The sequence below is a fragment of the Lentzea kentuckyensis genome, assembly GCF_002150765.1.
Lineage (GTDB): Bacteria > Actinomycetota > Actinomycetes > Mycobacteriales > Pseudonocardiaceae > Lentzea > Lentzea kentuckyensis.
On the sequence record NZ_MUYM01000055.1, the window covers coordinates 1 to 57,671 of the forward strand.

The window sequence follows — 57,671 nt, forward strand, 5'->3', positions numbered from 1 at the left end:
CGGTGCTCGTGTCCGCTGTGACCCAGCAGGAGTGGGAGGGCGCATCGGTGCTCGTGTCCGCTGTGACCCAGGACGAGCGGGACGAGGCACCAGTGCTGGAGTCCGGGGGAGACGTGGTGGGCGTACCGGAGCCCGTGACGTCCGAGACCTCCGAGACCTCCGAGACCTCCGAGACCTCTGAGACCTCCGAGACCGGAGACGACCCGGTCGTGATCGTCGGTATCGGCTGCCGCCTGCCCGGCGACGTGCGCGGCCCCGACGAGTTCTGGGAACTGCTGATCGCCGAACGCGAGGCGCTCACCGGCTTCCCGGAGGGACGTGGCTGGGACACCGACGACCTCTACGACCCCGACCCGGACGCGCACGGCAAGAGTTATGTCCGCACCGGCGGTTTCCTGGCCGACGCGGATCGGTTCGACGCCGCGTTCTTCGGCATCTCGCCGCGGGAGGCCCTGTGCATGGATCCGCAGCAGCGCGTCTTGCTGGAGACCGCGTGGGAGGCGCTGGAACACGCGGGCGTCGACCCTCGCTCACTGCGCGGCACCCGCACCGGCGTCTTCGTCGGGGCCACCGGCCAGGAGTACGGCACGCGGCTCGACGAGGCACCCGCCGAGCTGGACGGCCTGTTGCTGACCGGCATGCACGGCAGCGTCATGTCCGGGCGCATTTCCTACGTGCTCGGGCTGGAAGGTCCCGCGCTCACCATCGACACCGCCTGTTCGTCGTCCTTGGTGAGCCTCCACACGGCCGCCCAGTCGGTGCGCTCCGGCGAGTGTGAGCTGGCGCTGGCCGGTGGTGTCACCGTGATGGCGAGGCCAGGGGTGTTCGTCCAGTTCAGCAGGCAGCGCGGGCTCGCCCCGGACGGCAGGTGCAAGCCGTTCGCCGCGGCGGCGGACGGAACGGCGTGGGCCGAGGGCGCGGGAGTGCTGGTGCTGGAACGGCTCTCCGCCGCGCGCCGCAACGGACACCGCGTGCTCGCGGTGCTGCGCGGCTCCGCGGTCAACCAGGACGGCGCGAGCAACGGGCTGAGTGCCCCGAGCGGCCCGGCCCAGGAGCGGGTGATCCGCCAGGCGCTGGCGAACGGGCGGCTGCGACCGTCCGATGTGGACGCTGTCGAGGCGCACGGCACCGGCACCGCGCTCGGAGATCCCATCGAGGCGCAGGCTCTTCTCGCGACCTACGGTCAGGATCGTGCCGAACCGCTGTGGCTCGGTTCGCTGAAGTCCAACATCGCCCATCCGCAGGCCGCCGCGGGAGTCGCGGGTGTCATCAAGGCGGTGCTGGCCATCCGCAACGGGATCCTGCCGCGCACGCTGCACGTCGACGCGCCGACCCCGCACGTGGACTGGTCGGCGGGCACCGTCCGCTTGCTGAGCGAGGCCCTGCCGTGGCCGCAGACCTCCAGGCCGCGCCGCATGGGCGTGTCCGCGTTCGGCGTCAGCGGCACGAACGCCCACGTCGTGATCGAGGAGTACCAGCAGGCCGACGAGCCTGCGGTCCACCCGTCGTCCGCGGGGTGGAGCGGCCCGCTGCCCGTGGTGCCGTGGGTCGTGTCCGCGCACACCGAGAGTGCGCTGACCGCCCAGGCACAACGGTTGAGCAGGCGGGTGTTCACGGCGGGCCTGGACCACGTGGACGTCGGGCACTCGCTCGCCACCACCCGGACCGCGTTGCGCCACCGCGCGGTGGCACTGGGCACGGACCGCGCGGGGCTGCTGCGCGCGATGACCGCCGTCGCCTCCGGTGCCGATGACGCCGACGTGGTGCGCGGCGTGGCCGGCGCCGACGCGGAGGCCGGTGCGGTGTTCGTGTTCTCCGGGGTGGGTTCGCAATGGCCGGGCATGGCCGCGGATCTCCTGGCCACCAACCGGGTTTTCGCCAGGAGGATCGAGGAGTGCGCGGACGCGCTGGCGCCGCTGCTGGACTGGTCGCTGGTGGACGTGTTGCGCGGGCGACCTGGCACACCCGCGCTGGAGCGGGAGGACGTGGCGCAGTGCACGGGCTTCTCCGTGATGGTCGCCCTGGCCGATCTCTGGCGGGCGCACGGCGTCGAACCCGCGGCCGTGCTGGGCCAGTCGATGGGGGAGAACGTCGCGGCCTGCGTGTCGGGCGCACTCAGCCTGGAGGACGCCGCGAGGGTGGTCGCGGTGCGCAGCACGATGCTCGCGGACCTGCCGTCCACCAGCGGTCTCGTCTCGGTGCCGCTGCCGTTGGCCGAGGTCGAGCACCGGCTGCCGGGGTGGGGTGGCGCGCTGACCGTCGCCGCGATCGCGGGACCCAGCCAGATCGTGGTCGGAGGCGCGAACGACGCGGTCGACGACCTGCTCGGCGCACTCGTCGCCGAGGGTGTGGCGGCACGGCGGGTGCGCATCGGGTACGCCTCGCACACCCGCCACGTCGAGCCGGTGAGCGAAGCGATGCGCGCCGAGCTCACCGGGATTCGCCCGCTGCCGTCGCACGTGCCGTTCATCTCCTCGCTCACCGGGTCCGAAGTGGACACCAGCACTCTCGGCGTGGACCACTGGTGCCGCGTGACGCGTGAGGTCGTGCGGTTCGAGGAAGCGACCCGGTACGCCGCCGGAATGGGGCATCGGGTCTTCATCGAGGTCAGCCCGCATCCGATGGTGACCATCGGCCTGCAGCAGACGCTCGACGTGCTGGGCACCGATGCGACGATCATCAGCACGCTGCGCCGCGACGACGGCAGCCCGCGCCGCTTCCTCGGCGCGGTGGCACGGGCGCACGCCGAGGGTGTGCCGGTCGACTGGGCGGCGACGTTCGGAGGCAGCGCGGCGTCGACCGTCAGCCTGCCGACCTACCCCTTCCAGGGCGACCGCTACTGGCTCACGTCGAGCCGGTCGCAGGCGACCCTGTCCGGCACCGGTGTGCTCGGCAGGCCGGCGGAGGAGACCGCGGACCGGACCGAGGACCTGGTCGCCGCCGTGGCGAGGCTGCTCGGCGCCCGGCCCGGCGACCTCGACCGGCGGCAGCCGCTGCGGAGCATGGGCCTCGACTCGATGATGGCCATGGAGCTCAAGCGGGTCCTGGCGACGCGGTTCGGCATCAACCTGCCGTTGGTGGACATCATCAAGGACACCACCGTCGCCGCGCTGACCGCACTGCTCGGCGAGGCCGAGCCCGCAACGCCTGCCACCCCGGCGACGGCCGCCGAGGCCGCGCGTCCCGAGGACCGGTTCGAGCCCTTCCCCCTGACCGACCTGCAACACGCCTATCTCGTCGGCCGGTCCGACGCGTTCGACCTGGGCGGTGTGCCGACGTACTTCACGCTGGAGGTGGATCTCGCCGGGATCGACCTCGACCGTCTCGCGGACGCGTTCGAGCAGTTGATCGCACGGCATGACGCGCTGCGGTCGGTCATCACCCCGGACGGCGAGCAGCGAGTGCTGGAAGAAGTGCCGCCGCACCGGATCGAGGTCGTCGACCTCCGTGCCGCCGGTGAACCGGAGCGGGAGCGGCGGCTCGCCGAGATCCGGGCCGGGCTGCGCACGGACGTCGACGCCACGACGTGGCCGTGGTTCGACATCCGCGCGACCCTGCTCGACGACCGCACCACCCGGCTGCACGTGGGCCTCGACATCCTCTTCGTCGACGGCTGGAGCATCTCGGCGCTGATGCGCGAGTGGGCGGAGATCTACCACGGCCGGGCACGGCTGCTGCCGGAGCTCTCCAGCACCTTCCGCGACCACGTGCTGGCCCTGCGCGCTCGGGCGGACAGCCCGGAACGGCAGCGGGCCTGGGAGTACTGGCGGGCCCGGCTGGACACCCTGCCGCCCGCACCCGAGCTGCCGATGGCGTCGGTGCACACCATGAGCGGCACACCGTCGTTCACCCGGAAGCACACCCGGCTGACGGCCACCCAGTGGCAGGCCTTCCGGCAGACCGCCGCCGCCCTCGGCGTCACCCCGACCGCCGCGTTGTGCGCCGCGTACGGGCGAGTCCTCGCGACGTGGAGCAAGTCCAGCCGGTTCACGCTGACCCTGCTCTCGGTGAACCGCGCGGAGGACGACGACAGGATCGGCACGGTGCTCGGCAACTTCAGCACGACCACGTTGCTCGAACTGGACTGCGCGGCCGCCGACCGGTTCTCCACGCACGCGGAGCGGGTGCAGCGACAGCTGTGGGAGGACCTGGAACACGCCGACGTCAACGGGGTGGAGGTGCTGCGCGAGCTCAACCGGTCGCGCGGGCCCGCCGACCGCGTCCGGATGCCCGTGGTCTTCGCCAGCACGCTCAGCTCGGGGACCGGAGCCGAGTCGGCGATGCCGTCCGGCATCGCGCAGCACCTGACCCGGATGGCCGAGTCGGGCACCCACGTGCACGGTTCGCTCAGCACGCCGCAGGTGTGGCTCGACCACCAGGTCCGTGAGGAGGCGGGGGAGCTCGTCGTCAACTGGGAGGCGCTCGACGGCGTGTTCCCGGACGGCGTGATCGACGCGATGTACGACGCGTACCTCGAACTCCTGCACACCCTGTGCCGGGACGAGTCCGCCTGGCACGGGCCGGCGGTGGTCCACGTGCCGGCCGCCGACCTCGACCTGCGGGCGGCGGTCAACGCGACGGCGGCGCCGCGGCCGGCGGGACTGCTGCACGACCGGTTCGTCGCCAACGCCGCCGTGCACCCGGACCGGGTGGCGGTGATCACGGCCGGCCGGACGCTGACCTACGGCGAACTCGACCGGATGTCGAACCGCCTGGCCCGCTGGCTGCGGGAGCGGGGTGCGGTGCCCGGCGCGCTCGTCGGCATCGTGATGCGCAAGGGCTGGGAACAGGTCGCGGCTGCACTCGGCATCCTCAAGAGCGGTGCCGCCTACGTGCCGATCGACGCCGACGTTCCCGCGGAGCGCCTGCGGCTGCTGCTGGCGGACAGCGGAGTCTCGCTGGTGCTGACCCAGCACGAGGCCGACCAGCGGACGGACTGGCCGGACGACGTGGCCAGGCTGGTGGTCGACGGACCGGACGTCCTCGCCATCGACGACGCACCGGCCGGCCCCTCGCCCGCGAGTCCCGCCGACCTGGCCTACGTGATCCACACCTCCGGATCGACCGGCAAGCCCAAGGGCGTGATGATCGAACACGCCGCCGCGCTCAACACGATCGAGGACGTCAACGACCGGTTCGGCGTCACCGGGGACGACCGGGTCCTCGGGGTCTCGGCGATGAACTTCGACCTCTCCGTGTACGACGTGTTCGGTCTGCTGTCCGCCGGCGGCGCGATCGTGCTGCCGGAGCCGGAGGCCGCGCGCGAGCCGTCCCGCTGGCTGAGCCTCGTCACCGAGCACCGCGTGACGGTGTGGAACACGGTGCCCGCCCTCATGGAGATGTTCACCGAGCACGCCCTGGCCGCCGAGTGGGCGGACAGCGTCCCGCTGCGCCTGGTGATGCTCAGCGGTGACTGGGTTCCGGTGACCCTGCCCGAACGCGTCCGCAAGCTCGTCCCCGGTGCGGCGGTCTGGTCGCTCGGCGGTGCGACCGAGGCGTCGATCTGGTCGATCCTCTTCCCCGTGGAGCATGTCGACCCCAGCTGGCCGAGCATTCCGTACGGCACCGCCATGCGGAACCAGGGGATGCACGTCTTCGACGACGGCTTCCGGCCTTGCCCGGTCTGGGTGCCGGGACAGATCCACATCTCCGGCGTGGGGCTCGCGCGCGGCTATCTCGGTGACGAGGCCCGTACCCGTGCGGCCTTCGTCCGGCACCCGGTGACCGGGGAGCGGCTGTACCGCACGGGTGACCTCGGCAGGTTCCGCCCCGACGGCACGATCGAGTTCCTCGGCCGGGAGGATCTCCAGGTGAAGGTGCAGGGCTACCGGATCGAGCTCGGCGAGGTCGAGACGGCCCTGTCGAGGTGTACCGGCGTGCAGGCCGCGGTGGTCACCGTCGTGGGACAGCGGCACGGTGCCAAGCGACTCGTCGGGTACGTGGTCCTGGAGGAGGGTGGTGACGTCGACCGCGTTCGCGAGGAGCTGCGCAGGGACCTGCCCGCCTACCTCGTTCCGCAGGTCCTCGTCACGCTGCCGGCGCTGCCTCTCGGCGCGAACGGCAAGGTCGTGCGTTCCGCACTGCCCGAACCGGATGCCGCCGGGCACGACGAGGTCGTCCTCCCGCGCACGGGCACGGAGGTCCGGCTGGCCCGGATCTGGGAGGAGTTCTTCGGCGTCCGTCCGGTCTCGGTGACGGCGAACTTCTTCGAGCTGGGTGGTGACTCACTGCTCGCGGTGCGGCTGATGTCGGTGATCCAGCGCGAGTTCGGACGGGCCCTCGCGCTGTCCGTGCTGTTCACCAGGCCCACCATCGAGCAACTGGCGGAGGTCCTGTGCGCGGAGGACGTCGCCGCGGCACGTCCGGCGCTGGTGCCGATCAGGGAAGGGGGCGGTCGTCCGCCGCTGGTTCTCGTGCATCCGGTGGGCGGCGACGTGCTGTGTTACGCCGACCTGGTCTCGGCACTCGGTGACGACCAGCCGTGCTACGGGCTCCAGGTACCGGACGAGCCGTTGCTGGAGACGGTCGAGGACCTGGCGCGGCACTACGCCGTCGCGGTCGGCACCGCTCTGCCGACCGGCCCGCTGCGGTTCGCGGGGTGGTCGATGGGCGCCGTGGTCGCACTGGAGATGGCGCGTCAGCTGACCGCCGCCGGCCGTCCGGTCGAGATAGTCGCGATGATCGATCCGAGCGAACCGCCCGGTGGCGGGCAGGACAGCTCGGTCGACGACGCGGTGCTGCTGTCGTGGCTCGCCCGCGACCTCGCCGGGCTCACCGGAGTCGACTGGGCCCTGTCGCCGGAGACCATCCGCGGCACGGAGGCGGCGGTGGAGCTGGTGTACGAACAGGCGGGAATGGCGGGTGTGCTGCCGCACGAGGTCGATCTCGGCACGTTCCGCCGGATCGTCGAGCGGTTCATGCGCAACTTCCGGGCGCTGCTGGAACACCGGCCAGAGCCCTATGCCGGCCGCGTGCACGTTTACCGGGCGGCGGACGGCGGTGCTGCCACCGAGACGATCGAAGCCTGGCTCGCGCTGTGCACGGGTGAGGTGACGTCGGCCGACGTTCCCGGTGACCACTACACCGTGGTGCGGCAGCCGCGGGTGGCGGCCGTGGTGGAACTCCTGAACGCGGCACTCGCTCCGGACAGCGAATTGTGATCCCGTTCACTCCGACGTCGGGACTGTTTCCCGACTATTTAGGAAATCCTCTCGCGGGGTTGGTTTCGCGAAATAGGCTGGCAGGTGAATTCGGGCTGAGGTGCTGCGGCTGATGGAGGTGTAGATCCATGACGAGGACTGTGGGCACCCCGAGATGGCGTTCCGCGCCCGTGGCGAACAGGATTTCGTCCGGGGAGTTCCGATGGACGTGAAGGAGTTCGGCGGTGTCATCGCCGCTTCGGTGATTCCCTATCAGTCCGACGAACGCGCGCCGGCCGGGTTGCGCGTCGACGTGGCGCGGTACGAGAGCCATTGCGACTGGCTGATGCGCAGCGGGTGCGCCGGTGTCGTCGTCAATTCGTCGATGGGGGAGGACGGCGCGTTGACGACGGACGAGCGCCGGGAGCTGACGCGGGCGGCGGTACGGGCGGCCGGGACCTCGGCGCAGGTCGTCGTCGGGGTCCACGGTCTCGGGGCTCATCGGGTCGTCGAACGCGCCACCCACGCCGCGGAGGACGGTGCGGACGCCGTGCTGTGCCTGCCCCCGCTCGCGTACGAACCCACGTTCGCGGAACTGATGCGGCATTTCGAGGCCGTGGCCGGGGTCGGGCTGCCCGTGGTGGTGTGCAACAACCCGGCGGTCTGTCAGGTGGACCTGACCCCGGCGATGCTCGCCGAGATCGTGAGTCTGGACAACGTTGTCGCGGTGTGCGACTTCTCCGGACGGCCGGACCGGGTGTGGAAGACGCTCGCGCTCGCCCCGGACACGATCGTGATGGCGGGAACGGACGGGACGGTGGTCGAGAGCCTCCTGTCCGGCGCGCGTGCCTGGATCGCGGCTCTGCCGAACCTGCTGGCCGATCACGCGGTGCGACTCTTCGAGCTCGTCCAGTCCGGTCATCTCGTGCAGGCCCAGGCTCTGCGGCTCGCGCTCGACGGACTGCTGCGCTGGAACGGCAGGCCCGGCGACGTGCAGCGGGTCAAGTCCGGGATGGACTACTGCGGCCGTTACGGGGGGCCGTGCCGACCACCCCGGCACGCTCTCAGCGCCGCTCTCTTCGCCGAGGTGCACCGGGACGTGCTGAGTTCGTTGACCGCACTTGACCTGGGCGTGGCTCTCCGCGGTGACCCGCGCGAACCGGGTGCCTGCTGCCCGGAGAGCGGCGACACCGGTTAGCAGGGCGCCGGCCGGTCGTCTGGAACGCCGAACTGAAGAAATGCTGAATCCGGTCGCCGCGGATCTCGCCCACGCTCGCATTGACGTGGGATAGATTTCTCTGAGGAGCCCCAACCGAGGGAGATGAACGTGGACGCGGCACAGTCTCTGCGTTCAGTGGACAGCAGGTCACCCGCCGTGACTCGGGCTGTCGCACTCGTGGAGGAACTGGCGCGGCAACGCAGACCGCTCGGTATCGCGGAACTGGCGCGCTCCCTCGACCTCGCCAAGTCCACGGTGGCCAACCTGTGCACCGCTCTGGAAGGCGCGAAGATGATCCGGCGGGTCGACGGCCGCTGGGCGCTCGGATACAAGGTCGTGGAGCTGGGCCAGGCGTTCCTCGCGAGCACCGACCTGGTGGAGGAGTTCCGCCGCGCGGCGCCGAAGCTGCAGGTCGGCGCCCAGGAGACGATCCTGCTCGCCCTGCTGGAGGGGCTCGAGGTCGTCTACCTCGCCCGCCACGACGGCACCCAGCCGATCCGGCTCGCGAGTGACATCGGCCGGCGCATGCCCGCCGTCGTCACCGCACTCGGCAAGGCGATGCTCGCGTCGCTGGACGACGACGAGCTGGAGCGCAGGCTCGCGACGATCGACGAGCTCCCGGTGCTCACCGAGCGTTCGTTCCGGACGATGGACGAGCTGCGGCGCGATCTCGACAAGACCCGCGCGCGTGGGTACGCGCTGGACGACGAGCAGAACACCGAGGGCGTCGTGTGCGTCAGCGTCGCGGTGCCGGGAAGCACCGGTGCCACTCCCGCCGCGGTGAGTGCCACGTTGCTGAAAGCCCGGCTGACCGGCGACATGCGCGAGCGGTTGTCGGCCGACCTGACCACGCTCGCGCGCGAGCTGTCGAGGCTGGCCACGCTGTAGCGGCGCCGCGGGCACGTGGTCAGTCCAGTGCCACCAGCACCAGGCTGCCGAGCGCGAGCAGCATGCCGACGCGCTGAGCAGGCCTGATGCGTTCGCCGAGGGTGGTGTGCGCCAGCAGCACGGTGCTCGCCGGATAGAGCGAGGTGAGCAACGCGACGGTGGCGAGCTGGCCGGACCAGGTGGCCATCACGAACAGCACGTTCGACGTCATGTCCAGCGCACCCGACAGGAGTGCCGGCCGGCGAGCGCCGCCGGGGAGCACGAAGCCGGCCGCCGTCCGGTAGGCCATCGCGGCCACCAGCGGTATCGACGTGCAGCGGGCGGCGACGAGCGGCCAGAGGCTCTGCGCGTGTCCCGCGTGCGAGAGCAGCACGAGGAAACCCCCGAGGCCGAGACCGGACACCACGGCGAGCACGAGCGCGCCGCGCGCGGGCGTGGCGGAGGCCGTGCCCAGTGACACGAGCGGGATCGCCGCCAGTCCACTGACCAGGCCCGCCAGCACGAGCGTGGAAGGGCTGCCCTGGCCGAGGATGCCCACCAGCACGGGCAGCGCGGCACCCACCGCCGCGGAGACAGGAGCGACCACGCTCATCGCACCGGTGGCAAGCGCCCGGTACAGGCACACGGTGGCCACGCCACCACAGACTCCCGCTGCCGCGCCCCACGTCAGGTCCGCCGGGCTGGCGGTGTCCGACAGTGCGACGGCGCCGGCGACCGCGACGACCAGGCCGGCGAGGTTGGACCACAGCACGACCGTCCACACTCGGGCGCGCTTTGTCGCGATTCCTCCGAAGAAATCTCCGGCACCCAGGGTAAATGCAGAAAAGATGGCGAGGGCTGCTCCCATGGCGGCGACGTTACTGCGCTTCGCCGAAATTGGGAAAATACCTCAAGAAAGACTCAAGCCCTCGATGTTCCTTGTTTTGCTGACCAAATATGGTTGTTCTGCGGATTGAGTGCGAATTATTGGTGAACGTAGCCTGGCGGAGCAGGCCGGAGAGTGGCGGAGCTCTTTTCCTCGTGCGGGGGCCTGCACAGTGCGGTCCGGTGCCGATGTCCCCCCGACTTCGGTCCCGGGCCGCACTCGCATGCTCAGCGGTGGTGTCCACCGCCCGCGCCCAGGTCGTCGCGCATCTCGATGGGGATGGACTCCGCATCTCACGGAAAAACTCACGGGTGGTCAGCGCGAAAGTGCTGTGGCCGGGACCATGTTCTGGCTGCCGGCGACAGGACGACGGGACGCTGGGGGGAGCGAGCTGGACACCGCATGACCTGTACCGCACCGCCGTGGCGCGGCTGGCGCCCACGCTTCGCACCCCGTTCAGGTGCCTGTGCCTCCGCCCGGCGCTGACCGGTCCCGGGGTTGGGAAATCTGCTAAATCTCAAACGCAGCCGTTCCACAGGGTGAACGCCGTGCCATATGTTGGCCAACGAAAGCGAAAGGTGGTGCAACGGTGCATCAGACACCGGCAGTGCGCGTCGACGACGAACGGCTGACCGACCTGGTCTCTCCGTCCGCGTCGGTGACCTGGCTCGGCGGTGGAGCTACCTGGAGCGAGGGCCCGTTGTGGCTGCCGGGAGAGGATGCGGTCATCTGGTCCGACATCCCCGGTGACCGGATTCTGCGGTGGACGGAGTCCACCGGCCAGGTCACGGTCGACCGCACGGGGGTGGAGTTCACCAACGGCCGCACGCTCGACCTGGACGGACGAGTGGTCACCTGTTCGCACGGGCGCAGGGCCGTCGAACGGACAGAAGCCGACGGCAGCACCGCGATCCTCGTCGACCGGTTCGGCTCGGCGCGGTTGAACTCGCCGAACGACGTGGTCGTCGCGTCGGACGGGGCGATCTGGTTCAGCGACCCGCCCTACGGGATCGTGCAGCCCCACGAAGGACATCTGGGAACGCCGGAGTACGGCGGCAACCACGTGTTCAGGTTCGTCCCCGAGACCGGCGCTCTCACCGCGGCGGTCGTGGACGTGGAGGAGCCGAACGGACTGGCCTTCTCCCCGGACGAGCGACTGCTGTACGTCTCCGACACCTCCGCGGCACTGCGCACCGACGGCGGTGGCAACCACTGCATCGTGGTCTACGACGTGCTCGACGACTGGCAGTGCGTCAACGGGCGGTTGTTCGCCGAGATCAACCCCGGCCTCGCGGACGGGTTCCGCGTCGACGTGCACGGCAACGTGTGGACCTCCAGCGCCGACTCCGTACAGGTGTTCGCACCTGACGGCGTCCGCCTCGGCCAGGTGCCGGTGCCGGAGACGGTGGGCAACCTGTGCTTCGGCGGGGTGAACTCGGACGTTCTCTACATCGCCGCGACCACCAGCCTGTACCGCCTGCAGACCACGACGCGGGGGGCGCGCACGTGACCGCGCTCCTGCGAGTAGATCGACTGGTGAAGTCCTTCCACGGCAACCGTGCCGTGGACGACGTCACGTTCGAGATCCCGCGCGGCAAGATCGTGGCGTTGCTGGGAGAGAACGGCGCCGGCAAGTCCACCGTGATCAAGATGCTGGCCGGGGTCTACCAGAAGGACTCCGGTGACATCCTCCTCGAGGGGGAGGAACTCACCGGTGCCCGGCACGGGATCTCCTTCGTGCATCAGGATCTCGGCCTGGTCGAGTGGATGACCGTGGCCGAGAACATCGCCATGGCCACCGGGTTTCCCCGCCGAGGGGGCATGATCTCCTGGCAGGCCGCTCGCGACCAGGCGGCCACGACGCTCGCCCTGGTCGGCGGCGACATCGACCCGGACACCCGGATCTTCGACCTGCCGAGGACCGAACGCTCGTTGCTCGCCATCGCCCGCGGGCTCGTGAGCGACCCGAAGCTGCTCGTGCTGGACGAACCGACCGCGAGCCTGCCCGCCGCCGACGTGGAGCGGCTGTTCAGCGTTCTGCGCGCACTGCGGGACCAGGGCGTCGGGATGATCTACGTCTCCCACCGGCTCGACGAGGTGTACGAGATCGCCGACTCGGTCGTGGTCATGCGCGACGGCCGGCTCGTCGGGGAAGGCCCGACCGAGGAGATCACGCCGGACGAACTGGTGCGGCTGATCGTCGGCAGGCACACCGCGGCGAGTGAGCCCGGCCCGGTCGGCGAGACCACCGTGCTGGAGCTCGACGATGTGCGGGTCGGCGATGTCGGCCCGGTCGGGTTCCACCTGCGCTCCGGCGAGGTGGTCGGACTGGTCGGCCTGCGCGGCGCTGGTCAGGAGGAGATCGGCCGGGCGGTGGTGGGCGAGCTGCCACTGCGGGATGGCCGGATGTGCCTGGACGGCGAGGACTTCCGGCCGCGGGACACCGCCGACGCGGTCCGGTCCGGGGTGGGCTTCACGACGTCCAACCGGGAGACCGACGGTGTCGCGTCGGGATTGTCGGTGCGGGAGAACCTGTTTCTCAATCCGAGTGTGTGGGGACGGCGCGCGTTCGAAGCGGTGCGAACGCGCACGGAACGGGTACGGGCGGCCGAGCTGGTGACGGAGTTCGGCGTACGGCCGAACGACACCGAGGTCGCGATGGACACCCTGTCCGGCGGCAACCAGCAGAAGGTGATCCTGGCCCGCTGGTTCGGCGTCGACCGGAAGGTGGTCGTGCTGGAGGAACCGACGATGGGCGTGGACATCGGTGCCAAGGCCGACATCTACGCGCTGCTGCGCCAGGCGGGGGAGCGTGGCGTCGCCACTCTGGTCGTGTCCACCGATCTCGAGGAAGTCGCCACGATCTGCCACCGGGCGTTCGTCTTCGAACGCGGCCGGGTTCGCGCGGAACTGGCAGGCGATCAACTGACCGTGGCAGCTCTGATCGCCGCCGCGTCCGGACTGTAGGACAAGGAGTCTCGATGCCCACGCACACCTCGGTGCGTTCAACCGCCTTGGAGCCCCGCAAGGGTGCTCCGGCCTCCCGCCGGCTGGTCACCGTGTACGGCATGGTGCTCGTCACGGCGGCGCTGTTCCTCTTCTTCGCCCTGCTGTTGCCCGACACCTTCGCCACGCTGCTGAACTTCCGTCTGCTCACCGCCGGCAACGCCGTGCCGCTCATCCTCGCGCTCGCGGTCACCGTGCCGATGATCGCGGGCAAGATCGACCTCTCGGTGGGGTACGCGCTCGGCCTCTGGCAGGTGCTGGCGCTGTCCCTGCAACTGGCCGGACTGGACTACCGGCTGACGATCCTGCTCGTCCTCGTGGGCGGTGCGGCGGTGGGCCTGATCAACGCACTGCTGATCGAACTGGCCCAGGTCGACGCCTTCGTCGCCACCCTGGCCACCGGCCAGGTGATCTTCGCGATCACCTACTGGTACACCGGCGGCAAACAGGTCGTGGACGCGGACGGGGCGCGAGCGGCCTACTTCGACGACCTGGCAACGTGGTCGCTGGGACCCGTGCCCGGTCCGTTCGTCATCGCCGTGGTGCTCGCCGTGGCGCTGTGGGTCGTGCTGGAGTTCCTGCCGATCGGCCGTTACCTCTACGCGGTCGGCGCCAACCCCAGGGCGGCCGAGCTCACCGGCATCCGCCGCCGTCGTTACGTGGTCGGCTCGATGGTCGTCTCCGGCGTGCTGTGCGCGGTCGGCGGCATCCTGCTCTCGGCCCGCCAAGGTGGTGTGGCACAGGCCAACATCGGCCCGGACTTCATGCTGCCCGCACTCGCCGCCGCCTTCCTCGGCTCCACCACGATCCGGCCGGGCCGGGTGAACGCGTGGGGCACGCTGCTGGGCGTGGTGATCACCACCATCGGAATCTCCGGCCTGCAGCAGTTGCTGCCCGGCCGCTTCTACCTCGAGCCGCTGTTCAACGGACTGACGCTGGTCGCGGCGATCACGATCGCCAGCCTGGCCAGCCGCAAACGCCTGGCCAGCGCCGAACGGCACCAACTCGTCAGCGTTCCGACCGGGAAGGGGAACACGGAGTGAAGACGATCACGCCGACTCGGGTGGCGCTGACGTTCGCCGTCGCCGCGGGGCTGTTCACCTCGGCCTGTGCCAGCCCGACCGTCGCCGAGCGGGAGGGCCGATCAGCTACCCCCGCGGCGAACGCGGAATCCCTGATCCCGCAAGGAATCGGTGGTGACGTGCTGGCCGACGCGCGCAAACGGGTCGCCGACAGCCTCGGCGGCACCAGCGGGTTCACCCCGCCCACCCAGCCAGTGCCCGGCCAACGGACGGGCGGCACGATCGCCTTCGTCGCCGCGGACCTCACCAACGGCGGGGTGAACACCGTCAGCCAGGCGGTGGTCGAGGCCGCGGGCGCGATCGGCTGGCGGGTCACCGTGCTGGACGGGAAAGGCAGCGCCCAGGGGCGCACCGACGCGCTGAACCAGGCGATCGCGATGAAGCCGATCGGCATCGTCCTCGGCGGGTTCGACGCCGCCGAACAGGCGTCCACCATCAAGCAGGCCGCTGAACTCGACATCCCGGTGGTGGGGTGGCACGCGGGACCGAAGCCCGGCCCGATGCCGGCCGCGGGCGTGTTCGTCAACGTCACCACCGACCCGCTGGAGGTGGCGTGGCTGGCCGCGGCGTACGCCGTCGCGGACTCCGGCGGCACCGCGGGCGTGGTGGTGCTGACCGACTCGCAGTACGAGATCGCGGTGCGCAAGGCCAAGGCCATGCAGGAATACGTGCGGCTCTGCACCGGCTGCACGGTTCTGTCCAATGAGGACTCACCGATCAGCGAGGCGGACGCGCGGATGCCCAGCCTCGTGTCGTCGCTGCTGCAGCGCGATGGCGACCGGTTCGGCTATCTGCTGGCGATCAACGGGAACTACTTCGGCGGCGCCAAGTCGGCGTTGCGCGACGCGGGCAGGCGGCCGGACGGCTCACCGAAGTCCGTCGCCGCCGGCGACGGCGACACCGCCGAGTTCCAGCGCATCCGCACCGGCGACTACCAGGCGGCCACGGTCGCCGAGCCGATGTTGTTGCAGGGCTGGCAACTCGTGGACGAGCTGAACCGGGCGGTCGCCGGGCGGGAACCGTCCGGGTTCGTGGCGAAGCCGGCGCTGATCACCAGGAACAACGTCCCCGCCGGCGAGGTCTTCGATCCTCCGTCGGGCTACCGGGAGATCTATCGGAAGATGTGGGCGGGAACCTCATGACACGGGCGGAAGTGGGCGTCGTCGGCCTCGGGGTGATGGGCTCGGCGATCGCGAGACGGCTGCTGGAGACCGGCCACGCGGTCCGGGTGTACGACGTGCGGCCGGAGGCGGTGCTGGATCTGGTCGCGGCGGGTGCCGTCGCCTCGGCCACCCCGAAGGCCGTGGCCGAGGCCGGTCAGGTCGTGCTGTCGCTGAACTCGACGGCCATCGTGGAGCAGGTGGTTTTCGGCGCCGATGGGGTGCTCACCGGAGACTCCTCGGGAGTGCTGGTGGTCGACATGTCGAGCATCGATCCGGTCAGCACGCGGGAGCTGGCCGCGCGGGCCGGGGAACTCGGCGCGTCCTGGGTGGACGCACCGCTTTCCGGTGGAGCGCCGGCCGCCGCGCGCGGCGGTCTGACGCTCATGCTCGGTGGTCGCGAGCAGGACGTCGAACGCGCGACCGCGCTGCTCGACGCCCTCGCCACCCAGATCACCCACATCGGGCCGAGCGGCTCCGGCCAGGCCGTGAAGCTGATCAACCAGGTGCTCGTGGGGTGCACGTTCGCCGCGCTCGCCGAGTCGGCCGCGCTCGTGCGAGCCGCGGGACTTCGGCCGGACGAGGTGCTGAAGGCGCTCACCGGTGGCCGGGCGGACTCCGTTCTGCTGCAGGAGTTCTTCACGAAGTTCGCCGAGGTGGATCTCGCCCCGACCGGGCGCGTCGGGAACATGGTGAAGGACCTGGAGGCGGCACGCGCCTTCGCGCGCTCGGTGGGGGTTCCCCTGCCGATCACCTCCGCGGTCACCGAACTGCACCACTGGCTGGTCACCGCCGGGCACGGTGACGCCGACAACGCCGCGCTGATGCGGTACTACCTGGATCGGGAGAGCGTGTGACCCCCTCTTTGTTCGACCTCACGGGCCGCCGCGCGCTGGTGACGGGCTCCAGCAAGGGCATCGGCGCGGCGCTGGCCGCCGGGCTCGCCGCGGCGGGTGCGGAAGTCGTCCTCAATGGACGGAATTCCGACGCGCTGCGCGTCGCGGCCAAGGAGTTGGCCGAGCGTTGTGGCGGAGTCGTGCACACAGCGGCGTTCGACGTGACCGACGAGGCCGCCGTCGAGGCGGCGGTCGAGGGGATCGAGGGCGACGTCGGCCCGATCGACATCCTGGTGAACAACACCGGGGTGCAGCATCGGGAGCCGATGCTCCAGGTCTCGGCCGAGAACTGGCGCCGCGTCGTCGACACGAACCTGACGAGCGCGTTCATCGTCGGTCGCGCGGTGGCGGCACGCATGGTCGAACGCGGCCACGGCAAGATCGTCAACGTCTGCTCGGTGCAGAGCTGGCTCGCCAGGCCGGGCATCGCCGCGTACGCGGCCTCCAAGGGTGGGCTGTCGATGCTCACCAAGGCCATGTGCGCGGAGTGGGCCTCGGCGGGCATCACCGCCAACGGGATCGCGCCCGGCTACGTCATCACCGAACTGACCCGTCCCCTGGTGGAGGACCCGCAGTTCGACGCGTGGATCAGGGGCAGGACACCGGCAGGCCGTTGGGCGAGCGTCGAGGACCTCGTCGGCACGCTCGTGTGGCTGGCCGCTCCCGCCTCCGACTTCGTCAACGGTCAGGTCATCGCCGTCGACGGTGGCCTCACGGCGGTGATCTGACGTGGTGGAGACGATGCGTGCGGTGGTGGCCCACGCCGCGGGAGACCTGCGGCTGGAGGAACGCAGGCTGCCGCCGGTCGGCCCTGGCCAGGTCGCGGTGCGAATCCGCTACGGAGGCATCTGCGGCTCCGATCTCCATTACTGGCGGCACGGAGCGGTCGGGGACTTCCGGCTGCGCGAGCCGCTCGTGCTCGGCCACGAGGTGGTCGGCGAGATCCGTGAGGTGGGCGCGGGCGTCGAGGGACTCGTTCCCGGCGCCCAGGTGGCCGTGCATCCGGCGGCACCGTGCCGTCAGTGCCGGCAGTGCCTGTCCGGACAGCGCAACATCTGTGCCAGCACCGCCTACCTCGGCAGCGCGGCCCGTTTCCCACACGTGCAGGGCGGCTTCGCCGAGGTGCTCGTCGTGCCGGCCGACCAGGTGCACGTCCTTCCGGCAGGGCTGGAACTGCGGCGAGCCGCTGTGGCCGAGCCCGCCGCCGTGGCGTGGCACGCGGTTCGCCGGGCGGGCGACGTGTCCGGCAAGCGGGTGCTCGTGACCGGAGCCGGCCCGATCGGCTGTCTGGTGGTCGCCGCGCTGCACGCCGCGGGAGCGGCGGAGATCGTGGTGACCGATGTGCACGCCGCGCCGCTGGCGGTGGCCAGGGCGGTCGGCGCGACCTCGACCGTGCAGATCGGCACGGCCGAGGCGGCCGCGCTGGACGGGCTGGCCGTGGACGTCGCGGTCGAGTCGTCCGGCTCCCCGGCCGGGTTCAACACCTGTGTGCACGGAGTGGATCGAGGCGGCCTCGTGGTGGGGCTCGGTCTGCTCCCGCCAGGCGACACCGCGCTCGCGGCCAACGCGATCATCACCAGGGAACTGACGGTCGTCGGGTCGTTCCGCTTCGACCTGGAGTTCTCCGACGTGCTCGGCGTCCTGCACAGCGGCCTGCTGCCGGCGGACCCGGTGATCACCTCGGTGCTGCCGGTCGAGAGCGTGTCCGACGCCTTCGAGCTGGCCGCCGACCCGACCGGTTCGTGCAAGGTGCTGCTCGACTTCGCGGCCAGCTGAGAGCCGTTGACCGCCCGCGGTCACCCCTGCCGGTTTCCCGGTGTCGAATTTTCGAACGGAGTACGTGATGAGTACCGATGTCACCCGACCGCGGGTCGCGGTCTCCCGGGCCGGCCTTCCTGGCTCGGGAATCGAACTGCTCGCCTCGCGGTGTGAGGTCGTCGAGTGGGACGGGGCCGCGCCGCCGAACGCGGCCGAGCTCGCGGAACTGGTGCGGGGCTGCGACGGCGCCCTGGTGCTCGGCACCGACCGGGTCGGCGAGGACCTGCTCGACGCTGCCGGTCCGGGGATGCGCGTGGTCGCACTGGCGTCGATGGGATTCGACGCGGTCGACCAGGCTGCCGCGGCGGAGCGAGGTGTCGTCGTCACGCACACCCCGCACGTGCTGGCCGAGACGACGGCCGACATCACGATGTCGTTGATCCTGATGAGCAGGCGCCGGCTGGGACACGCGGTGGACTCGATGCGGCGTGGTGAGTGGCGGATCTTCCAGATGGACGGTTTCCTCGGCCTCGACGTGTACGGCGCGACCCTCGGACTGGTGGGGTACGGCCAGATCGCGCGGGCGGTCGCCCGGCGAGCGGCCGGCTTCGGCATGCGGATTCAGCACCACGACCCCTACCAGAGCGCCGACGACGACCTGTCCGCCGCCGTCACGTTGCCGGAACTGTTGCGCACCAGCGATGTCGTGTCGTTGCACGTACCGCTCACCCCGGACACCATCAACCTGATCAGCACCGCCGAGCTGGCCCTGATGAAGCCCACCGCGACGCTGGTCAACACCGCCCGCGGCGGGATCGTGGACGAGTCGGCACTGCTGGCCGCGCTGCGTTCCGGCCGTCTGCACTCGGCCGGCCTGGACGTGATGGTCGACGAGCCGCGCAGCGAGCCGACCGACCCGTTGTTCGCCGAGCCGAACCTGGTCGTGCTGCCGCACGTGGGGTCGGCGACGGAGGCGACCCGCGCGGCGATGGTCGACCTGGCCGCCCGCAACGTGCTCTCGGTGCTCGACGGCCGCGAGGGACTCACCCCGTTGCCGGGGACGTCCGCCGTGCCGGCGCTGCGTTCCGCGGCCGTGTCGTGAGCGGGCCGGCCACACAGGTCGTCCTCGGCATCGACATCGGCACCACCGCGGTCAAGGTGGTGGCGGTGGACCGTGACCTCGCGGTGCGGGTGGTGGAAGAACGCGAGTGCCGGCTGACCGGTGCCGACGGCCGGGCCGAACACGACGCGGAGCACGTTCTCTGCGTCACGGTCGGCGTGGTCCGGCAGTGCGTCGCCTCGTGTGCGGAGATCGGGCTCGAAGTGGCGGGCCTCTCCTTCAGCGCCGCGCTGCACACCCTCCTCGCGCTCGACGACAAGGGAGAGCCGCTGACGCCCGCCCTGAGTTGGGCGGACACCCGTGCCACCGCTGTGGCACGGCGGATCAGGGCCGAGGGTGGAGCTGAACTACACCGGTCCACCGGCACTCCGGTGCATCCGATGTCCCCGCTGACCAAGCTGGCCTGGTTCGCCCAGGAGGAGCCCGGACTGCTCGCCGGCGCGGCCGTGTGGTGTGGTCTCAAGGACTTCGTGCTGTTCTGGTTCACCGACCGGCTGGTGACGGACCTGTCCTGCGCCTCGGCCACGGGGCTCCTGGATCTGTCCACAATGGACTGGAGTGCCGACGCGATTGAGGTCTCCGGCGTGGACGTCCGGCGCCTGCCGGAGCTCGTCGCGCCGACCGAGGTCCTCACCCTGTGCGCGGACGCGGCGGACGCGCTCGGCCTGCCTGCCGGGCTGCCCGTCGTGGCGGGGGCGGGCGACGGACCGCTGGCCAATCTCGGTGTGGGTGCGGTGGTGCCGGGCACGGCCGCGTTGTCCGTCGGGACCAGTGCCGCGTTGCGGGTGGCCAGAACAGGTCCGGCGGTCGACGAACGCTGCCGGGTGTTCTGCTACCACCTCGCGGGCGACCTGTGGGTGACCGGCGGAGCGGTGAGCAACGGTGGTCTGGTGGCCCAGTGGGCGATGGAGACCTTCGGTCTCGACGACATCGGCGAGTTGCTCGCCGAAGCGGCACTGGTGCCGCCGGGCGCGGACGGGTTGGTCGCGCTGCCCTACCTGCTCGGCGAGCGGGCCCCGTGGTGGGATCCGTCGCCCAGAGGCGCGTTCATGGGCCTGCGGGGTGACCACGACCGTGCGGCGATGACGCGCGCCATGGTCGAGGGAGTCGGCCAGCAGATCGCACTGGTGCGCGACAGCGTGCTGGAGACAGGCGCGCGGGTGGACGTGATCCGGGCGACCGGAGGGGCCCTGCGTGCGCCACTGTGGGCGGACGTCCTCGCGGCGGCACTCGACCTGCCGCTGGAAGTGGCCGACGACAGCGCGGGCTCGGGATTCGGCGCGGCGCTGCTGGCCTGGCACGCCCTGGGGGTGTTGCCCTCGCTGGCCGCCGCCGCGCAGCTGCCGAGGACCAGGCGCACGGTGTGGCCCGATTCCGTCGCCGCCGCGCGGATGGCGGCCGTACGCCCGTTGATCGAGCAGATCCACGAGGTGGCAACGGATCTCGCCGCCATCCACAACGACAGCGAGTCCTCGGCCCGCAGTGGTGGCCGAGCAGCCGTGCGGTCATGAAGCCGCTCGGCCGGATCTGTGTCGGAACGGCGTTCGCACTACGTGGCGGGATCTCCCTGGCCACGTGGGACACCGCCGGAGGTGACGCGGTCCTGCTCTCCTGCGTCTGGCTGGCGGCCTGCTTCGAGCTCATCGCCGGGATCTGGCTCGCGCTCGGTGTGGCGGCCTCGTGGATCGGCAGGTTTCTGCTGGGCCTGGCCGTGGTGGGCGCGCTCCTGCTGCCGGTCTCCGGTGGGTCTGCGGCGTCGGCGGCCATCGCGCTCGTACTGGGGGCGATGGCCTGCCGACTGCCGGACGGACCGGGGTCAGCCGCGGCCGACGAACGGCATCGCCGTGGCCATCACGGTCATGAACTGCACGTTGGCCCCCAGTGGTAGCGAAGCCATGTAGCGGACGGCCTCGCCGACGTGCTCGACGTTCATCGTCGGCTCCGGCGCGATCGAGCGGTCCGCCTGCAGCACCCCACCGCTCATCCCCTCGGTCATCGTGGTCGCCGCGTTCCCGATGTCGATCTGGCCGCAGGCGATGTCGTAGTGGCGGCCCTCCAGCGAGATCGACTTCGTCAGACCGGTGATCGCGTGCTTGCTCGCGTTGTACGCGACGGCGTCCGGGCGGGGGACGTGCGCGGAGATCGAGCCGTTGTTGATGATCCTGCCACCGCGCGGACTCTGGTCCCGCATGACGCGGAACGCCGCGCGGGCGCACAGGAACGAGCCGGTGAGGTTGGTGTCGACGACCGACTTCCACTGCTCGACCGGGAAATCCGCCAGCGGTGTGGCCGGCGCGTTGACCCCCGCGTTGTTGAACAGCACGTCCACCCGGCCCCACTGGTCGCGCACCGTGTCGAACAGGCTGTCGACCGACTCCGGGACGGTGATGTCCGTTGGTACCACCAGAACCGAGTCGTCGGTCGCGCCCGCCGCCGTCTCCGCCAGTGCCTCGGGTCGCCGTCCGGCGAGTGCCACCCGGTGCCCTGCCGCGAGCAGGGCACGCGCGACCGTCCGTCCCACGCCGGAACCAGCTCCGGTCACCACGGAAACGACTGTCATCTCTCTTCTCCCTCGTTGCTCCTTGATGGATTCTGTCGCAGGAAGTCGTTGCAGGGAAAGGGTTTTCGTGATGATGAGGGTCACTGTCCGATGTGTACCAGACCGGCTGGTCGTCAGGTCAGCGAGTCGATGTGCCTGCGCAGCAACGACAACGACAGTTCGGGGGTCATGCGATCCGGGTGCTGCACGCCGTTGACGAGCAACCCGTTCAGCAGGGACGACAGCCGTTGCGCTTCCAGCGTGAGGTCGAGATCGTCCGGCATGGCACCGGAGTGCTCCGACATCATGGTCAGCACGCGGTGGCACAACGTGCGCAGCCCGTCGTAGAGCCGTTCGGCGTGCGGCAGGAGCGCGGGCCGGGTACGAGCGGCCACGGCGAAGGTCAGCCACAGGACGGCTTCGTGGCGCCGGCGGTCGTCGAGCGGCAACACCTCGGAGAGCACGTGTTCGACGAGGCTGTCGGAGTCCGTGCGGTCCGCGAACGACCGAACGCGGGACAGGACGCGTTGCTCGATCGACCGGACCAGGGCCTCGACCGCGAAGGCGATCATGTCCTCGTGACTGCCGAGGTAGTGCCGGACCGAGCCGACGGACAGGCCGGCTTCCAGTGCGACGTTGCGCAGCGACGCCTGCTCGACCCCGTCCCGGACGGCCACGCGGAACACCGCCTCCGCAACGGCTCTGCGACGCGCGGCCCAATCGACGACTCGGGGTGACATTGCCTGTTTCTGGTGGTCTGAACAACTGCTGAGTTCGCGGCCGCGAGGTGTCAGCAGAAGTAGGAAAGTTCTCGGTGACGATCGGAAATGGTGGGTCCCGAACGATTCAGGGGACCAGTTGAGATGTGCGCGGGGACAGTGTCCCGTTTCAAATGGCGAGACACGGGAATCAACTCGTCGGATAAGTACTCAGTGGTGAACTAAATGTATCTTCCGATGCCATTGCGGACTCGCGGAAAGCATGTCAATGCAAGGCGCGCCAGATTTTTCGCGCGCAGGGTCCGCGGCTTTGTCGCGACCGTGGGATCGTTCGGTCCCAGTCGTTCTGTCGATCAGGCTCACGTCAGCGAACGGCAGGCTATCCCACGTTCTGCTTCACTTCGCCTACTCTCCGTAGCGGTTAGGCCTCATGCTTCACGGGGTCAGGTGACCCATTGAGCCACAGGGACGCGTGCCGCGCAAGATGTGGTCTGGCGTTCCGTATTCTGGCCGCCAGACTAGCCGCTTCCGGGGGGATCCGTGCCTGCGGGGCGTGGCCCTCGTCCCGGCGCTTCGCCTCGTTCACCCATTGTTCATTCGGCGCGGAACCGTCTCGATTGGCGGCTCCCGAACCATCGCACTTTGCGGAACCTGCCCCCGAACCATCTCGGTTTGCGGACCACAGTTTTAGGGGCGGGGGTGCCGTGGGTGATTGACCGGGCATCTTGGGTGTTCGTATTTTGGGTCTCAATCGCGGGTTGACTCGCCTGCGAAATATGAGTCAACCGGGCCTCCCCTGTAACGAGTGGCTGCACCCGTGCTGGGTGGCGGGAAAGGAGCTGGGAACGTGGCTGGTCTTGTGGATTCTTTCATGTCTGGCGCTGTTCGTGACCGCGCGGATACCGATGCCGATCTCTTCGAGGTCATGATGGCGAGGTCGGGGATCTGCATGGCGAGACTGGACGTCGAGCACCGGGTGATCGACGCGAGCGACGAGTTCCTCCGGCGGTTCGGCAGGTCGCTGGGCACGCTGAAGGACCGCAGCTTCTTCGACCTGCTGCACCCCGGGGTGCACGCGCCGATCCGGCGGCACTTCGATCAGCTCGCCGGCGGCCACCGGCCGCGGTTCATCGAGCACATGGCGGGTATCGGGCCCCAGGGCGCGGTGTTCGCGGGTGAACTGACCGGTGTCGCCGTCTGCGACGGCACCGGTGAGCTCGCGATGATCGTCGTGGTGGTGAACCCCGAGAGGAACGCTCCCGCCGACACCGTCGTGATGGGTCGTGACATCCGTCTGCTGGAGCTGGACGCCCGCATCCTCGAAGGCATCGCCGCCGGCGAGTCGACGGTCCAGATCGCCGGCAGGCTCTTCCTCAGCCGGCAGGGCGTGGACTACCACGTGGGCATCATGCTCCGGAAGTTCAAGGTGCCCAACCGGGTGGCGCTGGTGTCGAAGGCGTTCGCCATGGGCCTGCTGAGCGTCGCGTCGTGGCCGCCAAAGGTGTTGCCCGCGCACGCCACGCAGGCGAACGTGCGGACCGAACCTCGAAGTCGTCGCCTGGCCTGACGTGGCACGGCCGGTTCGTCCTCTCCTGCCGGAGTCCTGGTTGGACGGAGGTCGCAAACACTAGATGTTTCGCGACCGCGAAACCGCTTGACTCCGTGTCCTGGAGGAGCGCGCGAACTGACGCAGTGGTCGCACTTCGCGCCGATGGCCTGTTCGTGGCGACGAGAGGGATCCAATGAGCAAGCGGGCGTTGATCACCGGTATCACCGGGCAGGACGGTTCGTACCTCGCCGAACACCTGCTGGAGCTGGGATACCAGGTCTGGGGGCTGGTTCGCGGGCAGGCCAACCCCCGCAAGTCGCGGGTCAGCAGGCTGATCTCCGACATCACCTTCCTCGACGGCGACCTGATGGACCAGGCGAGCCTGGTCGCCGCGGTGGACACGAGTCAGCCCGACGAGGTCTACAACCTGGGCGCCATCTCCTTCGTGCCGATGTCCTGGCAGCAGTCAGAACTGGTCACCGAGGTCAACGCCATCGGTGTGCTGCGGATGCTGGAGGCGATCAGGATGGTGAGCGGCCTCGACCGGTCACGTCCGGTCGACGGTGGCGGAATCCGTTTCTACCAGGCGTCCTCGTCGGAGATGTTCGGCATGGTGGCGGAGACTCCGCAGACCGAGCGCACCATCTTCCACCCCCGCAGCCCGTACGGGGTGGCGAAGACCTACGGGCACTACATCACGCGCAACTACCGCGAGTCGTTCGGCATGTTCGCGGTGTCCGGGATGCTGTTCAACCACGAGTCACCGCGCCGGGGAACGGAGTTCGTCACGCGCAAGATCTCCCTGGCCGTGGCGCGGATCAAGCTGGGCCTGCAGGAGAAGCTGTACCTGGGCAACCTGGACGCGCTGCGCGACTGGGGATACGCGGGCGACTACGTGCGGGCGATGCACCTCATGCTGCAGCAGGACGAGCCCGCCGACTACGTGATCGGCACGGGTGCGATGCACTCGGTGCGGGACGCCGTGCGGATCGCCTTCGACCACGTCGGACTCGACTGGCAGGACCACGTCGAGATCGATCCCTCGTTGGTGCGGCCCGCTGAGGTGGAAACCCTGTGCGCGGATCCGACTCACGCCATGACCGTCCTGGGGTGGAAGCCCACGGTCGACTTCGCGGACCTGATGCGCATGATGGTCGACGCCGATCTGCGGCAGGTCGCCCTGGAGGAGCAGTACGCGGGCGTGCTGCTCGAAACCAGCTGGTAGCCACGAAAACCTGAAGTACCAGCACATACGGGCTGTGGCCCTGCCGAATTCACGTCACTCGTCGGGTTCTTGGTGTCCGGCCGACTCTTCAGTCGCCGAGATGGGTTGAGTGGGATGGACCACGAACAGAGGCTTCGGGACTACCTCAAGCGCGCCACCGCTGATCTGCAGACCACGCGGAAGCGGCTGCACGAGCTGGAGGCGGCGGCCACGGAGCCGATCGCGGTGATCGGCATGAGCTGCCGCTATCCCGGAGGGGTGGCCAGTCCAGAAGATCTCTGGCGCATGGTCGTCAACGGCGAGCACGGGATCTCCGCCTTCCCGGCCGGCCGGGGCTGGGACGTCGAAGCCCTGGGCGGATCCGACACGGCGAGTGGTGGCTTCCTGCACGACGCCACCGACTTCGACGCCGACTTCTTCGGCATCTCACCCAGGGAAGCCCTGGCGATGGACCCGCAGCAGCGGGTCGTCCTCGAAGCGGCCTGGGAGGCCTTCGAACGCGCGGGCATCGACCCGAGCTCCGTCAAGGGCAGCCCGACCGGTGTGTTCATGGGCGCGATGGCGCAGGACTATCGCGTCGGCCCGGACGACAACATCGAGGGTTTCGGGCTGACCGGCACCACGAACAGTGTCCTTTCCGGACGGATCTCCTACTCCTTCGGAACCGTGGGCCCGGCGGTCACGATCGACACGGCCTGCTCGTCCTCCCTGGTCGCTCTGCACCTCGCCGCGCAGTCGCTGCGGGGAGGGGAATGTTCGCTCGCGCTGGCCGGCGGTGTCACGGTCATGTCGAGCCCGTCGACCTTCACCGAGTTCACCAAGCAGGGTGGCCTGGCGGTGGACGGGTTCTGCCGTTCCTTCGCCGACTCCGCGAGCGGGACGGGGTGGGCAGAGGGCGTCGGTGTGCTCGTCCTGGAGCGGTTGTCCGACGCCCAGCGCAACGGCCACCAGGTGCTGGCGGTGATCAGGGGATCGGCCGTCAACCAGGACGGTGCGTCCAACGGCCTCACCGCGCCGAACGGACCCTCCCAGCAGCGGGTGATCGAACAGGCCCTGATCAACTCCCGGTTGTCCGCCGGCCAGGTGGACGTGGTCGAGGCGCACGGCACGGCGACGACGCTGGGCGATCCGGTGGAGGCCCAGGCACTCCTCGCGACCTACGGGCAGGCGCATCCCGAGGACCGGCCGCTGCTGCTCGGATCGGTGAAGTCGAACATCAGCCACACGCAGGCGGCGGCAGGCGTGGCGGGCGTGATCAAGATGATCATGTCCATGCGGCACGGTGTCGTGCCCAGGACCCTGCACGTGGACGCGCCCTCGTCCAGGGTCGACTGGACGGCGGGAGCCGTCCGCCTGGTCACCGAGAACGTCACGTGGCCGGAGACGGGAGAACCACGCCGCGCCGCGGTGTCGTCGTTCGGCATCAGTGGCACCAACGCCCATGCCGTCATAGAGCAGGCTCCGGAGACTCCGGCCGAGCCGCTTCCCGCCCGGGAGCCCGGCGCCGTGCCGGTGCTGCTGGCCGGCCGGACGCGCGCCGCGTTGCGGGCACAGGCGGAGCGCCTGCTGTCCACTGTGGACAACGAGCTGACCGACATCGCCTACTCCCTGGCGTGTTCGCGGTCCGCGATGGAATATCGCGCGGCCGTGGTCGCGGCGAACCACGAGGACCTCCAGGCGGGCCTCGCGATGCTGGCCGCGGGTGAACCGGCGGCAGGCCTCGTCGAGGGAGTGACGCTGGGCCGGCCCAAGCTCGCGTTGCTCTTCACCGGGCAGGGCGCCCAGCGCATCGGCATGGGAAAGCAGCTCTACCAGCGATTCCCGGTGTTCGCGCAGGCCCTGGACGAGGTCGTCGCCGAGTTGGACGCGCACCTCGACCAGCCGTTGCTGGACGTGATGTGGGGAGAGGACGCCGAGGCGCTCAGCGACACGGGCTGTGCCCAGCCCGCCCTGTTCGCCGTCGAGGTCGCCCTGTTCAGGCTCGCCGAGTCGTGGGGGGTGAGGCCTGACTTCCTGGTCGGACACTCCATCGGTGAGATCGCCGCCGCGCACGTCGCGGGTGTGTTCTCCCTGGCGGACGCGGCCGTCCTCGTCACCGCGCGGGGACGGCTGATGCGTGCGTTGCCCTCCGGTGGGGCGATGGTCGCGATCCAGGCCACGGAGGCCGAGGTCCTCCCGGTGCTGTCCGGTCAGGTGTCGATCGCCGCGATCAACGGCCCGGAGGCGGTCGTCGTCGCGGGTGACGAGGACGCCGCCGCGGCGGTGGCCGCGCACTTCGCGAACCTGGGACGCAAGACCCGCCGCCTGACCGTGTCGCACGCGTTCCACTCGCCTCTGATGGAGCCGATGCTCGCGGAGTTCCGCCAGGTGGTCGCGAGCCTGTCGCCGCAGGTGCCGCTGATTCCCGTGGTGTCCACGGTGACCGGCGTGCAGGCAACGGCCGATCAGCTGGTCTCGGCCGACTACTGGGTGGACCACGTCCTGCGGACGGTGCGCTTCGCCGACAGCGTCGAGTGGTTGCGCGATCGCGGGATCATCACCTTCCTGGAGATCGGGCCGGACGGCGTCCTTTCCGCTCTCGCCCAGGACTGCGCCGACGGTGTGTCGGCCGTTCCGTTGATGCGCAACGGAAAGGCCGAGCCGGACGCGATCGCCGCCGCGCTGGCGGCCCTGCACGTGCAGGGTGTCCCGGTGCGGTGGGCGAGCTACTTCGAGCCTGCTGCACCCCAGCTCGTCGACCTGCCGACGTATGCCTTCCAGCGCAAGCGGTTCTGGCCGCGGAACGCGTTCGCCGACCTCGGCGATCTGCGCACGGCAGGGCTCGGCGCCGCGCGGCACCCGCTCCTCGCCGCGGCGATCTCCGTGGCCGGATCCGACGGCGTTCTCCTGACCGGCAGGCTCTCGATCGAGTCGCATCCATGGCTCGCGGACCATCTGGTGCGCGGCAGCCTGCTCGTGCCGGGCGCGGCCATGCTGGAGCTCGCGATCCGGGCGGGTGACGAGGTCGGCTGCGACGTCGTCGAAGACCTGACCCTGGCCGTGCCGCTCGTGTTGTCCGAGCAGGGCGGCGTGCAGGTGCAGTTGTGGGTCGGCAGCCCGGACGAGACAGGTCGTCGGCCCCTGACGATCAACTCGCGGCCGGACGACGCGGACGACCAGCCGTGGACCCAGCATGCGAGCGGTGTACTCACGACCGGCGCACCACCTGTCGAGTTCGACGTGCGCGAGTGGCCTCCCGCCGAGGCCGAACCGGTGGCGTTGGACGGGCTGTACGAGGAACTGGCCGATGCCGGGTTCGCCTACGGCCCGGTGTTCCAGGGCCTGCGCGCGGTCTGGCGCCGTGGTGGTGAGGTGTTCGCCGACGTCACGCCGCCTGAGCAGGCCGAGGACGGTGCGTCCTTCGGGATCCACCCGGCACTGCTCGACGCCGCTCTGCACGCGGTGGCCTTCACCGGCGCGGTGACTCCCGGAGCACTGCCGTTCTCGTGGGAAGGTGTCACGCTGCACGCCGCGGGCGCGACCTCGCTGCGGGTGCGGTTGACGAGTGCCGGCGAGAACGCGGTTTCGATCATCGCCGCGGACGAGGCCGGCGGCGTGGTGGCTTCGGTCGACACGCTTCTGCTCCGTGCGGTGGCGGACAACCAGCTGTCGTCCACCAAGGACTCCGGCTTCCGGGTGGACCTGGTTCCGCTGGCCGCCGGCCCCGCGGTCACACCGGTCGCGGTCGTCGGCGGGGACGGGCTCGGCCTCGGGCTCGAACCGCAGGAGGACCTCGCCGGGGTAGCTGACGGAACCGTCCTGGTCACGCTGGAAAGCGGTGCCGACGATGTGATCGGGTCGGCGCACCGTGGTGCGACCTCGGCTTTGGCTCTGGTCCAGCAGTGGCTGGGGGAGGAGCGCGCCGCCGGGTCCCGTCTGGTGTTCGTGACCAGAGGAGGCCTGCCGGACGCCGCGGTGCGCGGTCTGGTGCGGTCGGCGATGTCCGAACATCCCGGCCGGTTCGCGTTGGTGGACCTGGCTTCCGGCGACGCGGAGCCGGAACTGCTCCTTGCGGCACTGGGCACGGACGAGCCCGAGGTCGTGGTGCGGGACGGAGGACTGTTCGCCGCTCGGCTGGCACGGGTCGCGCCGGACATGCCGGGCGATGATCTGGGCTGGGATCCGGACGGCACTGTGTTGATCACGGGTGGTACCGGTGGTCTTGGCCGTGAGGTGGCTCGGCATCTGGTGGTGCGGCACGGGATGCGGCATCTGGTGTTGGTGAGCCGCAGCGGTGTGGCCGACGAGGTCTTCATCGCGGAGCTGGCCGCGCAGGGTGCCGAGGTCTCGGTCGTTGCCTGTGACGTGGCCGATCGCGGCGAGGTCGTGCGGCTGCTTGAGGGTGTGTCGGTTGACCATCCGTTGACGGCGGTGGTGCACGCGGCGGGCGTGCTGGACGACGGTGTGATCGAGTCGTTGTCCGCTGAGCGGGTGGCGGGGGTGTTGCGGCCGAAGGTCGATGCGGCGTGGTTGTTGCATGACCTGACGGCTGGTCTTGGTCTTCGTGGTTTCGTGTTGTTCTCGTCTCTGGCCGGTGTGCTGGGGGCCGCGGGGCAGGCGGGGTACGCGGCCGCGAACGTGTTCGTGGATGAGCTGGCGCGGTACCGGCGTGAGCTGGGGTTGCCCGCGGTGTCGCTGGCCTGGGGGCCGTGGGACACCGGGATGGCCGCTGCCGTGGATCTCGAGCGGATGTCGCGGTCGGGTGTGCCGGCGTTGTCGGTGGAGCAGGGGCTGGCGTTGTTCGACGCCGCTCTGGTCGCCGGCGAGCCGGTGGTGGTGACGGCTCGGCTGGACCTTTCCGCGCTGCGCGCGGGCGGTGACGTCGCGGCCGTGCTGCGGGGCCTGGTTCGTACCCCGGCGCGCCGGGCGGTGTCCGGTGGCGGTGCGTTGGCGAGCCGGTTGTCCGGGCTGTCCGGCGACGAGCGCCGGAACGTGGTCGTGGAACTGGTACGGGCTCAGGTCGCCGCGGTGCTGGGCTACGCGGACGCGGGCGAGGTCGACGCCGCCCGTGCGTTCAAGGACCTCGGGTTCGACTCGCTCACGGCGGTCGAGCTGCGGAACCGGCTGGCCACGGTGGCCGGTGTGCGCCTGCCTGCCACGCTGGTGTTCGACTACCCGACGGTCGAGGCGCTGGCGGGTTTCCTGCTGGAGGAGGCGGCGGGCAGCAGGCCTGTCGGCTTCGTGCCGTCGTCGTTGGCCGCGTCGGACGATCCGATCGTGATCGTGGGGATGGCGTGCCGGTATCCGGGTGGGGTGTCCTCGCCGGAGGACTTGTGGCGGTTGGTGGCTGAGGGCCGGGACGCGGTGTCTGGGTTCCCGGTGAACCGTGGCTGGGACTTGGAGGGTTTGTTCGATCCGGATCCTGATCGCGCGGGGACGTCGTACACGCGGTCTGGCGGGTTCCTGCACGATGCGGGGTTGTTCGATCCCGGGTTCTTCGGGATGTCGCCCCGTGAGGCGTTGGCGACGGACTCGCAGCAGCGGTTGTTGCTGGAGACGTCGTGGGAAGCGGTCGAGCGGGCGGGCATCGACCCGCGGTCGTTGCGGGGCAGCCAGACCGGCGTCTTCGCCGGGGTGATGTACAACGACTACAGCGCTTTGCTGGCCGCTGACGAGTTCGACGGCCTGCGGGGTACCGGTAGCTCGCCGAGCGTGGCGTCGGGCCGGGTGTCCTACGTGCTCGGCTTCGAAGGGCCCGCGGTGTCGGTGGACACGGCGTGTTCGTCTTCGCTGGTGACCGTTCATCTTGCCGCTCAGGCGTTGCGGGCTGGTGAGTGTTCGCTGGCGTTGGCCGGTGGTGTGACGGTGATGTCGACGCCGGGTTCGTTCGTGGAGTTCTCGCGTCAGCGGGGGCTGGCGGCGGATGGGCGGTGCAAGGCGTTCTCGGATCGTGCGGACGGGGTGGGCTGGTCCGAGGGTGTGGGCATGCTGGTGCTGGAGCGGCTGTCCGACGCTCGGCGTCACGGGCACCGGGTTCTGGCTGTGGTGCGTGGTTCGGCGGTGAACCAGGATGGTGCGTCGAATGGGTTGACGGCGCCGAATGGTCCGTCGCAGCAGCGGGTGATCCGTCAGGCGCTGGCCAGTGCGGGGTTGTCCACGTCCGAGGTGGACGTGGTGGAGGCGCACGGAACCGGCACGACGCTGGGTGATCCGATCGAGGCGCAGGCGTTGCTGGCGACCTATGGTCAGGATCGGGATCGGCCGTTGTTGCTGGGGTCGGTGAAGTCGAACCTCGGCCACACCCAGGCGGCGGCGGGTGTCGCCGGGATCATCAAGATGGTGCAGGCGTTGCGCCATGGTGTGGTGCCCCAGACGCTGCACGTCGATGAGCCTTCGTCGCATGTGGACTGGTCGGCTGGCTCGGTGGAGCTGTTGTCGCAGGCCGTTTCCTGGCCGGAGGTGGACCGTCCGCGCCGGGCGGGTGTGTCGTCGTTCGGAATCAGCGGCACGAACGCACACGTGATCCTGGAACAGCCGGAGCTGGAGCCGGCATCGGAGCCGGTGGACGTGCCGGTGGTGCCGTGGGTGGTGTCGGCGAAGTCGGAGTCCGCGCTGGCGGCTCAGGTCGACCGTGTTCGGTCCATTGAGGACTCACGGGTGGATGTGGGCTGGTCGTTGTCGGCCAGGAGTGTTTTCGAGCATCGGGCGGTGTTGCTGGCGTCGGGGGACGGCGTCGTCGAGGTGGCCCGTGGTGTGGCGGCCGGTCAGCGCGTGGCGTTCTTGTTCTCCGGCCAGGGGTCTCAGCTCCTGGGGATGGGACGAAGCCTGTCCGAGCGGTTCCCGGCGTTCGAGGCTGCGCTGGACGAGGTGCTGCGGCGGTTCGACCCGGTTCTGCGTGAGGTGATCTGGGGTGCGGATCAGGATCGTCTGAACCGCACGGAGTTTGCTCAGCCTGCGTTGTTCGCGGTTGAGGTGGCGTTGTTCCGGCTGTTGGATTCGTGGGGTGTTCGCCCCGATTTCGTGGGCGGGCACTCGATCGGCGAGGTGGCCGCTGCGCATGTCGCTGGTGTGTTGTCTCTCGATGACGCCTGCACGCTGGTTGGTGCGCGTGCACGACTGATGCAGGCGTTGCCCGAGGGTGGGGCGATGGTGGCGGTGCAGGCCACTGAGGCCGAGGTCATGCCGCACCTGACGGAGGGTGTGTCGATCGCGGCGGTGAACCGTGCCGATTCGGTGGTGATCGCGGGCGATGTGTCTGCTGTGGATGGTGTGCTGGCGGCGTTTGCCGATCGCAAGTCGTCGCGGTTGCGGGTGTCGCACGCGTTCCATTCGCCGTTGATGGAGCCGATGCTGGCGGAGTTCGCCGAGGTTGTCGGTGGCTTGTCGTTCGGAGAGCCCCGCATCGCGGTGGTGTCGAACGTTACTGGCGCGTTGGTGACCGATGAGCTTGCTGCGCCGGAGTATTGGGTGCGGCATGTTCGGGAGACGGTGCGGTTCGCCGACGGTGTCCAGGCGCTGACCGATGCCGGCGTGACGATGTTCGTGGAGCTGGGGCCGGACGGTGTCCTGTCGGCTCTGGTGGGCGACGTGCCGGCGGTGCCGTTGCTGCGCAAGGAACGCGACGAGGAAACCACACTGCTGACCGCGCTCGGCCGGTTGTACGTCAACGGGGTCGACCTCGACTGGCGGCAGATCGTTCCCGTGGGGCGGCTGGTCGATCTGCCGACCTACGCCTTCGACCACGAGCAGTTCTGGCCCACGGGTGTGGCGTTCGGTGCCAACGCGACGGGGCTGGGGCTGGAGACCGTGCGGCACCCGTTGCTGGGCGCGGCGGTGCCGGTCGCGGGTTCGGACGAGGTGGTGCTGACCGGACGGCTGTCGCTGTCGACGCACCCCTGGCTGGCCGATCACGTCGTCTTCGGTCAGGTCCTGGTGCCGGGTGCGGCGATCGCCGAACTCGCCGTGCGCGCGGGCGACGAGGTCGGCTGCGGCCGCATCGACGAACTGACCATGGTCGCGCCCCTGGTGCTGGCCGACCACACAGCGGTGCAGGTTCAGGTGTGGGTGGGCGTGCCGGAGGACGACGGGCGCCGGGTCGTCCGGGTGCACTCGAGGCTCGATGACGGTGGCGACACCGGCTGGGTCCTGCACGCGAGTGGTGTGCTGACCTCCGACGTGCCCGCACTCGACGCCGGCTTCGCCGCGGTGTGGCCTCCGGCCGGCGCCGAGGAGCTGGAGCTGACCGGGTGCTACGAGGGCCTCGCCGACGCGGGTTTCCGTTACGGTCCGGCCTTCCAGGGCCTGCGCCGAGCCTGGCGCGGCGCCGGCGGGGACCACTTCGCCGAGGTCGTGCTGCCGGACGCCCGGCAGGACGAGGCGGCCGGCTTCGGCGTGCATCCCGCGTTGCTCGACGCGGCCCTGCACGTGCTGATGGTGGACGGCGAGAACGAGAGCCCTGCCGGCCTGCCCTTCTCCTGGGAAGGCCTGTCGCTGCACGCTTCCGGCGCGTCGAGTCTGCGGGTCAGGCTGACCAGGTCGGAAGCCGGGCAGGTGTCGCTGGCCGCGGTCGACGACGCCGGTGCGCCGGTGCTCGGTGTCGACGCGCTGACGTTGCGTCCGGTGACCGCCGACCAGTTCGCCTCTGGCCGGGATGGCCTGTACGAGGTGCAGTGGGTCGCGACGGCGGCGGGCCCGCGCGTCGTGCCGGTCGCTCTGCTCGGGACAGGCCTGGACCTCGATGTCGACGTCTACGAGGAACTGGCGGACGCGCCGGATGGTGTGGTGCTGGCGTCGGTCCCGTGCGACCCGAGCGATGTCGTCGGTACCACCCACCAGGCGGTCGCACAGGTACTGGGGCTGATCCAGGAGTGGCTGGGTCAGGAGCGTTCCGACGGGTCGCGGCTGGTTTTCGTGACGCGTGGCGGGATCGCGGCGGCCGCGGTGCGTGGTCTGGTGCGGTCGGCGACCTCGGAGCATCCCGGGCGGTTCGGGCTGGTGGAACTGGAATCCGGCACGGTGGATCCGGAACAGCTGTTCCAGGCGCTGGGCTCGGGTGAGCCGGAAGTCGTGGTGCGAGAAGGACAGCTGCTGACCGCTCGACTGGTCCAGGCACCGTCCACTTCGGACGACGAGCTGGGCTGGGATCCCGACGGCACCGTGTTGATCACGGGTGGCACCGGTGGTCTCGGCCGGGAAGTGGCTCGGCATCTGGTGGTGCGGCACGGGATGCGGCATCTGGTGCTGGCGAGCCGGAGTGGTGTGGCGGACGAGGAGTTCGTCGCGGAGTTGGCCGCGCAGGGTGCCGAGGTCTCGGTCGTCGCCTGTGACGTGGCCGATCGCGCTGAGGTCCTGGGGTTGCTCGGGGCTGTGCCGGCGGATCATCCGTTGACGGCGATCGTGCACGCGGCAGGTGTGACGGACGACGGCGTGGTGGGGTCGTTGTCGGCGGAGCGGGTGGCGGGGGTGTTGCGGCCGAAGGTCGATGCGGCGTGGTTGTTGCATGACTTGACGGCTGGTCTTGGTCTTCGTGGTTTCGTGTTGTTCTCGTCTTTGGCCGGTGTGCTGGGGGCCGCTGGTCAGGCCAACTACGCGGCCGCGAACGCGTTCCTGGACGAGTTGGCGTGTGTGCGGCGCGGTCTTGGTCTGCCGGCGGTGTCGCTGGCGTGGGGGCCGTGGGACACGGGTATGGCCGCTGCCGTGGATCTCGAGCGGATGTCGCGGTCGGGTGTGCCGGCGTTGTCGGTGGAGCAGGGGCTGGCGTTGTTCGACGCGGCTCTGGTCGCCGGCGAGCCGGTGGTCGTGCCGGTGCGGCTGGACCTGCGCGCGCTGCGATCGCAGGGTGACGTTCCAGGAGTCCTGCGCGGGCTGGTTCGCGCTCCCGCGCGCCGGGCGGTGTCCGGTGGTGGTGAGCTGGCGCGCCGGTTGTCCGGGCTGGCCGAGGACGAGCGCCGGAACGTGGTCGTGGAACTGGTGCGGGCCCAGGTCGCTTCCGTGCTGGGGCACGCCGACTCCGGGTCCGTCGATGTCGCCAAGGCCTTCCAGGAGCTGGGCTTCGACTCGCTGATGTCGGTCGAGCTGCGGAACCGGCTCGCGTCGGGTTCCGGTTTGCGGTTGCCCGCGTCGTTGGTGTTCGACTATCCGACGGTCGAGGCGCTGGCGGGTTTCCTGCTGGAGGAGGTGGCGGGACGCAGGAACGTCGACCTCGTGCCGTCGTCGTTGATCACGTCGGACGATCCGATCGTGATCGTGGGGATGGCGTGCCGGTATCCGGGAGGGGTGTCCTCGCCGGAGGACTTGTGGCGGTTGGTGGTCGAGGGCCGGGACGCGGTGTCGGGGTTCCCGCGCAATCGTGGCTGGGATCTGGAGGGCTTGTTCGATCCGGATCCTGATCACGTCGGGACGTCGTACACGCGGTCGGGCGGCTTCCTGCACGACGCGGGGTTGTTCGATCCGGGCTTTTTCGGGATGTCGCCGCGGGAGGCGCTGGCGACGGACTCCCAGCAGCGCTTGTTGCTGGAGACGTCGTGGGAAGCGATCGAGCGAGCGGGGATCGACCCGGTCTCGTTGCGGGGCAGTCAGACCGGCGTGTTCGCGGGTGTGATGTACAACGACTACGGCGCCTTGCTGGCCAGTGGTGATTTCGAGGGGCATCAGGGGAGTGGGACGGCTCCGAGCATCGCGTCGGGCCGGGTGGCGTATTCGTTGGGGCTTGAGGGTCCGGCGGTGTCGGTGGACACGGCGTGTTCGTCGTCGTTGGTGGCGTTGCATTGGGCGATGCAGGCGTTGCGGGCGGGCGAGTGCTCGTTGGCGCTGGCCGGTGGTGTGACGGTGATGTCGACGCCGGGTTCGTTCGTGGAGTTCTCGCGTCAGCGTGGGTTGTCTCCTGACGGCCGGTGCAAGGCGTACTCGGACCGTGCGGACGGCGTGGGCTGGTCCGAGGGCGTCGGCATGCTGGTGCTGGAACGCTTGTCCGACGCGAAGCGCAACGGGCATCGGGTGCTGGCGGTGGTGCGCGGCAGTGCGGTGAACCAGGACGGTGCGTCCAATGGACTTACCGCGCCGAATGGTCCGTCGCAGCAACGGGTGATCCGGCAGGCACTGGCCAGTGCCGGGCTCCGCACGTCCGACGTGGACGTGGTGGAAGGCCATGGCACGGGGACGACGCTGGGTGATCCGATCGAGGCGCAGGCGTTGCTCGCGACCTACGGTCAGGACCGGGATCGGCCGTTGTTGCTGGGGTCGGTGAAGTCGAACCTCGGTCACACGCAGGCTGCTGCGGGTGTCGCGGGGATCATCAAGATGGTGCAGGCGTTGCGCCACGGTGTGGTGCCGAAGACGCTGCACGCCGACGAGCCTTCGTCGCATGTGGACTGGTCGGCTGGCTCGGTCGAGCTGTTGTCCGACACGGTGTCCTGGCCGGAGGCGGATCGACCGCGCCGTGCGGGTGTCTCGTCGTTCGGGATCAGCGGCACGAACGCGCACGTGATCCTGGAACAGCCCGAGCCGGAGCCGGAATCGGAACCGGTGGACGCACCGGTGGTGCCGTGGGTGATCTCGGCGAAGTCCCCCGAGGCGTTGCGTGGCCAGGCGGCGCACCTGAAGTCCTTTGTGGACAGGGTGCCGGACGTTCGCGACTTCGACGTCGCCTTCTCGCTCGCCACCACCCGATCCCACTTCGAGCACCGGGCCGCGGTGGTGGCGGGTGACCGGGAGTCGCTGACGCGCGCACTCACGGCACTCGCCGAAGGTCTGCCCGGCGCGGGGGTCGTCGAGGCCGAGCGGTTCCCGGCCGGCCGGCTCGCCGTCGTGTTCGCGGGCCAGGGCAGCCAGCGGATCGGCATGGGCCGGGAGCTGGCCCTGCGGTATCCGGTCTTCGCCGACGCTCTCGACACGGTGATCGACGCTCTCGACCGGTTCCTGGACCGGCCGCTGCGCGAGGTGATGTGGGGCGAGGACACCGAACTGCTCGACCAGACGGGATGGGCACAGCCCGCCCTGTTCGCGATCGAGGTCGCGCTGTTCGAACTGGTGCGGTCGTGGGGCGTGCGGCCCGACTACCTCGCCGGTCATTCGATCGGTGAGATCGCGGCCGCGCGGGTCGCGGGCGTGCTGTCGCTCGACGACGCCTGTGCGCTGGTCTGCGCGCGGGCCCGCCTGATGCAGGCCCTGCCGGCGGGCGGCGCGATGGTCGCGGTCCAGGCGAGCGAGGACGAGATCACTCCGCTGCTGACCGAGGGGATCTCGATCGCGGCGGTGAACGGCCCGAGGTCGGTCGTGCTCGCCGGCGACGAGGAACCGGTCCTGGCAGCGGCGGAACAGCTGGAAGCGAGCGGCCGCAAGATCAAGCGCCTGCGGGTGTCCCACGCGTTCCACTCGTCGCGGATGGACCCGATGCTCGCCGAGTTCCGTCAGGTGGTCGAGGAGCTCACGTTCTCCGCGCCGCGGATCCCGCTGGTGTCCGCGCTGACCGGAGCCCTGGCGACCGACGAACAGCTGAGTTCCCCGGAGTACTGGGTCGAGCACGTTCGCGCGACGGTGCGCTTCGCCGGCGGGATCGAGGCGTTGCGCGCGTCGCGGGTGACCACGTTCCTGGAGCTCGGCCCGGACAGCGTGCTGTCCGCCATGATCGCGGACGTCGTCGGCGAGGACGGTGACGCCCTGGCGGTGCCGGTCCTGCGAGCGGATCGCGCGGAGGAGATCGCCGCGGCGACGGCCGTCGCACGGCTGCACGTGGCCGGCGTGCCGGTGGACTGGTCCCGCTTCTTCGCCGGACGCCCCGCTCGTCGCGTCGACCTCCCGACCTACGCCTTCCAGCACGTCGCCTACTGGCCGGAGGCGCCGGCCGAGAGCCTGCGCGGGCAGGAGTCCTTCGCGGACAGCGCCCTGTGGTCGGCGGTCGAAAGCGGCGACCCGGCCGCGCTCGCCTCCCTGCTGCGCCTGCGGGACGGACAGGTCACCTCGCCCGAGTCGTTGCTGACCGCGTTGTCGACCTGGCGCCGGACCGAGCGGGAGCAGTCGCGGCTGGAGTCGTGGCGCTACCAGGTCACCTGGCAGCGGCTGGGCGACGTCACGACGTCGCTCGCCGGCCGATGGCTCGTGGTCAGCGGTGCGGAGACCGATGGGCCCGTAGCGGCGGTGTGCCAGGCGTTGCACACGCACGGTGCGGAGGTCGAGCACGTCGTGCTTGACGACACCCGCGCAGTGAAGGACCAGCTCGCCGCGTTCACCGACCTGTCGGGGATCGTGTCCGTGGTCGCGTTCGACGAACGGCCGAGCACCGCGCACCCCGTGCTCACGGTCGGACTCGCCCGCACGCTGGACCTCGTCCAGGCGGACCTCGGCGCTCCACTGTGGACGGTGACCGGCGGTGCCGTGTCCACCGGGGCGAACGACCACGTGCAGCGTCCTGGACAGGCCGCGGTGTGGGGCTTCGGCCGGACGGCCGCCCTGGAGGTCCCGCAGCGCTGGGGCGGTCTGGTGGACCTGCCGGAGACGCTCGACGAGCAGGCCGCCCGCGGGCTCGTGGCCGCACTCGCCGGACCTGTCGAAGAAGACCAGATCGCGGTTCGCCAGGAGGGTGTGTTCGGCCGGAGGATCACCCGGCGCCGAGCGGTACCCGTGCTCGCGGACGACCTGGTGACCAGCGGAACCGTGCTGGTGACCGGCGGGACCGGCGCGCTCGGCGCCGAGGTCGCCCGTCGCCTGGCCACTGGCGGCACGCGGCACCTGCTGCTGACCAGCCGCCGGGGGCCCGCTGCCCCTGGCGCGGACGAGCTGCGAACCGAGCTGACCGAACTGGGCGCGCGGGTCGACATCGTCGCCTGCGACATCGCGGACCCCGGCCAGGTCGCCGAGTTGCTGGCCGGCTTCGACGTCACCGGTGTCGTGCACACCGCGGGCGTGGCTCATTCCGACCGGCTGGACACCCTGACGCCGGCCGTGTTCGCCGAGGTGATGTCCGCCAAGGTCGCGGGCGCGGTCAACCTCGACGTGCTGCTCGGGGACCGCGAACTGGACATGTTCGTGTTGTTCGGATCCATCGCCGGAGTGTGGGGCAGTGGCGGCCAAAGTGCTTACAGCGCGGCGAACGCCGTGCTGGACGCACTCGCCGAGCACCGGCGTGGTCGCGGTCTCACGGCCACCTCCATCGCCTACGGGCCGTGGGCCGAAGGCGGGATGGGCGCGGACGAACTCGTGTCCGACGACCTGCTCCGCCGTGGTCTTCGCCTGCTGCCGCCGGCGCGGGCCATCTCCGAGTTCGTCGGCGCCGTCCTGCGTCAGGACACCACCATCACGGTGGCCGACGTCGACTGGGAGCGCTACTTCCCGATCTTCACCGCGGTCCGGCGCAGTGCGCTGTTCAGCGAGCTGCCCGAGGTCCTCGCCCCCGCCGGTGCCACGGCGCGGGGCGAGGGCCCTGCCGGGGAACTGGCCGGCCGGCTGGCCGGTCTCGCGGAGGCGGACCGGCTCCGGCTCCTGGTCGACCTGGTGCGTGCCGAGGCGGCCGCGGTGCTCGGGTACGGCTCGGTCGACGAAGTGCCCGCCGAGCGGGCGTTCCGCGACATCGGTTTCGACTCCCTGACTGCGGTCGAACTGCGCGGGCGCCTGGCGGCCACGACCGGGCTCACCCTGCCCACCACCATGGTCTTCGACTACCCGAGCGCGGCGGCGCTGGCCGAGTACGTCCTGGGCGAGCTCCTCGGCGCGGGTGCGGGGGAGTCCGGCGGACCCGGCACCGGTGCGGCCCTCGCCGACGACCCCATCGTGATCGTCGGCATGGGCTGCCGGTTCCCCGGCGGGGCCGGCTCTCCCGAGGAGTTCTGGGACCTGGTCTCCTCGGGTGGCGACGCCATCACGTCGTTCCCGGCCGACCGCGGCTGGGACGCCACCGCGCTGTACGACCCCGACCCCGACCACGCGGGCACGACCTACTCGACCCAGGGCGGTTTCCTGCACGACGCGGGCGAGTTCGATCCCGGCTTCTTCGGGATCTCCCCGCGCGAGGCACTGGCGATGGATCCCCAGCAACGCCTGCTGCTGGAGACCACCTGGGAGGCCTTCGAGCGCGCGGGAATCGATCCCGCGACCCTGCGCGGCAGCCGGACCGGCGCCTTCGTCGGTTCGTCGTACCAGGACTACGGCAGTGGCGCCGCGGACGGTTCCGAAGGCCACATGGTCACCGGCACCAGCCCGAGCGTGCTGTCGGGACGGCTGTCGTACGTGTTCGGGCTCGAGGGCCCGGCCGTCACGGTCGACACGGCGTGCTCCTCGTCGCTCGTGGCCCTGCACCTGGCCTGCAACTCGCTCGCCAGCGGCGAAAGCACTCTCGCCGTCGCCGCGGGAGCCACGGTGATGCCGCTTCCCAACGGCTTCATCGCGTTCAGCAGGCAGCGGGCGCTCGCCAGGGACGGCCGCTGCAAGGCGTTCTCCGACACGGCCGACGGCATGACGCTCGCCGAGGGCGTCGGGGCCGTCGTGCTGGAGCGGCTGTCCGACGCGCGCCGCAACGGACATCCCGTGCTGGGCATCGTGCGCGGCAGCGCGGTGAACCAGGACGGCGCGTCCAACGGGCTCACCGCACCGAACGGGCCCGCACAGCAGCGGGTGATCCGCCAGGCGCTGGCCAACGCCGGGCTCGCTCCGTCCGATGTGGACGCCATCGAGGCGCACGGCACCGGCACTCCTCTCGGGGACCCGATCGAGGCCCAGGCGCTGCTGGCGACCTACGGCAGGGACCGGGATCCGGCACGGCCGCTGCTGGTCGGTTCGGTGAAGTCGAACATCGGGCACACGCAGTCCGCCGCGGGTATCGCCAGCCTGATCAAGATGGTGCTGGCGATGCGCCGCGGTGTCCTGCCCGCGACCCTGCACGTGGACACACCTTCGTCGCATGTGGACTGGTCGTCCGGTGCCCTGGAGCTGTTGACCCAGAGCACGGAGTGGCCGGAGACCGGCAGGCCACGGCGCGCCGCGGTGTCCTCGTTCGGCGTCAGCGGTACCAACGCGCACGTGGTGCTGGAGGCGGTGCCGGCCCCCGAACCCGCCGGCGTCGCCACGGCTGACCTCCCGGTGGTGCCGTGGATCCTGTCGGCGCGGGGTGAGGCGGCGCTGCGCGCCCAGGCCGAGCGGCTTCGCTCGGTCCAGGACGCGCGTCCCGTCGACATCGGTGCCGAGCTGGTGCGTTCTCGTTCGGTGTTCGAGCACCGGGCCGTGGTGCTGGGCGCGGACCAGGCCGAGTTGTCCTCCGGACTCGCCGAGCTGGCCGCGAACGCGTCGTCGGCAGCGGTGGTGACGGGCGTGGCCGATGTCGACGGCAAGGTCGTGTTCGTGTTCCCCGGCCAGGGCGCGCAGTGGGCCGGCATGGGGGCGAGGCTCCTGGAGGAGTCCCCGGTCTTCGCCGAGCGGCTGGCCCAGTGCGCGGACGCGCTGGCACCGTTCGTCGACTGGTCGTTGGTCGACGTGGTCCGTGGCGCGGAAGGCGCGCCTTCGCTGGACCGGGTGGACGTCGTGCAGCCCGCGTCGTTCGCGATGATGGTGTCGCTCGCCGAGGTGTGGCGCTCGTACGGTGTCGTTCCGGACGCCGTGATCGGGCACTCGCAGGGAGAGATCGCCGCCGCCTGCGTGTCCGGCGCGTTGCCGCTGGCGGACGCGGCCATGGTCGTGGCACTGCGCAGCCAGGCCATCGCCCGCACGCTGGCCGGCCGGGGTGCGATGGTGTCGGTGGCCCTGCCGGTCGCCGAGATCGAACCCCTGCTCCAGGAATGGGACGGACAGGTGTCCGTGGCGGCCGTGAACGGGCCGCGCGCGGTGGTCGTGTCCGGTGTGCCAGAGGCACTGGAGGCGTTGGTCGAACGGCTGACGGCCGACGGTGTGCGGGCGAAGCGGATCGCGGTGGACTACGCCTCGCACTCCGCCCAGGTCGAGGATCTCGAAGCAGAGCTGCTGCGCGATCTGGCGCCGGTGACGCTCGGCATTCCCGAGATCCCGTTCCTGTCCACCGTCACCGGGGAATGGCTCACCGGTGCGGAGCTGGACGCCGGGTACTGGTACCGCAACCTCCGGCAGACCGTGGAGTTCGAACCCGCGATCCGCAAGCTGCTCGACGACCGGTTCCGGGTGTTCGTCGAGGTGAGCTCGCACCCCGTGCTGACGGTGGGCGTGCAGGACGTCGTGGACGACGCGGGCGTGCGGACGGTGGTGAGCGGAACCCTGCGTCGTGACCAGGGCGGGCTCTCCCGGGTCGTCGCGTCGGCCGCGGAGGTCTTCGTCCGAGGCGTGCCGGTCGACTGGGCGGTCCTGTTCGAGGCGGCCGGTGCGAACCGGGTCGACCTGCCGACCTACGCGTTCCAGCACGAACATCTCTGGGCGGTTCCGCAGTTCTTCGAACCGGCCGCGGCGGCCGACCCCGCCGACGCGGAGTTCTGGACGGCGGTGGACGAGCAGAACGTCGAAATGCTCGCGTCGAGCCTGCACGTCGACGAAAAGGCTCTGGCCGCGGTGCTTCCCGCGCTGTCGACGTGGCGCAGGCAGCGGGCCGATCGCTCCACTGTGGACTCCTGGCGGTATCGGGTCCAGTGGGCGCCGGTCACCGCACGGCCGTCCGGGTCGCTGACCGGGACCTGGCTCGTGGTGTCCGCTGACGACGGTGACGACCTGGTCGCCCACCTGGTCTCGCTGGGCGCCGACGTGCGCCGGGTCGTCGCCGACCCGTCCTGCCTCGACCCGGCCGTGCTGGCGGACCGGCTGGGCGACCTGTCCGGCCTGACCGGCATCGTGTCCACCCTGGCGTCGGCCGAGCAGCCGAGTGAGGCATGGCCGGCCCTGCCGCTGGGGCTCGCGCTCACCGTCACGCTCGTGCGGGCGCTGGAGGGCGTCGAGGCTCCGCTGTGGCTGCTCACCAGAGCAGCGGTGTCGACCGGCCGGTCCGACCTGATCACCAGCCCGCTCCAGGCCATGGTGCACGGGCTGGGGTGGACGGCCGCGCTGGAACACCCCGACCGCTGGGGCGGCGTGGTGGACCTCCCCGAGGTGCTCGACGACCGTGCGGCACAACGACTCGCGGCCGTGCTGTCCGGCGCGACGAACGAGGACCAGGTCGCCATCCGGGCCTCCGGCACGTTCGTCCGCCGGATCGTGCCCGCGGAACCCGGTCCCGACGCGGCCGCCCGCGAGTGGAAGCCCAGGGGCACCACCCTGGTCACCGGTGGCACCGGGACGCTCGGCAGGCACCTGGCCCGCTGGCTGGCCGGGCAGGGTGCCGAGCACCTCGTGCTGACCAACCGCAGCGGACTGGCCGCCGACGGTGCGCCCGAGCTGGTCGCCGAACTGGCGGAGCTGGGAACCACGGCCGAGGTGGCCGCCTGCGACATCGCCGATCGTGCGGCGGTGGCGGCGCTGATCGACCGGCTCGCGGGTGACGGGCACGTGATCCGCAACGTGGTGCACACCGCCGCCGTGATCGAACTGCATTCGCTCGCGGACACCACCCTGGACGCCTTCGCGGAGGTGCTGAACGCGAAGGTGACCGGTGCCCGCAACCTCGACGAGCTGATCGGCGAGGACCTCGACGCCTTCGTGCTCTACTCGTCCACCGCGGGCATGTGGGGCAGTGGTCAGCACGCGGCCTACGTCGCCGGCAACGCGTTCCTCAGCGCGCTCGCGGCGAACCGGAGGGCGCGGGGACTGCGCGCCACGGCGGTGTCGTGGGGCATCTGGGCCGACGACATGGAACTCGGCCGGGTCGACCCGAACCAGATCCTCCGCAGCGGACTCGTGTTCATGGATCCGCAGCTCGCGCTCAGCGGCCTGCGGCAGGCTCTCGACGCCGACGAGACCGTGCTGGCGATCGCCGACATCGACTGGGAGCGGTACTACCCGGTCTACACGTCGGCCCGGCAGACGCCGCTGTTCGACGAGATCCCCGCGGTCCGCAAGCTGGCGGAGGACGCCGAACGGGCGGTCGCGGACGACAGCGGGTTCGCGGCCACCCTGCGGAGCCTGCCGGCGGTCGAACAACGACGCGCGCTGCTGAGCCTGGTCCGCACGGAGGCGGCGACGGTCCTCGGGTTCACCTCCGGAGACGCGCTGGCCGAGGACCGCGCGTTCCGCGACGTCGGGTTCGACTCGCTGACGGCGGTGGACCTGCGCAACCGGCTCACGGCCGCCACCGGCCTGAAACTGCCGGCCACCCTGGTCTTCGACCACCCCAACCCCTTGGCACTGACGGACTTCCTGCTCGCGGAGATCGCCGGTGTGGCGGTCGAGGTGACCGGTCCGGTGATCACCGGCGACACCTCCGGCGAACCGATCGCGATCATCGGGATGGCCTGCCGCTACCCCGGTGGCGTCGCCTCGCCGGACGACCTCTGGAACCTCGTGCTCGACGGCGGGGACGCGATTTCCGGGTTCCCGGCCGACCGCGGCTGGGACGCCGCCGCGATCTACGACGCCGATCCGGACCAGGCGGGCAAGAGCTACTCGGTGCAGGGCGGCTTCCTGCACGACGTCGCCGGGTTCGATCCGGCGTTCTTCGGGATCTCTCCCAGGGAGGCCCTGGCGATGGACCCGCAGCAGCGCCTGCTGCTGGAGACCGCCTGGGAGGCCTTCGAACGCGCGGGCATCGATCCGCGATCCGCCCGCGGCAGCCTGACCGGGACCTTCATCGGTGCGAGTTACCAGGACTACGGCTCGGCGGTCCCGAACGCCGCGGAGGGGTCGGAAGGCCACGCGGTCACGGGCACGCTGTCCAGCATCCTCTCCGGACGGATCTCCTACCTGTTCGGCCTGGAGGGACCGGCGGTCACCCTCGACACGGCGTGTTCGTCCTCGCTGGTCGCGATGCACCTGGCGTGCCAGTCGCTGCGTGACGGCGAAAGCTCCCTCACGCTGGCCGGTGGGGTGAGCGTGATGTCCACGCCTGCCGCCTTCATCGGGTTCAGCAGGCAGCGCGCGCTCGCGGTGGACGGCCGCTGCAAGGCGTACTCCGACGCGGCCGACGGCATGACGCTCGCCGAGGGCGTCGGAATCGTGCTGCTGGAACGTCTTTCGGACGCCCAGCGCAACGGTCACCCGGTGCTGGCGGTGATCCGCGGTTCGGCGATCAACCAGGACGGCGCCTCGAACGGCATGACGGCGCCGAGCGGCCCGTCGCAACAGCGCGTGATCCGGCAGGCCCTGGCCAACGCCGGGGTGCGCGCCGCCGAGGTCGACGCGGTGGAAGGACACGGCACCGGCACCGCGCTGGGCGACCCCATCGAGGCGCAGGCCCTGCTGACGACCTACGGCCAGGACAGGGAACACCCGCTCCTGCTCGGGTCCGTCAAGTCCAACATCGGCCACACCCAGATGGCGTCCGGCGTCGCGAGCGTGATCAAGATGGTGCAGGCGCTCCGGCACGGAGTCCTGCCCAGGACGCTGCACGTCACCCAGCCGTCGTCCCACGTGGACTGGACGGCGGGGTCGATCCGGCTGCTGACCGAACCGGTGTCCTGGCCTGAGCACGGGCATCCGCGCCGGGCGGGCATCTCCTCGTTCGGCCTCAGCGGGACGAACGCCCACATGGTCGTCGAAGCGGCTCCGGCCACCGAGGTGCACGAGGCGCCACCGGCGTCCGGGCTCGTGCCCGTGGTCCTGTCGGCGCGCAACGACCAGGCGTTGCTGGCGTACGCGGAGCGGATGCTGGCCGCGGTGACGGCCGAGCCCGCGCCGAACCTGACCGACCTCGCGTTCTCGCTGGCGACCACCCGATCGAGCTTCGACCGCCGCGTGGCCGTGCTGGCGAAGGACACCGAGGAACTGGTGGCGGCCCTCACGGCACTCCGCCAGGGCGGCTCGCTGCCCCGCACCGTGATCGACGCCGAGACGAAGGCGGGCACCGCGGCGTTCCTGTTCACCGGCCAGGGCAGCCAGCGGGCCGGGATGGGAAGCGGTCTCTACCAACGGTTCCCGGTGTTCGCCGACGCGCTGGACGAGGTGCTGGCCAGGTTCGACACGGAGCTCGACCGGCCGCTGCGGGAACTGATGTTCGCCGCGGAGGACAGCCAGGAGGCCACCCTCCTGCACGAGACGGGGTACACGCAGCCGGCCCTGTTCGCGATCGAGGTCGCGCTGTACCGGCTGGTCGAGTCGTGGGGCCTGACGCCCGGCTATCTCGCGGGGCACTCGATCGGCGAGCTCGTCGCCGCCCACGTCGCGGGCGTGTTCACGCTCGACGACGCGTGCCGGCTCGTGGCGGCGCGCGGACGACTCATGCAGGCGCTGCCGTCCGGTGGTGCCATGGTCGCCGTCGAGGCCACCGAGGACGACGTGCTGGCGCAGCTCGCCGGTCACGAGGCCGACGTCTCGATCGCGGCGGTGAACGGACCGCGGGCCGTGGTGATCTCGGGCGTGGAGCAGACCGTGCTGGACATCGCCGGCCGGTTCGACGCCCTCGGGCACCGCACCCGCAGGCTGCGGGTGAGCCATGCCTTCCACTCGCCGCTGATGGACGGGATGCTCGACGAGTTCCGGAAAGTCGCCGAGCGGATCTCCTACCGGCGCCCCGAGATTCCCTTCGTCTCCAACGTGACCGGTGCGCTGGCGGAGGCGGACCAGGTCTGCACCGCGGAGTACTGGGTGGAGCACGTGCGGCGCGCGGTTCGTTTCGCCGACGGCGTCACGTGCCTGAGCTCGCTCGGCGTGCGGGCGTTCCTGGAGATCGGGCCGGACGGCGTGCTGACCGGCATGGCGCCGGAGGCCGGCGTGCTGCCCGTCCTGCGCCGGGGCCGCGACGAGGTCGAAACGATCGTGCGGGCCGTCTCGGCCTGGCACGCCGGCGGCCAGACCGTGGACTGGCGCGCGTACTTCGCGGACTCCGGTGCGCGGCGGGTCGACCTTCCGACGTATCCGTTCCAGAACGAGAGGTTCTGGCCGGAGGCCGGACCGGAGACGGTGTCCGGCGGCGGGGACGACGACGGCTTCTGGGCGGCGGTGGAACACGGCGACATCGAGTCGCTGACGTCCTCGCTCGGCCTTCCCGGCGACACCGTGAGCGCCATGGTGCCCGCGTTGTCGGCGTGGCGGCGGACCCGGCGCGATCAGTCTGTTGTGGACGGTTGGCGGTACGAGGTCTCGTGGGTCCCGGCCACGGGTAACGGCGCGGTCCTCGGCGGCACCCTGCTGCTGCTCGTCCCGGCGGGAGCCGCGGACGACTGGCAGGAGGCCGTCGTCCGGGGTGCGGGTGCGGACGTCGTCCGCGTCGAGGTGCCGTGCGTGGATCGTGCCGAGTTCGCCGAGCTGCTGCGCGAGTACACCGGTGAGCGGTTCGCCGGGGTGCTGTCGCTGCTGGCCGTCCAGGACGGTGACCTGCCCGGTCATCCGGGCGTGCCCGCGGGACTGGCGATGACCGGGCTGGCCGTCCAGGCACTGGGCGACGCGGGAATCGCCGCCCCGATCTGGTGCGTCACCCGCGGTGCTCTCGCCGTGGGCCGATCCGACCGGGTGCTCGCGCCGGTCCAGGCGGGAGTGTGGGGCCTCGGCCGGGTGGTGGCCCTGGAACAGCCCGGACGCTGGGGCGGACTGGTCGATCTGCCGGAGGTGCTCGAGCACCGCACCGCGCAACGGCTGAGCGGAGTTCTCGGCGGCCGGGAGGATCAGGTCGCGGTGCGGGACTCCGGGGTCTTCGTCCGCCGGCTGTCGCACGCCAGGCCCGCCGCGCGTGCGGCGGCCGGGGAGTTCCGGCCCACCGGCACGGTGCTGGTCACCGGCGGTACCGGCGCCCTCGGTGGGCACGTCGCCCGCTGGCTGGCCCGCGAAGGCGCCGAACATCTGCTGCTGACCAGCAGGCGCGGACCGGACGCACCGGGCGTGGACGTGCTGCGCCACGAGCTGACCGAGCTCGGCGCCGAGGTCACCGTGGTGGCCTGCGACGTCGCGGACCGGGACGCGCTGGCCCGCGTGCTCGCCGACATCCCCGCGAAGTTCCCGCTCTCCGCGGTCTTCCACACGGCCGGCGTGATCCAGGACGGCCTGGTCGAGGACCTGACGCCGGAGTCGTTGTCCACCGTGCTGCGCGCCAAGGCGACCGCGGTGACCAACCTGCACGACCTGACCTCCGGCCTGGAGCTGTCCGCGTTCGTGACGTTCTCCTCCACGGCCGGGGTCATCGGCGCGGCCGGACAGGGCAACTACGCGGCGGCCAACGCCTTCCTGGACGCCTTCACCGAGCACCGCAGGTCCCTCGGCCTGCCGTCGACCTCGGTGGCGTGGGGTCCGTGGGCCGACGCGGGCATGGTCGACGTCTCGGGGGTGGAGAGCAGGCTGCGCCGGGCCGGGTTCGAGTCGATGCGACCCGAGCCGGCGATCACCGCGCTGCGGCAGGCGATCGAGGGCGGTGACGCGGTCCTGATGGTCGCCGACGTCGACTGGACCAGGTTCTCGTCGGCGTTCGCGGACCTGCCACTGATCGCCGATCTTCCGGAGGTCCGGGCGTCGCACCGCGCGAAACCCGTGGCCCAGGCAGAACACGACCTGGCAGCCCTGCCCGCGGCCGAACGTTCGCGGCGGATGCTGGACCTGGTGCGCACGCACGTCGCGGCCGTCCTCGGCCACGCCGGCGCGGACACGGTCACCGCGAACCAGCCGTTCCAGGAGCTGGGCTTCGACTCGCTGACCTCGCTGGAGCTGCGCAACGCGCTGGCGGGCACGACCGGGCTGACCCTGCCCGCGTCCCTGGTGTTCGACTACCCGACACCCGCCGCGATGGCCGAGTTCCTGCTGTCCGAACTGCTCGGCGGCCTGGACGGGCCCGCGGGCGAGCTGCCCGCGACCCGCCCGGCCGACGACGACCCGATCGCGATCGTCGGAATCGGCTGCCGGTTCCCCGGCGGGGCCGACTCACCGGAGGAGCTGTGGCGGCTGCTGGCCGAGGCGAGGGACGGGATCTCGGCGTTCCCCGACGACCGCGGCTGGGATCTCGCCGGACTGGCGAGCGGGTACTCCGCCACGGGGGAGAGCGGCTTCCTGGCCGGCGTGGCCGACTTCGACGCAAGCTTCTTCGGCGTCTCACCACGTGAGGCGCTGGCGATGGACCCGCAGCAGCGACTGTTGCTGGAAACCTCCTGGGAGGCACTGGAACGCGCGGGGATCGATCCGTCCGGGCTGCGGGGCAGCCAGACAGGTGTCTTCATCGGCACCAACGGACAGGACTACGCCGAACTCCTCGTCGGCAGCGGGGCCGAGGTCCAGGGCTATGTGGCCACCGGCAACACCGCGAGTGTGTTGTCCGGCAGGCTTTCCTACACCCTCGGGCTGGAAGGCCCGGCCGTCACCGTCGACACGGCGTGCTCCTCGGCACTGGTCGCCCTGCACTGGGCCACCCGCGCGCTGCGCGGCGGCGAGTGCGCCCTGGCCCTGGCCGGCGGCGTCTCGGTGATGTCGACGCCCGGCTCGTTCGTCGAGTTCACCTCGCAGGGCGGTCTCGCGCCCGACGGCCGGTGCAAGCCGTTCGCCGAGAGCGCCGACGGCACGGCCTGGTCGGAGGGCGTGGGAGTCCTTGTGCTGGAACGGCTTTCCGACGCCGTCCGCAACGGTCACGAGGTCTGGGCCGTGTTGCGCGGCTCGGCGGTGAACCAGGACGGCGCGTCGAACGGCCTGACCGCGCCCAACGGTCCTTCGCAGCAGCGGGTCATCCGCCAGGCCCTGGCCGACGCCGGTCTCGCCGCGAGTGACGTCGACGCGGTGGAGGCGCACGGTACGGGCACGACGCTGGGTGACCCGATCGAGGCGCAGGCGTTGCTGGCGACGTACGGCCGCGACCGGGAACGACCGCTGTGGCTGGGTTCGGTCAAGTCGAACATCGGCCACACCCAGGCGGCGGCGGGTGTCGCCGGCGTGATCAAGATGGTCCTGGCGTTGCGCCACAACGTCCTTCCCCAGTCGTTGCACATCGACGATCCTTCGTCCCATGTGGACTGGACGTCCGGTGGACTGTCGCTGCTGCGCGCGGCGCAGGAGTGGGCGCCGGCCGGGCACGTGCGGCGTGCGGGCGTCTCGGCGTTCGGCCTGAGCGGCACCAACGCGCACGTCATCGTCGAGGAGGCTCCTGCCACCAAGCCGGGGCACGCGCCCTCCAGGTCTCTCTCCGTGGTGCCGTGGGTGGTCTCCGGCAAAACCCGAGCCGCGCTGGACGCTCAGCTGGAGCGGGTGCGCGAGTTCGCCGAGCGGCAGCCCGGACTGTCCGTCCTGGACACCGGTTTCACCCTGGCGACCGGACGTGCGGCGCTCCGGCATCGAGCGGTCGTGCTGAACGGCGAACACGCCGCGGAGACCTTCCGCGGGGTCGCCGCCGAACGCCCGCTGGCGGTGCTGTTCTCCGGCCAGGGATCGCAGCGGCCGGGGATGGGCCGTGAGCTCTACGAGCGCTTCCCCGTGTTCGCGGAGGCGTTCGACGCGGTGGCCGCACACCTCGATCTCGCCCTCGCCCGTCCGGTGCGGGAGGTGGCCTGGGGAGAGGATCCGGAGCCGCTCTCCCGGACCGGCTACACCCAGCCCGCGTTGTTCGCGGTCGAGGTGGCGCTGTTCCGCCTGGTCGAGTCCTGGGGCATCCGGCCGGACTTCGTCGGTGGCCACTCGATCGGCGAGGTCGCGGCGGCGCACGTGGCGGGTGTCCTGTCGCTCGCCGACGCGTGCCGGCTGGTGGTCGCGCGCGGCGCGCTCATGGAGGCGCTGCCCTCCGGCGGAGTGATGGTCGCGATCCAGGCCAGTGAGTCGGAGATCGTGCCGGTGCTGACCGACGGCGTTTCGATCGCCGCGGTGAACGGGCCCTCGTCGGTGGTGGTCGCGGGCGCCGAGGACGCGGTGCGGTCGGTCGTGGCCTCGTTCGGTGACCGCAAGACCACGAAGTTGACGGTGTCGCACGCGTTCCACTCGCCGTTGATGGAGCCGATGCTGGCGGAGTTCGGGCGGGTGCTGGCGGAGCTGTCGTTCGAGGCGCCCCGGATCCCACTCGTGTCCAACGTGACCGGTGGGCTGGGCGTGGACGTCCGCTCGCCGGAGTACTGGGTGCGGCACGTCCGGGAGACCGTCCGGTTCGCCGATGGCGTGCGGGCGCTGTCGGACGCGGGCGTGACCGCGTTCCTCGAGCTCGGGCCCGACGCGGTGCTGTCCCCGGTGGCTCGGGAGTCACTGCCCGACGATGCCGTTGTCGTTGCCGCGCAACGCAGGAACCGCGGCGAGGAAGCTGCGGTCACGGCGGCGCTGGCGCAGCTGCACGCGGCCGGTGTCACGCCCGACTGGCAGGCGTTCTTCGCCGGAACCGGCGCGGCCAGGATCGATCTGCCGACCTACGCCTTCCAGCGCGAGCGGTTCTGGCCGCAGGTGGCGCCCGGCCGCAGGCCGGTCGTGGACGACTGGTGCTACCAAGTGGACTGGACGCGGGTGCCGGTCCCGCCGGGAACACCGGGCAAGTGGCTGGTGCTCGTGCAGGACGGGCAGGACGACCCGTGGACGTCGGCGGTCGCGAACGCGCTCGGCGGCGAGATCGTCAGCGTGTCGGACTCCCTGGAACTGCCCGGCTACAGCGATCTCGCCGGGGTCGTGTCCCTGCTCGCCGTGAGCGACGAGGCGCTGCCCGGTGACGCTGCCTGGCCCGGTGCGGTGCTCCAGGCGCTCACCGACGCCGGGATCGAGGCCCCGCTGTGGTGCCTGACCCGTGGCGCGGTCGCGGTGGACCCGGCCGAACCTCTGCTCAGCGCCGGACAGGCGGCCGTCTGGGGCGAAGGCCTCGTCGCCGCGCTGGAGGAGCCGCTGCGGTGGGGCGGCCTGCTCGACCTGCCCGCCCAGCTCGACGACCGGGTGCTGGCCCTGCTCGTGGACGTCCTCGCGGCCTCCACCGAGGAGAACCAGCTGGCCGTGCGTTCCGCCGGAGTGTTCGCCAGGCGCCTGGTCCGCGCCGAGGTGACGGAGAGCTCGTGGCGACCCACCGGCACGGTGGTGCTCGCCGGCGCGACGGGAACGACAGGCGGCCAGCTCGCTCGCTGGCTGGTTGCCCGCGGCGCGACACGCCTGATCCTGACCGGTGCCTCGACGGACCTCGCGGAGATCGAGGCCGAGGTCGTCGTCGTGGAGCGGGACGCACTCGCGGCCGCGCTCGACGAGTTCGCGCCCTCGTCGGTGTTCGTCACCGGTGACTTCGTGGAGGAGCTCACCGACGTCGCCGCACTGGCCGCGCTGCTCGGCGACCGGCCGCTCGACCGGTTCGTGCTGTGCGGTTCGGTCGCCGGAACCTGGGGCTTCGCCGGCAGGCGGGAGGAGGCGGCGGTCGGCGCGTACCTCGACGCGATCGCGCGTCAGCGCCGCGACCGGGGGCTGGTCGGGCAGGCGATCTCGTGGAGCGCTCTCATCGGCGCCCAGGACGAGCGGTCGGCCGCGCACCTGCGGCACAACGGCCTGCCGCCGATGAGCCCGGAGCCTGCGTTCGAAGCACTCACCAGGACGACCGCCGCCGACGGATCCCTTGTCGTGGCACATGTCGACTGGCACACGTTCGCGGCGCATCGGCGCGATCCGTTGTTCGCGAACCTGCTGGACACGCCGGACGAGCGGGCGGACGAGCCGGCCAACCCGCTGCGGGAGGTGCTGCTCGGCCTGCCAGCACCCGAACGCTCCGGCGAACTGCTCAGGCTGGTCAGGGCGAAGGCCGCCGCGGTGCTGGGGCACGCCACGCCCGACGGGATCGAGGAGGACTGGCCGTTCCGCGACCTCGGGTTCGACTCGATGACCGCGGTCGACCTGCGCAACCTGCTTACCACCGAGACGGGCCTGAGCCTGCCGGCCTCCCTGGTGTTCGACCACCCGACCCCGGCCGAGCTCGCTGATCATCTGCTGGCCGAGCTGCTGGGTGGCGCGGCGGAGGAGACCCCTGTCCCGGACGTGGTCACCGCCGTCGACACCACCACCGATCCGATCGTGATCGTGGGCATGAGCTGCCGGTATCCGGGTGGGGTGCGCTCGCCGGAGGACCTGTGGGACCTGGTCAGGGACGAGGTCGACGCGGTCGGCGGGCTGCCGCTCGACCGAGGGTGGGACCTCGCGGGCCTGATGGCGCGCGGCACTCCGCCCAACGGCGGGTTCCTCGACATCGCGGCCGACTTCGACGCCGGCTTCTTCGGGATCTCCCCGCGCGAGGCGATGGTCATGGACCCGCAGCAGCGCATGGTCCTGGAGTCGGCCTGGGAAGCCCTGGAACGAACCGGAATCGACCCGGCCGAGCTGCGCGGCACCGACACCGGTGTGTTCATCGGTGGCGGCAGCGGGGACTACCGCCCGTCCGGCGCACAGGAAGGCCACTGGCAGACCGCGCAGTCGGCCAGCCTGTTGTCCGGCAGGCTCGCGTACACCTTCGGCCTGCAGGGACCCACGGTGTCGGTCGACACCGCGTGCTCGTCGTCGCTCGTCGCCCTGCACCTCGCCGTGCAGGCGCTGCGCAACGGTGAATGCCGCCTCGCGCTGGCCGGCGGTGTGACGGTGATGTCCACCCCGAACGTGCTGATCGAGTTCGGTGACATGGGCGCGCTCTCACCCGATGGCCGCTGCCGGGCGTTCTCCGACACGGCGAACGGCACCGGCTGGTCGGAGGGTGTCGGCATGCTGGTGGTCGAGCGGCTCTCCGACGCCCGCCGCAACGGGCATCAGGTGCTGGCGATCGTGCGCGGTTCGGCGATCAACCAGGACGGCGCGTCGAACGGCCTGACCGCGCCGAGCGGTCCCGCTCAGCAGCGGGTCATCCGCAGGGCACTGGCCGCGGCAGGCGTCCGTCCGTCCGATGTGGACGCCGTGGAGGCGCACGGCACGGCCACCCGGCTCGGCGACCCGATCGAGGCGCAGGCCCTGCTGGCCACCTACGGCCAGGATCGCGAACGGCCGTTGCTGCTCGGCTCGCTCAAGTCCAACATCGGGCACACCCAGGCGGCGGCCGGGGTGGCCGGCGTGATCAAGATGGTGCTGGCGATGCGCCAGGGGATGCTGCCCAGGACGCTGCACGTGACCGAGCCTTCGTCCGAAGTGGACTGGGCGGCGGGCTCGATCCGGCTGCTGACGCGCAGCGAACCGTGGCCGGAGACCGGCAGGCCCCGGATCGCCGCGGTGTCCTCGTTCGGTGCCAGCGGCACCAACTCGCACATCGTGCTCGAACAACCGGCGGCGAACGAGGAGCCGGCCGCTCCCGCTGCCACCGGCGCCTTCCCCGTGCCCGTGTCGGGACGGACCCCGGAGGCGCTGCGGGCACAGGCTCGCAGGGTGCTCGAGCACGTGCGGGCGACCGAGGCCGGGCTGACCGATGTCGCGTTCTCCCTCGCGACCACCCGCGCCGCCTTCGCCCATCGCGGCGTCGTGGTCGCGGCGGATCGTGACCAGCTGGTCGAAGGACTCACCGCGCTGGCACACGGCGAGCGGAGCCCGCACGTCCAGCGTGGCCAGGCGGCTCGCTCGACCAGGCTCGCGGTCCTGTTCTCCGGGCAGGGTGCTCAGCGGCCCGGCATGGGGCGCGATCTGCACCAGCGGTTCCCGGTGTTCGCGGCGGCGTTCGACGAGGTCCTGTCCCACTGGGAACCGGGGCTGCGAGAGGTGATGTGGGGCGACGATCCGGACGTCCTGAACCGGACCGGGAACGCGCAGCCCGCCCTGTTCGCGTTCGAGGTCGCGCTCTTCCGCCTGGCCGAGTCCTGGGGAGTCCGGCCCGACTTCGTCGGCGGGCACTCGATCGGCGAGGTGGCGGCGGCTCACGTCGCAGGCGTCCTGTCGTTGCCGGATGCCTGCCGTCTCGTCGCGGCACGGGCGGAGCTCATGCAGGCACTGCCGGCCGGCGGGGCGATGCTGGCGATCCAGGCCGGCGAGGCCGAGGTCACCGCGCTGCTGGTCGACGGTGTGTCGATCGCCGCGGTCAACGGACCCTCGTCCGTGGTGATCGCGGGTGACGAGGAGGCGGTGCTCGCGGTCGCGGCACAACTCGACGGCCGCAAGACGTCGAGGTTGCGGGTGTCGCACGCGTTCCACTCGCCGTTGATGGAACCGATGCTGGCGGCCTTCGCCGAGGTGGTCGCGGACCTGTCGTTCGAACCCGCCCGGATTCCGCTGGTGTCCAACGTGACCGGCGAGCTGGCGACCGACGTCGGCGCACCGGAGTACTGGGTGCGGCACGTGCGGGAGACGGTCCGCTTCGGCGACGGCGTGCGGGCGCTGGCGGACGGCGGCGCGACGGTGTTCCTGGAACTGGGACCGGACGCCGTGCTCACGGCCATGGCCGCCGAGTCGTTGCCTGGCGGTGTGGTCACCGTGGCGGCACAGCGCAGGGATCGTCCGGAAGAGACCGCCGTGCTGAGCGCGCTGGCTCAGCTGCACGTCGCCGGTGTGCCGGTGTCCTGGTCCGGCGTGTTCGCCGGGACGGGGGCGAGCCGTGTGGACCTGCCGACCTACGCCTTCCAGCACGAGCGGTACTGGCCGGACACCCCGGCCGAGACCGCCGGTCCCGCGGACACGGAGGACAGCGCGTTCTGGGACGCCGTCGGCCAGCAGGACTTCGCCGCGCTGCAAGCAGAACTGGACGTCGAGCAGGACGCGTTGTCCAAGGTTCTGCCCGCACTGCTGCAATGGCGGCGCAAGCAGTCGGCGCAGTCCATTGTGGACGGCTGGCGGTACCGGGTCGCCTGGCGGCCGCTCGTCATCGAGCCGCAGGCCGGACCGTCCGGGCGCTGGCTCGGCGTCGTCCCGGCCGGTTTCGACGGCTCGAAGGTGCTCGCCGCGGTGGCCGCCACGGGCGCCGAGGTGGTCGAGGTGGAGGTGTCCGACCTCGACCGTGCGGCGCTGGCCGAACGGCTGCGCGGGCTGGGCACCGACTTCGCCGGTGTCGTGTCGCTGCTCGCCGAACGGGAGACCGCGGCGGACACCGCCGTGCTCCTGCAGTCACTGGGAGACGCCGGAATCACCGCACCGCTGTGGTGCGTCACCAGGGGCGCGGTGTCGGTGGCTCCCACCGAGGAGCTGACCCGGCCGCACCAGGCGGCGCTCTGGGGTCTCGGCGCGGTCGCCGCGCTGGAGTACCCGGACCGCTGGGGTGGCGTGGTCGACCTGCCGGAGGTGCTCGACGAGCGGTCCGCCGCCGGGTTCGCCGCGGCACTGGCCGGCCGCGACGGCGAGGACCAGCTCGCGGTGCGTCCGTCCGCGGTGTTCGGACGACGGCTGCTGCCCGCTCCCGCACCTCGGCCCGACGAGCTGTGGCGGCCGGCCGGCACGGTCCTGATCACCGGTGGCACCGGCGCGATCGGTGGCCACCTCGCCAGGGGACTCGTCCGGGACGGCGCGCGGCACCTGGTGCTGGCCAGCAGGAGCGGACCGGCCGCGGCCGGTGCCGAGGAACTGCGCGCGGAGCTCGTCGCGCTCGGTGCCGAGGTCACCGTCACCGCGTGCGACGTGGCCGACCCTTCTGCGGTGCGGGCGCTGCTCGCGGCGATTCCCGCCGAACACCCGCTGACCGGTGTGGTGCACGCGGCCGGTGTGCTCGACGACGGCGTGCTGGACCGGCTCACCCCGGACCGCTTCGACACCGTGCTCAGGTCCAAAGTGGACTCCGCGGTGCTGCTCGACGAGCTGACCCGGGAGCTGGACCTGGACGCGTTCGTCCTCTTCTCCTCGGGAACCGCGATCGCGGGCAACCCGGGCCAGGGCAACTACGCGGCGGCCAACGCCGTGCTGGACGCGCTGGCCGTGCGCCGCAGGGCGGCGGGGCTGGCCGCGACGTCGATCGCCTGGGGTGCCTGGGCGGGTGGAGGCATGGCCGGTGGCGGTAAGGCCGAGCACCTGTCCCGGCGCGCGGGCATCGGTGCGATGGATCCCGACCTCGCCTACACCGCGCTGCGGCAACTGGTCGCGGAGGGCGAGCCGACGATGATGGTCGCCGACGTGGGGCCCGCCCAGGGCGGCACGGCCGCACGTCCCGCCGCGTTGTTCCGCGAGATGCCCGGCTACCAGGAGCCCGCACCGGCCGCCGAGTCGCGGCGGTTCGACCTGGCGGGTGTGCCGCTCGCCAAACGGGCGGACGCGGTGCTCGACCTCGTCCGGGAACGGGCGGCGGACGTGCTCGGGCACAGCGGGGTCGACGCGGTGGGCGTGCACACGCCGTTCCAGGAGCTCGGGTTCGACTCGCTCGGCACGGTGGAGCTGCGCAACCAGCTCAACGCGGTCACCGGGCTGAGCCTGGACGCGACGCTGGTGTTCGCCCATCCGACGCCCTCCCGGCTCGCCGAGCACGTTCTCGCTCTGCTCGATCCGGGTGCGTCGGCGGCGGTCGCGGGCGACGAGGAGGCGGAGATCCGCGAGTTGCTCGCGTCGGTGCCGATCGCCCGGCTGCGGGAAGCGGGACTCCTCGATCAGATGCGGCGGCTGGCGGCCCCGCTGGCCGATCAGGACTCCGCGGAGGACGGCATCGACGAGATGTCGGTGGATGACCTGGTCCGTGCGGCACTGGAGGAGCAGGACTGATCATGGAATCTTCCAGCGA

The 57,671-nt window shown here is 71.1% G+C and carries 20 protein-coding genes (1 of these 20 running past the window's edge); 17 read left to right on the forward strand and 3 right to left on the reverse strand.

The window, feature by feature from the left end:
* The first annotated feature begins 17 nt into the window (after positions 1 to 17).
* The 3 genes from B0F77_RS24905 to B0F77_RS24915 all read left to right on the forward strand — a co-directional run bounded on the left by B0F77_RS24905 (position 18) and on the right by B0F77_RS24915 (position 9,246).
* Positions 18 to 7,160 (forward strand): hybrid non-ribosomal peptide synthetase/type I polyketide synthase, encoded by a 7,143-nt coding sequence (locus tag B0F77_RS24905; protein ID WP_211294005.1) that lies wholly within the window; start codon positions 18 to 20, stop codon positions 7,158 to 7,160.
* Between the two features lie 202 nt (positions 7,161 to 7,362).
* Positions 7,363 to 8,337 carry a dihydrodipicolinate synthase family protein gene (locus tag B0F77_RS24910; RefSeq protein WP_086665423.1) on the forward strand — a complete coding sequence of 325 codons (975 nt, stop codon included), beginning with the start codon at positions 7,363 to 7,365 and terminating at the stop codon, positions 8,335 to 8,337.
* A gap of 177 nt (positions 8,338 to 8,514) precedes the next feature.
* Positions 8,515 to 9,246: an IclR family transcriptional regulator gene (locus tag B0F77_RS24915; protein WP_158102820.1), complete on the forward strand. Its 732-nt coding sequence runs from the start codon at positions 8,515 to 8,517 to the stop codon at positions 9,244 to 9,246.
* 19 nt (positions 9,247 to 9,265) lie between these two features.
* On the opposite strand, the gene B0F77_RS24920 is transcribed toward B0F77_RS24915, so the two are convergent.
* Positions 9,266 to 9,997 carry an EamA family transporter gene (locus tag B0F77_RS24920; protein ID WP_143466894.1) on the reverse strand — a complete coding sequence of 244 codons (732 nt, stop codon included), beginning with the start codon at positions 9,995 to 9,997 and terminating at the stop codon, positions 9,266 to 9,268.
* Between the two features lie 703 nt (positions 9,998 to 10,700).
* Between B0F77_RS24920 and B0F77_RS24925 the strand changes: the two genes are divergently transcribed.
* The 10 genes from B0F77_RS24925 (at position 10,701) to B0F77_RS24970 (ending at position 21,021) form a co-directional block, all read left to right on the forward strand.
* On the forward strand, positions 10,701 to 11,621 hold the full coding sequence (locus B0F77_RS24925) for an SMP-30/gluconolactonase/LRE family protein (protein ID WP_211294006.1): 921 nt from the start codon (positions 10,701 to 10,703) through the stop codon (positions 11,619 to 11,621).
* Positions 11,618 to 13,078 carry a sugar ABC transporter ATP-binding protein gene (locus B0F77_RS24930; protein ID WP_086665406.1) on the forward strand — a complete coding sequence of 487 codons (1,461 nt, stop codon included), beginning with the start codon at positions 11,618 to 11,620 and terminating at the stop codon, positions 13,076 to 13,078. Before B0F77_RS24925 ends, B0F77_RS24930 begins: the two co-directional genes overlap by 4 nt.
* Positions 13,079 to 13,092: 14 nt before the next feature.
* Positions 13,093 to 14,160, forward strand: a complete 1,068-nt coding sequence (locus tag B0F77_RS24935; RefSeq protein ID WP_086665407.1) for an ABC transporter permease — start codon at positions 13,093 to 13,095, stop codon at positions 14,158 to 14,160.
* Entirely contained in the window at positions 14,157 to 15,341 is a 1,185-nt protein-coding gene (locus B0F77_RS24940) for a substrate-binding domain-containing protein (RefSeq protein ID WP_211294007.1), read from the forward strand. Before B0F77_RS24935 ends, B0F77_RS24940 begins: the two co-directional genes overlap by 4 nt.
* Positions 15,338 to 16,216 (forward strand): NAD(P)-dependent oxidoreductase, encoded by an 879-nt coding sequence (locus B0F77_RS24945; protein ID WP_143466895.1) that lies wholly within the window; start codon positions 15,338 to 15,340, stop codon positions 16,214 to 16,216. Before B0F77_RS24940 ends, B0F77_RS24945 begins: the two co-directional genes overlap by 4 nt.
* The gene (locus B0F77_RS24950) at positions 16,213 to 16,983 is read left to right on the forward strand and encodes an SDR family oxidoreductase (protein ID WP_086665409.1); all 771 of its coding nucleotides are present in this window, start codon (positions 16,213 to 16,215) and stop codon (positions 16,981 to 16,983) included. The genes B0F77_RS24945 and B0F77_RS24950 overlap by 4 nt, the downstream gene beginning before the upstream one ends.
* A 13-nt stretch (positions 16,984 to 16,996) precedes the next feature.
* Positions 16,997 to 18,031, forward strand: coding sequence for an L-idonate 5-dehydrogenase (locus tag B0F77_RS24955; RefSeq protein WP_086665425.1), 1,035 nt, complete (start codon positions 16,997 to 16,999; stop codon positions 18,029 to 18,031).
* 67 nt (positions 18,032 to 18,098) lie between these two features.
* The gene (locus B0F77_RS24960) at positions 18,099 to 19,115 is read left to right on the forward strand and encodes a 2-hydroxyacid dehydrogenase (protein ID WP_086665410.1); all 1,017 of its coding nucleotides are present in this window, start codon (positions 18,099 to 18,101) and stop codon (positions 19,113 to 19,115) included.
* Positions 19,112 to 20,644 carry a gluconokinase gene (locus B0F77_RS24965; protein ID WP_086665411.1) on the forward strand — a complete coding sequence of 511 codons (1,533 nt, stop codon included), beginning with the start codon at positions 19,112 to 19,114 and terminating at the stop codon, positions 20,642 to 20,644. Before B0F77_RS24960 ends, B0F77_RS24965 begins: the two co-directional genes overlap by 4 nt.
* Positions 20,641 to 21,021: a hypothetical protein gene (locus B0F77_RS24970; RefSeq protein WP_086665412.1), complete on the forward strand. Its 381-nt coding sequence runs from the start codon at positions 20,641 to 20,643 to the stop codon at positions 21,019 to 21,021. Before B0F77_RS24965 ends, B0F77_RS24970 begins: the two co-directional genes overlap by 4 nt.
* Here B0F77_RS24970 and B0F77_RS24975 read toward each other — a convergent pair.
* Both B0F77_RS24975 and B0F77_RS24980 read right to left on the reverse strand, forming a co-directional pair.
* The gene (locus B0F77_RS24975; RefSeq protein ID WP_086665413.1) at positions 20,950 to 21,693 is read right to left on the reverse strand and encodes an SDR family oxidoreductase; all 744 of its coding nucleotides are present in this window, start codon (positions 21,691 to 21,693) and stop codon (positions 20,950 to 20,952) included. The two genes, B0F77_RS24970 and B0F77_RS24975, sit on opposite strands and share 72 nt — an antisense overlap.
* 113 nt (positions 21,694 to 21,806) lie before the next feature.
* Positions 21,807 to 22,412 (reverse strand): TetR/AcrR family transcriptional regulator, encoded by a 606-nt coding sequence (locus tag B0F77_RS24980; protein WP_086665414.1) that lies wholly within the window; start codon positions 22,410 to 22,412, stop codon positions 21,807 to 21,809.
* Positions 22,413 to 23,340: 928 nt separating this feature from the next.
* Here B0F77_RS24980 and B0F77_RS24985 point away from each other — a divergent pair.
* The 4 genes from B0F77_RS24985 to B0F77_RS25000 form a co-directional block, all read left to right on the forward strand.
* Positions 23,341 to 23,958: a helix-turn-helix transcriptional regulator gene (locus tag B0F77_RS24985; RefSeq protein WP_086665415.1), complete on the forward strand. Its 618-nt coding sequence runs from the start codon at positions 23,341 to 23,343 to the stop codon at positions 23,956 to 23,958.
* A 175-nt stretch (positions 23,959 to 24,133) separates the two neighbouring features.
* On the forward strand, positions 24,134 to 25,165 hold the full coding sequence (locus B0F77_RS24990) for a GDP-mannose 4,6-dehydratase (protein WP_086665416.1): 1,032 nt from the start codon (positions 24,134 to 24,136) through the stop codon (positions 25,163 to 25,165).
* A 114-nt stretch (positions 25,166 to 25,279) separates the two neighbouring features.
* On the forward strand, positions 25,280 to 57,652 hold the full coding sequence (locus B0F77_RS24995; RefSeq protein WP_086665417.1) for a type I polyketide synthase: 32,373 nt from the start codon (positions 25,280 to 25,282) through the stop codon (positions 57,650 to 57,652).
* 2 nt (positions 57,653 to 57,654) lie between these two features.
* Positions 57,655 to 57,671 carry the start of a type I polyketide synthase gene (locus tag B0F77_RS25000; protein ID WP_086665418.1) on the forward strand. It continues 9,283 nt past the right edge of the window, so 17 of the gene's 9,300 nt are visible here — the first part of the coding sequence; its start codon is at positions 57,655 to 57,657; its stop codon lies off the right edge, out of view.

Coding starts and splice junctions, on each gene's coding strand:
- B0F77_RS24910 (WP_086665423.1), top strand. CDS start 7,363: ATGGACGTGAAGGAGTTCGGCGGTGTCATCGCCGCTTCGGTGATTCCC.
- B0F77_RS24935 (WP_086665407.1), top strand. CDS start 13,093: ATGCCCACGCACACCTCGGTGCGTTCAACCGCCTTGGAGCCCCGCAAG.
- B0F77_RS24945 (WP_143466895.1), top strand. CDS start 15,338: ATGACACGGGCGGAAGTGGGCGTCGTCGGCCTCGGGGTGATGGGCTCG.
- B0F77_RS24955 (WP_086665425.1), top strand. CDS start 16,997: ATGCGTGCGGTGGTGGCCCACGCCGCGGGAGACCTGCGGCTGGAGGAA.
- B0F77_RS24960 (WP_086665410.1), top strand. CDS start 18,099: ATGAGTACCGATGTCACCCGACCGCGGGTCGCGGTCTCCCGGGCCGGC.
- B0F77_RS24970 (WP_086665412.1), top strand. CDS start 20,641: ATGAAGCCGCTCGGCCGGATCTGTGTCGGAACGGCGTTCGCACTACGT.
- B0F77_RS24975 (WP_086665413.1), bottom strand. CDS start 21,693: ATGACAGTCGTTTCCGTGGTGACCGGAGCTGGTTCCGGCGTGGGACGG.
- B0F77_RS24980 (WP_086665414.1), bottom strand. CDS start 22,412: ATGTCACCCCGAGTCGTCGATTGGGCCGCGCGTCGCAGAGCCGTTGCG.
- B0F77_RS24985 (WP_086665415.1), top strand. CDS start 23,341: ATGGCGAGACTGGACGTCGAGCACCGGGTGATCGACGCGAGCGACGAG.
- B0F77_RS24990 (WP_086665416.1), top strand. CDS start 24,134: ATGAGCAAGCGGGCGTTGATCACCGGTATCACCGGGCAGGACGGTTCG.
- B0F77_RS24995 (WP_086665417.1), top strand. CDS start 25,280: ATGGACCACGAACAGAGGCTTCGGGACTACCTCAAGCGCGCCACCGCT.